Source organism: Bacteroidota bacterium (assembly GCA_013360915.1).
GTDB lineage: Bacteria > Bacteroidota > JABWAT01 > JABWAT01 > JABWAT01 > JABWAT01.
In genome coordinates this window covers 1-50,703 of the sequence record JABWAT010000019.1, presented here as the reverse complement: position 1 = coordinate 50,703, position 50,703 = coordinate 1, and the positions used below count along the sequence as shown (strand labels likewise).

At 52.1% G+C, this 50,703-nt stretch carries 37 protein-coding genes and 4 tRNA genes; 7 read left to right on the top strand and 34 right to left on the bottom strand.

Translation table 11 applies throughout. The annotated features are described in order from the left end of the window. The 21 genes from HUU10_13850 to HUU10_13750 all read right to left on the bottom strand — a co-directional run. On the bottom strand, nt 1–99 hold a 99-nt coding region (locus HUU10_13850), incomplete at its 3' end, for a hypothetical protein (GenBank protein NUQ82689.1). A gap of 46 nt (nt 100–145) precedes the next feature. Continuing rightward, nucleotides 146–218: transfer RNA gene (locus tag HUU10_13845), tRNA-Thr, on the bottom strand. Between the two features lie 59 nt (nt 219–277). After that, nucleotides 278–349: transfer RNA gene (locus HUU10_13840), tRNA-Gly, on the bottom strand. Nucleotides 350–359: 10 nt separating this feature from the next. Further along, nucleotides 360–442 (bottom strand) — tRNA-Tyr (locus HUU10_13835). 15 nt (nt 443–457) lie between these two features. Beyond that, nucleotides 458–530: transfer RNA gene (locus HUU10_13830), tRNA-Thr, on the bottom strand. Nucleotides 531–607: 77 nt separating this feature from the next. Continuing rightward, complete coding sequence (locus tag HUU10_13825; GenBank protein NUQ82688.1) at nt 608–1,231, bottom strand: DedA family protein; 624 nt, start codon at nt 1,229–1,231, stop codon at nt 608–610. Beyond that, nucleotides 1,228–1,722: a 2-C-methyl-D-erythritol 2,4-cyclodiphosphate synthase gene (locus HUU10_13820; protein ID NUQ82687.1), complete on the bottom strand. Its 495-nt coding sequence runs from the start codon at nt 1,720–1,722 to the stop codon at nt 1,228–1,230. Before HUU10_13820 ends, HUU10_13825 begins: the two co-directional genes overlap by 4 nt. Continuing rightward, entirely contained in the window at nt 1,706–2,401 is a 696-nt protein-coding gene (gene ispD, locus HUU10_13815) for a 2-C-methyl-D-erythritol 4-phosphate cytidylyltransferase (GenBank protein ID NUQ82686.1), read from the bottom strand. Before ispD ends, HUU10_13820 begins: the two co-directional genes overlap by 17 nt. 10 nt (nt 2,402–2,411) lie before the next feature. Beyond that, nucleotides 2,412–3,449, bottom strand: a complete 1,038-nt coding sequence (gene queA, locus HUU10_13810; protein NUQ82685.1) for a tRNA preQ1(34) S-adenosylmethionine ribosyltransferase-isomerase QueA — start codon at nt 3,447–3,449, stop codon at nt 2,412–2,414. A 105-nt stretch (nt 3,450–3,554) separates the two neighbouring features. Then, nucleotides 3,555–4,595 (bottom strand): tetraacyldisaccharide 4'-kinase, encoded by a 1,041-nt coding sequence (gene lpxK, locus HUU10_13805; protein ID NUQ82684.1) that lies wholly within the window; start codon nt 4,593–4,595, stop codon nt 3,555–3,557. Further along, nucleotides 4,592–5,716 (bottom strand): lipid-A-disaccharide synthase, encoded by a 1,125-nt coding sequence (gene lpxB, locus HUU10_13800; protein NUQ82683.1) that lies wholly within the window; start codon nt 5,714–5,716, stop codon nt 4,592–4,594. The genes lpxK and lpxB overlap by 4 nt, the downstream gene beginning before the upstream one ends. Nucleotides 5,717–5,732: 16 nt before the next feature. Then, entirely contained in the window at nt 5,733–9,269 is a 3,537-nt protein-coding gene (gene smc, locus HUU10_13795) for a chromosome segregation protein SMC (protein NUQ82682.1), read from the bottom strand. Between the two features lie 3 nt (nt 9,270–9,272). Then, entirely contained in the window at nt 9,273–11,753 is a 2,481-nt protein-coding gene (locus HUU10_13790; GenBank protein ID NUQ82681.1) for a hypothetical protein, read from the bottom strand. A gap of 69 nt (nt 11,754–11,822) precedes the next feature. Next, nucleotides 11,823–12,470: an endonuclease III gene (gene nth, locus HUU10_13785; GenBank protein NUQ82680.1), complete on the bottom strand. Its 648-nt coding sequence runs from the start codon at nt 12,468–12,470 to the stop codon at nt 11,823–11,825. A 103-nt stretch (nt 12,471–12,573) separates the two neighbouring features. Next, entirely contained in the window at nt 12,574–13,185 is a 612-nt protein-coding gene (locus HUU10_13780) for a hypothetical protein (GenBank protein ID NUQ82679.1), read from the bottom strand. Then, a complete protein-coding gene (locus HUU10_13775) occupies nt 13,185–13,364 on the bottom strand; it encodes a hypothetical protein (protein NUQ82678.1) in 180 nt (59 codons plus the stop codon). Before HUU10_13775 ends, HUU10_13780 begins: the two co-directional genes overlap by 1 nt. Nucleotides 13,365–13,435: 71 nt before the next feature. Next, nucleotides 13,436–13,831 carry a helix-turn-helix transcriptional regulator gene (locus tag HUU10_13770; protein ID NUQ82677.1) on the bottom strand — a complete coding sequence of 132 codons (396 nt, stop codon included), beginning with the start codon at nt 13,829–13,831 and terminating at the stop codon, nt 13,436–13,438. Between the two features lies 1 nt (nt 13,832). After that, nucleotides 13,833–14,129: a hypothetical protein gene (locus HUU10_13765; GenBank protein NUQ82676.1), complete on the bottom strand. Its 297-nt coding sequence runs from the start codon at nt 14,127–14,129 to the stop codon at nt 13,833–13,835. 245 nt (nt 14,130–14,374) lie between these two features. After that, on the bottom strand, nt 14,375–16,000 hold the full coding sequence (locus HUU10_13760) for a sigma-54-dependent Fis family transcriptional regulator (protein NUQ82675.1): 1,626 nt from the start codon (nt 15,998–16,000) through the stop codon (nt 14,375–14,377). A 48-nt stretch (nt 16,001–16,048) separates the two neighbouring features. Continuing rightward, a complete protein-coding gene (locus tag HUU10_13755) occupies nt 16,049–18,076 on the bottom strand; it encodes a cation:proton antiporter (GenBank protein NUQ82674.1) in 2,028 nt (675 codons plus the stop codon). A 4-nt stretch (nt 18,077–18,080) separates the two neighbouring features. Next, nucleotides 18,081–19,574 (bottom strand): bifunctional metallophosphatase/5'-nucleotidase, encoded by a 1,494-nt coding sequence (locus tag HUU10_13750; protein NUQ82673.1) that lies wholly within the window; start codon nt 19,572–19,574, stop codon nt 18,081–18,083. A gap of 109 nt (nt 19,575–19,683) precedes the next feature. Between HUU10_13750 and HUU10_13745 the strand changes: the two genes are divergently transcribed. The 3 genes from HUU10_13745 (at nt 19,684) to mdh (ending at nt 21,970) form a co-directional block, all read left to right on the top strand. Further along, entirely contained in the window at nt 19,684–20,247 is a 564-nt protein-coding gene (locus HUU10_13745) for a sigma-70 family RNA polymerase sigma factor (protein NUQ82672.1), read from the top strand. Nucleotides 20,248–20,311: 64 nt separating this feature from the next. After that, entirely contained in the window at nt 20,312–20,926 is a 615-nt protein-coding gene (gene msrA / locus HUU10_13740; protein ID NUQ82671.1) for a peptide-methionine (S)-S-oxide reductase MsrA, read from the top strand. A 117-nt stretch (nt 20,927–21,043) separates the two neighbouring features. Further along, nucleotides 21,044–21,970: a malate dehydrogenase gene (gene mdh, locus HUU10_13735; protein NUQ82670.1), complete on the top strand. Its 927-nt coding sequence runs from the start codon at nt 21,044–21,046 to the stop codon at nt 21,968–21,970. 54 nt (nt 21,971–22,024) lie between these two features. Here the strand turns inward: mdh and HUU10_13730 are convergent, their stop codons facing one another. Beyond that, the gene (locus tag HUU10_13730) at nt 22,025–24,187 is read right to left on the bottom strand and encodes a T9SS type A sorting domain-containing protein (protein ID NUQ82669.1); all 2,163 of its coding nucleotides are present in this window, start codon (nt 24,185–24,187) and stop codon (nt 22,025–22,027) included. Between the two features lie 146 nt (nt 24,188–24,333). Here HUU10_13730 and HUU10_13725 point away from each other — a divergent pair, with 146 nt between their 5' ends. After that, on the top strand, nt 24,334–24,609 hold the full coding sequence (locus HUU10_13725; GenBank protein NUQ82668.1) for a zf-TFIIB domain-containing protein: 276 nt from the start codon (nt 24,334–24,336) through the stop codon (nt 24,607–24,609). 122 nt (nt 24,610–24,731) lie between these two features. Here the strand turns inward: HUU10_13725 and HUU10_13720 are convergent, their stop codons facing one another. Genes HUU10_13720 through HUU10_13710 form a run of 3 tightly spaced genes read right to left on the bottom strand, consistent with a single transcriptional unit; the run spans nt 24,732 to nt 33,292 of the window. Beyond that, the gene (locus HUU10_13720; GenBank protein ID NUQ82667.1) at nt 24,732–29,429 is read right to left on the bottom strand and encodes a PKD domain-containing protein; all 4,698 of its coding nucleotides are present in this window, start codon (nt 29,427–29,429) and stop codon (nt 24,732–24,734) included. Between the two features lie 6 nt (nt 29,430–29,435). Continuing rightward, a complete protein-coding gene (locus tag HUU10_13715; GenBank protein ID NUQ82666.1) occupies nt 29,436–31,190 on the bottom strand; it encodes a FecR domain-containing protein in 1,755 nt (584 codons plus the stop codon). Next, entirely contained in the window at nt 31,187–33,292 is a 2,106-nt protein-coding gene (locus HUU10_13710; GenBank protein NUQ82665.1) for a HAMP domain-containing histidine kinase, read from the bottom strand. Before HUU10_13710 ends, HUU10_13715 begins: the two co-directional genes overlap by 4 nt. Nucleotides 33,293–33,459: 167 nt before the next feature. Here HUU10_13710 and HUU10_13705 point away from each other — a divergent pair, with 167 nt between their 5' ends. The 3 genes from HUU10_13705 to HUU10_13695 are packed head-to-tail and all read left to right on the top strand — an operon-like array spanning nt 33,460 to nt 36,888. Continuing rightward, nucleotides 33,460–34,440, top strand: a complete 981-nt coding sequence (locus HUU10_13705; protein NUQ82664.1) for a hypothetical protein — start codon at nt 33,460–33,462, stop codon at nt 34,438–34,440. 1 nt (nt 34,441) lies between these two features. After that, the gene (locus HUU10_13700) at nt 34,442–35,923 is read left to right on the top strand and encodes a hypothetical protein (GenBank protein NUQ82663.1); all 1,482 of its coding nucleotides are present in this window, start codon (nt 34,442–34,444) and stop codon (nt 35,921–35,923) included. Then, nucleotides 35,923–36,888 (top strand): threonylcarbamoyl-AMP synthase, encoded by a 966-nt coding sequence (locus HUU10_13695; protein NUQ82662.1) that lies wholly within the window; start codon nt 35,923–35,925, stop codon nt 36,886–36,888. The genes HUU10_13700 and HUU10_13695 overlap by 1 nt, the downstream gene beginning before the upstream one ends. Here HUU10_13695 and HUU10_13690 read toward each other — a convergent pair. The 9 genes from HUU10_13690 to HUU10_13650 form a co-directional block, all read right to left on the bottom strand. Next, nucleotides 36,885–40,697, bottom strand: a complete 3,813-nt coding sequence (locus tag HUU10_13690; GenBank protein NUQ82661.1) for a PAS domain S-box protein — start codon at nt 40,695–40,697, stop codon at nt 36,885–36,887. The genes HUU10_13695 and HUU10_13690 overlap by 4 nt on opposite strands. 119 nt (nt 40,698–40,816) lie before the next feature. Next, on the bottom strand, nt 40,817–41,455 hold the full coding sequence (locus tag HUU10_13685; protein ID NUQ82660.1) for a bifunctional nuclease family protein: 639 nt from the start codon (nt 41,453–41,455) through the stop codon (nt 40,817–40,819). Nucleotides 41,456–41,467: 12 nt separating this feature from the next. After that, entirely contained in the window at nt 41,468–42,442 is a 975-nt protein-coding gene (locus tag HUU10_13680) for an electron transfer flavoprotein subunit alpha/FixB family protein (GenBank protein ID NUQ82659.1), read from the bottom strand. A gap of 12 nt (nt 42,443–42,454) precedes the next feature. Further along, on the bottom strand, nt 42,455–43,201 hold the full coding sequence (locus HUU10_13675) for an electron transfer flavoprotein subunit beta/FixA family protein (GenBank protein NUQ82658.1): 747 nt from the start codon (nt 43,199–43,201) through the stop codon (nt 42,455–42,457). A gap of 17 nt (nt 43,202–43,218) precedes the next feature. Beyond that, nucleotides 43,219–44,298, bottom strand: a complete 1,080-nt coding sequence (gene hisC, locus HUU10_13670; protein NUQ82657.1) for a histidinol-phosphate transaminase — start codon at nt 44,296–44,298, stop codon at nt 43,219–43,221. Continuing rightward, nucleotides 44,295–45,599: a histidinol dehydrogenase gene (hisD, locus tag HUU10_13665; GenBank protein ID NUQ82656.1), complete on the bottom strand. Its 1,305-nt coding sequence runs from the start codon at nt 45,597–45,599 to the stop codon at nt 44,295–44,297. The genes hisC and hisD overlap by 4 nt, the downstream gene beginning before the upstream one ends. Nucleotides 45,600–45,725: 126 nt before the next feature. Next, nucleotides 45,726–47,138, bottom strand: a complete 1,413-nt coding sequence (locus tag HUU10_13660) for a hypothetical protein (GenBank protein ID NUQ82655.1) — start codon at nt 47,136–47,138, stop codon at nt 45,726–45,728. Between the two features lie 11 nt (nt 47,139–47,149). Then, complete coding sequence (locus tag HUU10_13655; GenBank protein ID NUQ82654.1) at nt 47,150–49,675, bottom strand: ABC transporter permease; 2,526 nt, start codon at nt 49,673–49,675, stop codon at nt 47,150–47,152. 1 nt (nt 49,676) lies between these two features. Beyond that, the gene (locus HUU10_13650; protein NUQ82653.1) at nt 49,677–50,354 is read right to left on the bottom strand and encodes an ABC transporter ATP-binding protein; all 678 of its coding nucleotides are present in this window, start codon (nt 50,352–50,354) and stop codon (nt 49,677–49,679) included. Nucleotides 50,355–50,703 lie beyond the last annotated feature (349 nt).

The following is a 50,703-nucleotide window of genomic DNA, read 5'->3' as shown; positions in this document are numbered from 1 at the left end:
GGTGATCGCTGCGGTTAAGGTGGTCTTTCCATGGTCCACGTGACCGATCGTTCCCACGTTAACGTGCGGCTTACTCCGGTCGAATTTCTCTTTTGCCATCGTCTTTTCTCCTGATTGCTAAAGGATTCTAATGTTACTGGGTTAGAGCTTGCGACCGGGATTGAACCGGTGACCTCGTCCTTACCAAGGACGTGCTCTACCAACTGAGCTACGCAAGCATGAGTCCGGATTCGAATCTGCCAGACGGATTACCACCTGACAATCTTACCGGTCACTGAGCGGGAGACGGGACTTGAACCCGCGACCAACAGCTTGGAAGGCTGTGACTCTACCACTGAGTTACTCCCGCAAAATCAGCGTGCGCAGGGAAGGGTTCGAACCTCCGTAGACTCGCGTCGGCAGATTTACAGTCTGCTGCCATTAACCACTCGGCCACCTGCGCGTGCTGTTTTTTTCGAGCTGGCAATGGGACTCGAACCCGCAACCTACTGATTACAAATCAGTTGCTCTACCAATTGAGCTATGCCAGCGGCTGAAAAAAAATAGTTTTGCCGCTTTTAAAAACAAACGGACTGCAAATTTAGAACGGGATCAGAAAGAATGCAAGTCAGGCTGGCGGATTTTTTTTACGACGGAACCACCAGATGGTGAACCAGGTCAGGGCAACCACACCGGCCAGGATAAGAACAGCCACGGACCAGGACTGGAGGTAATCGCCAATCACCCTCCAATTCCGTCCAAGCAGTTGCCCGAGTCCGAGAAGGAGTGCGTTCCAGACCAAAGCGGAGACGAGTGCAGCCAGGGTTGTTTTCCAGAAGAAGAGGTTTCCGATGCCGGCAAACAGGGAAATCACCGCCCGGATACCCGTCAGAAACCGGTTGAAAATGATCAGCCAGTAGCCAAAACGGGCAAATTTCTCGTTAACAGTCAGAATCTGGCTCTTCGGCAGGAAACTCATCCTGCCGGTCTTCATGATGCTATCGCCCAGCCAGCGTCCGATGCCATAGAGATGGATAAATCCGAGGAGTGAGCCAAGCGTGGAAAAAAACAGGGCTTCCCAGAAACTGATCACTCCCACGCCGACCAGGTAGCCGCTGAAGACAATCAGAAGGTCTCCGGGGATGGGAGGGAAAATGTTTTCAAGATAGGAAACCACCAGGATGGTCAGATAAATATAGGTATCCTTGAGGTCGGCCAGCTGATTGATGAGATCGTTGAAGAAATCGGTCATGAACCACTCACCAGCAAGGCCGTTGCATAGGCTTCAATCCCCTCTTCGGCTCCGACAAAACCCAGTTTTTCAGATGTTTTTCCTTTGATACCGATCCTGAAAACCTCCAGCCCAAGGACATCCGAGATATTTTTCTTCATGGCGGGAACATGCGGAAGCAGTTTAGGCCGGTCACAGATAACGACAGAATCCAGACTGATGATGGAAAAGCCGGCTGCCTGAATTTTTTGATGGGAATACCTGAGAAGTTCCAGTGAGTTGGCTCCTTTCCAGTCAGCGGACGAATCGGGGAACAGCTGACCGATATCACCCAGCCCGGATGCACCCAGAATGGCATCGGTGATGGCATGCAGGAGCACATCGGCATCGGAATGACCAAGCAATCCAAGGTGGAAATCGATCTTAACACCTCCGATAATAAGGTCTCTGCCGGGAACAAGCCGGTGAACATCGTAGCCAATGCCTGTGCGAAGGTTATAAATGGATGTCATGGGTAATCAGGGTAGAGACAAGATCAAAGTCGGCTCTGGTGGTTATTTTCAGATTGTAAGGAGAAGCTGGCACGCATTGAACGGGAACACCCGCTTTCTCTGCAAAAAACACATCGTCGGTTCCGGCCAGGCCCGATTGGCGGATCTGCCTTAAAACCTCAAGACCTGTCTTACGGTTAAACCCCTGAGGGGTCTGAGCAAGAAACACACCGGCTCTGGGAATCGTGCCCAGCACCTCTCCCGAATCGGAAACCTGTTTAACCGTATCACGAGAATAATACCCCGCAACCACAGCCGGATGAGTGAGAAGCACTTCTGCACACAGGCGGATGGTTTTAGGATCGACCAAAGGGCGGGCCGCATCATGAATCAGCACGCGGTCACACGAAGACAATGCCGCTTCCAGTCCGTTCGCCACTGAGTCCTGTCGTTCCGGGCCCGATTCAACCACTTCAACCGAGACGCCTTCATCCTCCATCCATTGCCTGACCACAGAATGGTAATCGGGATGAACCACCAGGATAATACGGGAAAAAACACCAGCCACAACGAACCGGCGGACGGTATGAACGATCACCGGGTCATTGCCAATAAGAAGGTACTGTTTCGGGGTGTCACTGCCAAACCGTTTACCGGAGCCACCGGCAACGATTATTGCAGCAAGAGTGGGTTCTGACATCCGCAGGCCGTCAGATAATCAGCATTCCATCGCCATAACTGAAAAAGCGGTATTCATCCTTAACTGCCTTTTTATACGCCTTGGTAATAAACTCAGGATCAGCAAAGGCAGATACCAGCATGATAAGCGTACTTTCCGGCTGATGGAAATTGGTAATCAGTTTATCGACGATTTTGAATTCATATGGGGGAAAAATGAACTTATCGGTCCATCCTTCACTGGCTTTCAGTTTCCCTTCTGCGGTCACACTGGTCTCGAGAGTCCGGACAACGGTGGTTCCCACAGCCACAATATTTTTTCCTGCATCAATGGCTTTATTTACCACCTGGGCAGTGCTGTCAGGGATCCGGTAATATTCTGAATCCATCCGGTGCTTGGTCAGGTCTTCAACTTCAACAGGGCGAAAGGTTCCGAGTCCGATATGAAGGGTGACCGGCACAATATGAACCCCTTTGGCGCGGAGCTGTTCCATCAGTTCGCTGGTAAAATGCAGGCCTGCAGTCGGGGCAGCCACTGCTCCGGTTTCGCGTGCATAAACCGTCTGATAATCGGTTTTATCAGATTCAACGGCATCCCGTTTGATGTATGGAGGGAGCGGTGTATTCCCGATCCGGGTGATAATTTCGAAAATATCATCCCCTTCGTAGAGGAAGCGGATGGTGCGGCCCCGGGAGGTGGTATTGTCGATGACCTCGGCAATCAGCCCTTCATCAAAATAAATTTTGTTACCAATCCTGACCTTTCTGGCCGGATCGACAACGACATCCCACAGTTTATTTTTCTTATCAAGCTCACGGAGCAGAAAGACTTCGATGCGGGCATCGGTCTTTTCCTTGTACCCATATAATCGTGCCGGGAATACGCGGGTATCGTTGATAACGAGGACATCACCCGACTTAAAGTAGGAAGGAAGGTCTTTAAAGGTCTTTCCATCGATGGTCTTTTTCTCGCGGTTGAGAACCATCATTCTGGCTTCATCCCGGTTTGCTAACGGGAATTCGGCGACAAGTTCTTTGGGGATTGTAAACCTGAAGTCGGATAATTTCATGCGTTTCCTCGTGACAAGACCCGGGATTTTACACTTTCCAAAACCCCTAACCTTATAAAAATAAACAATTTATTACAACGAACAAAACCAGCGACACCAAGCTGATCACGATGGGCGCACCCTTTGGATGACCTCACCGGATAATCGGGCAAGGGACGGATCGGGAACCACACGGGAAAGGACCATCAGTCCGGTAATTCCGGCCGGAAGATCCACGGCAGACCATTTCACCGCATCTTTGGCCGTCATGATTAGTGCCTCACAACCAGCTTTAAGCATCCATTGAACCACATCTGATTTTACAGGTTGGGGGTACGGTTCATGATCAGGAAAGGCCCGGGTTACCACCACGGGAAGCCGCGATTTCTGCAGGGACAAGAAAAACTGGTCAGGATCACCAATACCTGCAATGGCGGCAACCCGCCTGAACGGCAAGGAGGAAACGGGCCACTGATTTCCGGTGCTCCACTCGATGAGTGTGGCGGGTTCCTGAGCGAAAAGCGCCTGATGAACGGGTTCCGTTCTTCGGAAGACCGGCCACTCTCCCGGGGCAGTCCTTGTCCAGACCAGCCAATGGGCGCGATTTAAACCTGACACGGGTTCTCTGAAGGGACCGGAAGGCAACAGCCAGTGAGTTCCAATCCAGGACGGGTAGTCCTGAACCACAATGTCCATATCCCGGTGTAAGGCCCGGTGCTGAAAGCCATCATCCATAATGAGAACATCGGGTTTAAAATGAGCGCACAAGTGGTTGGCTGCAATCAGCCGTTTTTCGGATACCGCCACAAGAAGTCCGGGAAGGGATCGAGCCAGTTCGACAGGTTCATCGCCTCCCTGATCGGCAGTTACGAGGACGGATCTTCCATCAGAAACCAATACAAAACCGCGGGTTGACCTGCCGTAACCTCTGGAAACCAATCCGACGGTGAATCCCTCTCTGATCAGGATACCTGCCAGCCAGGCAGTAACCGGGGTTTTTCCTGTACCACCGGCGGTGAGATTTCCGACCGAGATAACCGTCACCGGCACCTTTTCAGGTTTCAGCCATCCGGTCTGCCAGGCCAGATTTCTGCACCAGATGGCCAGACCGTACAAGGCGGTCAGCGGAAGCATGATCCATTGCCAGGCTGTCCCGAACCGCTTCATTCCCAGCTGCCGTTGCCTGAAACCCGGCCCTGAATCCGACTTGCAGCCTCGCGGCTTGCAGACAGACTTCCCAGTTGTTTTCTCAGCCGGGCCAGTTTTTCGATAACCATTTCGCGTCCGGCAGGCTGATCCAGCCAGGAGAGTATCTGTTTCCGGATGGATTCCGGATTGGCTTCATGCTGAATCAGTTCGGGAACAAGCTGTTCATCGGGGATGATATTCACGAGTGAAATTCGGTCGAGGCGCAGAATGAAGCGCCCGATCAGGTAGGTAAGCCAGCTGGTTTTATAGACGACGATCAGAGGAGTTCCACATAAAGCTGTTTCAAGGGTGGCTGTGCCGGAGGCCACCACCGACAGGGTGGAATGTCCCATGAGATCATGTACTTTACCGAAAACCACCGGAATTCCTGCCTCTCCGGCAGGTTTATAAACATCTGGCGGCAGATGATTAACACCCGCCACAGCCGCAGATACCCTGCCCTGTTGGATCAGAGGAAGAACAGCATTGACCATTACCGGCAGAAGGGCACTGACTTCCTGGCTGCGGGAACCAGGCAGAAGACCGATCAACGGCCGGTCGTCTGGGAGCGAAATTGAGGAAAGAAAAGCGGATGAGGAGCCCGATACCTCAATCTGCTCGACAAGTGGATGGCCCACAAAGTGAGCACGGATTCCTGCTTTTCTGAAAAACGGTTCCTCAAAGGGCAGGATGCAAAGCATCAGATCGACATACCGTCTGATGTCCTTGAGTCTTCCCTTCCCCCAAGCCCAGACCTGAGGGGCGATGTACCAGATGACGGGAACATTATTCTGATGAAGAAACCGGGCAAACCGGAGATTAAACCCCGGATAATCAATCAGAACGGCATACACCGGCCGGCGATCGGCTACCGCCTGTTCGAGTGTTTTCTTCATTTGAAAAATGAAGGGCAGGTGCCGGATCACCTCGGTAAAGCCCATGATCGAAGTCTGGCTGATATGAAAAAACAGTTCAACACCCTCTGCCTTCATCCGGTCACCGCCCATTCCGAAGAAGGTTAGCTGAGGATTGAGAGCTTTGAGTTCACGAACCAGGTCTGCACCATGCCGATCACCCGAGGCTTCCCCCGCCAGTATCATGACTGCGGGTGGTTTTTCAGGCAGGGACATCTTCATCAAACCGGACTGAGACCAACTTGGACACCCCTTTTTCTTCCATGGTAACGCCATACAGGGTATTGGCTACTTCCATGGTTTTTTTATTGTGGGTGATGATGATAAACTGGGTGTCCTTACTGAACCGCCGGATGATTTTTGAGAAACGATCAATGTTGGCATCATCCAGTGGTGCATCCACTTCATCAAGAATACAGAAAGGTGACGGTTTTACCAGATAGATGGCAAACAGAAGCGCGATTGCCGTCAGCGTTTTCTCTCCGCCTGACAGCAAGGTGATGGACTGAGGTCTTTTCCCGCGTGGTTTTGCAATGATTTCAATTTTGGCTTCCAGCGGATCCGGATTGTCTTCGAGGATAAGATCGGCTTCATCGCCGGGTTCGAACAGGGTCGCAAAGGTTGAATGAAAGTTATCCCGGATCTGGGTAAACACATTCTGAAACTGGGTCTGTGCGGTCTGATTTATCTCATCAATCACCTGTTTCAGGTTGGCTTCGGCTCCGACCAGATCCTCGCGTTGAGAAGACATGAACTCGAATCGTTCCCTGGCAGCCTTATACTCTTCAAGGGCTCCGGTATTCACATTGCCAAGACCTCTGATCCGTTCGCGGTACCGTTTCACTTCGTCGGCAAGCCGGGCGGAATCCATGTCGGACTGATCGGTAAAGGTTTTAACTGCCAGTTCAACATTGTAATCGTCAAGAATCCGGCGTTCAAGGCTGGTGATAGAAAACTCGGTTTCCTGAATTTTAAGTTCATGCCCTGTCCGGAGGTTCAACAGAGTTTCTTTGCGGATCCGGAGGTCCCTCAGACGTGATTCAATGCGGTTGACATCGCCCCGTAATTCAGATTGCCGGACCTCGAGCTGATCGATGGTCACCCTGGATTGATCACGGGTTTCGTAAAGCGACACCAGCCGGGTTTCAGCTTCACTGATTTCCCTGATGATCAGGTCAATCTGTTGTCTGGAGTTTTGAATATCGGATAGCCGGCGGGTAATCCGGTCGGAAAGGTCTGTCTTTTGTTCCCGAAGTCGTTTCAGGTCATTGGCAGCATTTTCTGCCTGACTCTGGAAGGTAATCCATTTGGCACGTGCATCCTGCAACTGAGCCGATTGAGACGTCCATTCGGATTCCAGCTGACGCAGCGACTCCTGCATGGTGGCAGAAGATCCCTGAAGCTTTTTAAGCTCGTAAGATTTTTCATCGATATCGGGGAGCAGGTCTTCTATCTGTCCATTCAGCAGCCGGGTTTCCTGTTCCAGACGAAGGATTTCCTGTTCATCATAACCGGCACGTTTCTTCGAAGATTGAATGGAGGCATCTAACTGAGCGGCCTGTTTTTCCAGTTCTGAAACCCGTTTTCTGATATCGCGAACCACCTGATCAGAACGGGAAAGCAGCAGGGCATCCAGTCCCGATTGCAGTTGAGTGATCTCTCCTGCCGATTTTTCCTTCTTCTCTTTCCATTGGGAAATGATCCTTTCCAGATCATTCAGTTTTGCTTCCACCCCGAGTCTGGATTCCTTCTCGTTTGCAGAGGCGCCTCCCCGGATGGCCGATTGATCGCTGAAGATGAAACCGTCAGAAGTCAGAAACGTCAGGGATCCATGCTGTTTCTGCAGATTGGCTGCTGTTTCCCTGTCATCGGTAACGTAAACACCCCAACACAGAACCGCCAGCAATCCGTCGGGCAGCGACCGGGAGGAAACCACCTCCTGCAGAGGACGGGCCCCTTTCAGGACCGGCATTGACTGATCGGGACCAGAGGTGACCCGGTCGGTGAGGATAAATCCCGCAAGACCCTTTTTCTCGGATTTCAGCCAACTGAGATGTTCCAGAGCATCTTCGGCCGAGTCGGCAACCAGCAGGGAGCCACGATCGCCCAACCACCGGTTAATGACAGGGACATACCGGTCATCTGAAACCACCAGCAGATCGGCCAGCGTTTTCTTTTTCTTCAGTTTTCCCTGTCTGATCAGCAGCCGGGTTCCTTCGGGAAGATCTTCATGACTTTCCAGAACGGAAAGGAGGAAGGATTTCCGGTTTTCGTGAGTCCGTATTTCCAGATCGGAGGCATTAAGCAAGGTCCGGGCAGCATCGATCTGTTTCCGGGTTTCTTCGATCTGCGATTCGACCTGCTGCAACCGGGCTTCCTCTGCTGCAACCTGTTCCTGGGAACGTTTCAGTTCGAAGCGGATTTCATCCAGCTCAGAAGTCAGGTCATCGGATTGTTCGGTGAAGGAACTGATTTCCTTTCTGAGAACACCAATCCGGTTCTGAGCGGCATCGCGGCGGGCCACCAGTCTTTCACGCTCCGTCTCAATCTGTGAGAGGTCCCGGTTCAGTGTCTGAACCTTTTGCAGGGCTGCACCGACTTCACGGCGTTTTTCACTGACCGATTGCTCAAAGGAAGAAAAGGTTTCCTGTACCAACTGGAAAGCCGTTTCGGCAGAGGCAGCCAGTTTGGTCAGGTTTTCCAGCCGGGCTTCGGTTTCAGATTCCGGACTTTTCAGGCTGTCCAGGGTCTGATGAATTTCAGCAATTTCCTGCTCGTGCCGCCGGATGCTCTCCTCGTTGCTTCTTTTTCTTTCCCTGCGGACCGAAATGCCTTCTTCTTCACGCTGAATAGACTGAATCTGAACATTCATTTCCTTCTGGCGGATGGAAAGTTCATTCTGAATAACGGTCAGTTCCAGATTGGTCTTTTCGAGGGCAGCATCCTCGGTTATTACAGCAGTTGATTCGGTTTCCAGCTCATGAATCAGCTTATTCAGGGCTTCTTTCAGCGGATCCAGACGAAGACGGAGTGCAGAGTATTCACGTTCTGAATGGTTCAGATCGAGATCCCTCAGTTCCTTCATGTACACTTCATACAACTCGGCCTTTTTGGCCTGCCGCTCAAGCGACTGAACACTTTTCTGAACCTCGGCAATGATGTCATTGATCCGTTCCAGATCATGCCGGGTTTGTTCTAATTTCTTAAGAGCCTGTTTGCGGCGGACTTTGTATTTGGTCACCCCGGCGGCTTCTTCAAATAATTTCCGGCGATCATCGAACCGTTCTGAAAGGATATCCTCGATCATCTTTAACTCGATGACGGAATAAGCATCGGGGCCCATTCCGGTATCCATAAAGAGATCAACAATATCCTTCAGGCGGCAGGGAATTTTGTTAAGCAGGTATTCAGATTCACCCGACCGGTAAAGTCTGCGGGTGATAATAACTTCTGAGTATTCAGTAGGGAGGATATTCTTGGTGTTTTCGATGGTCAGAGAGACCTCTGACATACCAAGTGGCTTACGGGTCCGGGTTCCGTTGAAGATCACATTCTCCATTTTATCGGACCGGAGGGTGGAGGCCTTCTGTTCCCCGAGCACCCAGCGGATGGCATCGGCGACATTGGTCTTTCCGCAGCCGTTGGGCCCGACAATCGAGGTGATTCCCTGATCGAAACGGACCGTGGTCTTCTGTGCAAAGGATTTGAATCCGTGCAGTTCGAGTTTACTGAGATACATGCATTACCACCGGACCGTATTCACCCAATAATCCCAGTAAGCAAAGGCCTGATAGTGATAATGGTAGTGAAACACTGTCAATGCCACCGCTGCCACCAGTAAAAGAAGCCCACTGAGGTACACTTTACCTGCTCCGGACATGAGGATGACCGAAAGTCCTTTTAAAATTCTGAAAAACAGCCAGATCAGCACAAGACCGATTACCAGAAAGGTCAGCCAGATCCAGTCAGATCCTGCCCCGGCAACCTGTTCAAATATCATTGGAACCGGCACAAGCAGCAGCACGGGGGTCGAGGACCAGGTCATGGCGATCATCACCTGAGAAAAACCCACCCGTGTACGGAAAAGCCAGGCAAACGCGATTCCGATTCCAACCCCGATGATTAAAATCAGAACTATCAAGCCGGAAAGAGACAGAATTCCCACCACCGGGTTCCATACCAGACCAATGAGAACCGACCGGATGGATTCCCAAGGCAGGAGAATACTGAGGAGAAAGTCGACCGAGGAATCGTTTCTGAACGCATACAGCACACTGATCAGCAGGGAGGCAAAGGTGGCCGTGATCATGATCAGGAGGCCAAGTGACTGGAATCCGAGCATAACCCGCTGCTCTCTGACATCGGAGAAAAAGTTAAATGACCGCACAAAACTTCTGGTCAGATTGTCCTTGAACCGACGGTTTGAACTGTACAGAAACGAAAAGAAGAAAATGATCAGTACACCGACCACAGGAAAAACGACCTGAATATCATTCTGAAACCGACCCACGGACGGATTAAAAACCACTTCTCCGGCAAAGAGCGATTTCAGATAATCCATGGCTGGCCGTACCTGACCATCTGATGAAACCAATCCGGTGTAAACCAGCTGATCATCAGAGAAACCCGATTTCATGCTGACGGCACCTGCAGGTTTATCATTCCAGGAGCGAATGACGGCCCCTGCGGCCTGTTTTGAATCCCGGATCAGTGGCCAGGTATCCATCAGATATTTGGCCTGATGCTGTACGCTGTAAGGATCGGCATAGCCCTGATGGTTGGCCGGGTTAAACTGGATTCCAAGACCGGTTATTAAGGAAGGACGATCGTCAGAAAAATCGGTGAGAAATTGTCTGGTCTCCTGCAGGTTCAATCCGGTCACATCAATAAACGGAAGGATCCCCGGAGCCAGAAGGGGAACCAATTCACCGGCAGGAATGGTGACGGCTGGTTTTAAATGCGGCCAGGATCCCGCGATCAGTTGACCCCATTCGTTATACCAGCTCAGATCGGAAGTAGAAAGAACCGGGCCGCCCAGTGAAAATGCCACCACTGAGGGGTGAAGGGATTCCGTTTCAAGCTGACGGGTTGCCTGATTGGCCAGCACCTGCTGATAACCCGGGTCACTCATAAACGAGACAGGAACATCTGACACAGGTAATCCGGAAAAGACCATCAGTCCAAGAGAATCACATAGAGCCAGGACATCGTGTGTGGGTGGATAGCCCGCAAACCGGACTGTATTGACCCCTGCCCGTTTCATGGCCAGCAAATCTTTGCGGGCGGCCGCCAATGCATCGGCCGACCGGTGGTGATTGTAATACTCAACTCCCTTGATTTTCAGCGTATCAGTACCAATCACCCAGGCATTTTTCAATGCGGTCAATTGCCTGAATCCGGTGAAGAGATCGGCCTGATCAATGATCGTGGTATCACGGCTTACCGTGACCGAAACACGCTGAACCGAGGGTGCTGAAGGTTTCCACTGAGGACCTGCAAAGGAAAGTGTTGGAAAACGGAGCTCTCCGGTCTGTGCAGAGGCCGATCCGGCCGTCATGGACTGATCATACCAAACCATTTTCCCGGTTGAGTCACTGACGGTCACCCGAACGCTAACCGGTTTTTCTCCCTCGCCGAAGGCTTGAGACACCCTCAAGCGAACGGTCGGAGAAAAAACGACCTGATCACCACTAATCGAATAAGCCGGGGAGACCGATCCGATTGAGACCGGACCAGATATGACCAATTCTGGTACCGAAAAAATTCCTGCGACCGGACGCGGACCACCCGGTTTGCTGATCAGAGGAACCGTGCCCTTATAATCTGGTGAAGTTTCCATTTCGATCCTGAGGACAGAAACAGGACCGTTAAAAAATTCGGAGGGAATGGGAACCTCGAGCGGTAGGTATCCGCCCGGGTGAAGGACGATCAGCTGATCATTCAGATACAATCTGGATTGGAAATTGATGCCTGCAGACCGCAGGATCACGGTTTTATTGATCAGGTCGGGTGTGTCGAAACTGGTTTGCAGAATCAGCTGGCCGGCCGGACCCGTAAAGAAAGGAAGATCAATCGGTTGTGCAGGTTCAGCAGACAGCAGCAACCAGCCCGATCCGAGACGAAGGGTCTGCTGGGTGGAAGCAGGGGTCTGTGCCAGGCCTGAAGTCAATATCAGAAATGCGGCAATCAGCCCGAAAATGGCCCGTTTTGAGAAAAAATTCATGAAGGATGAGGTGGTTAAAAAGTTGCCGAAGGTACTTAACAGGGCCTGTAAAATCAATTTAATCCGGAATCAGCGATCCGGGCGGGTACGGCCGGAATATTCACTGCACAAGTCACGGACCTGGCAGGTTTCGCAAGAAGGATTTTTTGCTTTACAGGTGTACCGGCCATGCAGGATGAGGTAATGATGAAACCGGTACCAGTCCGATTCAGGTAGTCGTTTCCGCAACTGTTCCTCTGTTTTACTGACGTTGGAGGCTTTCGCAATTCCCAATCGGTTTGATACCCGGAACACATGGGTATCGACAGGAAAGGCCGGAATGTTGAAAGCACAGATCAACACCACAGAGGCTGTTTTTCTGCCAACTCCGGGAAGCCGCTGAAGGTCCTCCATGGAAGCGGGGACTTCACCACCAAATTCATCAATCAATTGTACAGAAAGTGAATAGATGTGACCGGCCTTTGTGCGGTTGTAATTGATGGACCGGATATAATGAAAAATGCCTTCCTCACCCAGAGACACCATGCTTGTTGGGTCAGGAGCCACGCGGAAAAGCGTTCTGGTGATCACATTTACCTGACGGTCGGTGGCCTGCGCAGCCATGACCGTTGCCACCAGCAGCTGATAGGGAGTATTGAACTCCAGTTCCGTCTGGGGCGATGGAATCAGTTGCCCGAAACGGTCGGTGAGTTTGCTGATTTTTTCACGGAGTGTCATGAACCGGTTCCCGGGTTGTTCGCCATAATCAGCTTGACCAGGCTGGCGATTGCCCGGGGTTCAGGCATTGGCTGAGTAACCAAAAGAAAAGGATATCAGGCGTTTATCTGATTTCTTCTACGGCTTCATCGACCCGTTTTTCAAGAAGAGTCAGCTTTTCTTCCGCTGCTTTGATTTTCTCTTCGCTGGCTTTGAGCTTATCGGAAGGCATCGTCTTGTTCTTCCTTGCCTTTTCCAGTTTCTCTTTAGCCAGATTCAGTTTTTCCCGGGCTTCCTTAACCCGGTCCTGTTTTCTGGCCATTCCGGGATGTTTTGCCCGGGCAGAATCGGCACGGGCCTGACCAAATTCTTTGCCAGCCAGATCCCCTTTGTTTTGACCGTAGGCATGAACCTGGCCATGATCGGATCCTTTGGATTCAGATGATTCCCCCTTTGACGGTTTATCATCTTTGGGTCCCATGGGTTTTCCATCAGGTCTGCCAGGATGAGAAGGTTTGTCATCACCCTTTTTACCTGATTTTTCAGAGTCAGGACGTTTTCCGGATTTTTCAACGACCGATTTTGCGTCCTCTGTTGCTTTCTTCGCTGCCTTTTCGGCTTTTTCCTTTGCTGCCTGCATTTTTTCCTTTGCAGGATCGGGGACCTGTGCAGTGGCAAGGACCGCAGGAATGACCAGAGATAATGTTAAACTCAACAGGGCAGAAATCTTTTTCATTATTCCAGTTCCTTCAGAATGTCGTCAACGTCTGCAGAGACGGAATCTATTTCGGCGGATAGCGTATCGGCTTCCATAACTGCCACGGAATCGGCTATTGCTGCCGGTTCGGGTTGTTTATCGGGTGATGAACAGGCCAGAAGACCTATCAGAAAAGAAAATGAAAACAAATAGCGCATGATTCCTCCTGTGAAAAGCGGACTAAACATACGCAGGGTGCGATTACCGATCAATTCCGGCAACAGACGGGTTAACGAAGAAGGAACGCCACCGCCTCGCAACGGTTTTTAACACCCAGTTTCCGGTAGATCGATTTCAGGTGAGTCCGGGTGGTTTCAACCGAGATGCAAAGGGTTGAGGCGATGGTCCGGTAGTCACCGCCTCGAACCAATTCGGTGAGCACTTCTTTTTCCCGATTGCTGAGATCCAGTCCTGAAACCCGGTTCCAGAGACGGGTGGTAGCGGGTTCCACACTGTCGGGCTGAATTACCATGGGATGAAGACCCGATTGCTGGAACGGGATGTTATTCATGAGCATGAAGGTTTTAATATGCATCAGGTAATCGGCGGGCACGGCAAAGAACACCATGTCCTGTTCGCTGAGCGGTTTCCGGAGTTGTGGGGTGGACAATCGTGCAGCAGGCATTTCAGAAATCTCCATCGGGAATAAAACGACCAGACACTGACCTGGAAAACCGCCGGACGGCAGCAGAATGGGCCATCGCTTCGGTCCGTACCAAACGGAAATCGTCTTCACTGACTGACTGGTCTACCCAAACGGTCTGAACCGGTTGAGTCATTCCTTTCAGCAAGCGGCAGGCCGTTGCCGGATTGGTGGCGGTAAAGATGTCGGCCGAATCGGGAGCCAGTTGAACCCTGAGCGCTTTTAATGTTTGCAGATCGGGAGCAACAATGAGAATCCGTTCGTGTTGTGTCTGTTCCATGACCCTGTCTTCTGCACAGGGTGTGCCACTTTTCCCGGGCAGTCATGGGATGTTGAAGAATCTTCCTTCAAACCTGTACAGGCCAGGCATAAAAAGGCTGAAAGATTATGCTGTAAAGCGGTTATTGCGGGTTTTAAGGAAAAGGCCTTAACACTCTTTTTAAGACTGGTGGTATTTGCTGCAGAGGAGTTCTAGTGGTTAAATGCAGGGTCCGTTCACATCCGGTGACAGGTGTAATCTGGAGTTTACACCTGTCGGTTCAGCAACTGATGAAGATAATTGCGGGAAATACCAAGAAGACGGGCAGCCTGAGACTTGTTCCCGGCCGATTTTTCAAGCGCCTGAAGGAGCAATTGCTGACGGAAAGCAGCCAGTTGTGCTTCAAGATTCATTTCACCGGAGGGACGGATGTCTGGTGCATCATCCAGGATTTCCGGAGGAAGGTCCCGAAGTCTGATCACGCCATTTTCGCAAAGAATCATGGCCCGTTCCAGAACATTCTCGAGCTCTCTGATATTACCGGGCCACCCCCAGGTCACCAGCGCTTCCATCGCTTCATCGGCCACAACCGTTCCGCTGAGGCCATTCTTTTGTTCAAGTGCAGGCAACAAGTGCCGGACGAGCAATGGAATATCGGTTTTGCGGTTCCGCAACGGAGGCAGGTGGAGTGAAATCACATTCAACCGGTAGTACAGATCTTCGCGGAATTGCTGAGTCTCAACCATCGATCGTAGGTTGCGGTTTGTGGCGGCAACGACCCTTACATCGACCTGAACCGGCTGGGTTCCGCCAACCCGGTCGAAGGTCCGTTCCTGAATGGCTCTTAGCAGTTTTCCCTGCAGATCGAGTGGCAGATCACCGATTTCATCGAGGAAGATGGTTCCTTCGGCTGCCTGTTCAAATTTCCCCGGCTTGCGCTGAAGGGCACCGGTAAAGGCTCCTTTTTCATGTCCAAAGAGTTCCGATTCAATCAGGTCGGCTGGAATGGCCGTGCAATTCACGGCAACAAAAGGACCCGATTTCCGTCGTGAATTTCTGTGAATGGCCCTTGCAATCAGTTCTTTTCCGGTACCACTTTCACCCAGAATCAGAACCGTTGCTTCACTGGGGGCCACCCGGCGGGTAATGCGGATCGTATCGCGGAATACACCTGAGTTACCAATCACCCCTTCATAGATAAATTCGTTTTCAGGGATGGCAGGAGTTGCCATGGTTTCAAGATCCCGCAAACGTCTGAGCTGGAAAAGACGCGGAGCCAGCATGCTGCAGAATTCCATGAGAGAAGGAAGAAATCCGGTTTGAAAGGGTTCGGCCGTTTCATCCCTGTCGAGGTAAAGAACCGCCACCAATTCGCCTTCCCAATGAATGGGAAATGCCAGGACCGAGCCAACCTCGAGTCGTTGAATGGTTTCATACCGTCCGGGCTGATCCCTGGAAGAAATGATCAGGGGCTGTCCCGGTGACTGACGAAGTGAATCGGATAAAATGGCCCTGCTGATCTGCGAGCCCGGATCCATCACCTCCTGATGACCGATCCGGCGGGCGGTGAACACATCAACGGCCCCATCAGCAGACAGAGTGGTCAGAAATCCCCGGTTTGCACTGGTCATTGCAACCAGGGTATCAAGGGCAAAATCGAGTAGTTTCCCCAGATCCTTTTCACCCAGGATGGTACGAGCCTGTTCCAGCCGTGTATCTGGAGTTCCCCGGTCCGGTGATCCTGCAGATTTCATCAGCAAAGCCTCCAGAATCATCACATCATGGAATGCCTTCTGCACCGACAGGCGGATGGGTTCATCCAGCGGGTGGTTTCCAAGGGAACGAAGGTGATCCTGAATTTTCTGTAATTGAGCTTTTATATCTGGGTTCATGTATTAAAAATACTTAAGTGCTGCCGGTATTTCATTCCCGAGGCGGAATTAACTGGCCAGGTCGGTTCCCAGTATTCCCAGAGCGGCATCGATTTCGGCATGATTTCCGACCATGACAATTACATCACCCGGAGCGAATACCCAATCCGGCGATGGCGTGTTGACCGATGCCCCATCACGGATAACGGCAATCACGTGAATGCCAGCCCGGGAGGTGAGACCACTATCACCCAGACTTATTCCGCTGACGGGCGACCCTTCGAGGATAACTGCCGACTCGGTGGTGGTTGCAGCCAGAATATAGGGAAGTTGGCCCAGCGTCTCCTTGCTGACCGATTGTCCTTCAAGAGTTCCATACCGTTCCTTACGGATGATCGCAATCTGGGAAGCAATGATATTTCTGGGAATATGGAAATACCGGAGTGTGCGGGAAAAGATCTCGATGGATGTTTCAAATTCTTCCGGAATCACCTGATCTGCTCCGGCTGTATAAAGCGGGCCCAGGTCATTGATGTAACGGGTCCGGGCGATAATGTGCAGGCCTTTATTCAACGTTCTCGAAACCTGCACAATGCGGGTGGTTGAGTATACATCCCCGGTGGAAATAACCAGAACAGACGCTTTTCTGATTTTCAGCTCATCGAGAATTTCCTGTGTGGTGGCATCGCCAAACACCACCGGGTGGCCTTCGGACCGCGCCTGACTAAACCGGACATGCTGCAGTTCAGAAATCACAAACGGAATACCTGTTTCCTTCAGAACATGAGAGAGGTGCTGGCCGGTTTTACCATATCCGATGATGATTACATGACCCTTCACATCGGCTTTCATGCCGGTTGATTCAAGGTTTCCGGTGGTAACCAGTCGGCTCAGTCGTCTGAAGGCTGGTTTTCCGGCTGGTTTAAAGTGAAACTTCTGATGAAGCCAGTTCCCGATCGGATTGGCCTGAGTAATCAGAAAAGGTGCCATCAGCATGGTCAGAATGCTGGCTCCGAGAAAAATCTGGTAATCAGATTCGGTCAGAATTTGCAGAGTAAGGGCGGTTCCGGCCAGAACAAAGCTGAATTCACCGATCTGAGCCACCATCAGACCGACTGCCAGACCGATGCGGATGGGATAAGCCAGCGCCCAGGTAAAGGCGGCCACAATCAGTGACTTGGAAAGAATAATCCCGGTTGAGATCAGCAGGACCCATTCCCAGTCTGCAACCAGATTGGTCAGATTCAGCATCATCCCGATGGAAATAAAAAACAGGGCAACCAACGCATCACGCATGGGAAACACATCGGCAAGAACCTGATGGGAATAGTCCGATTCAGAGACAATCAGACCGGCGAGAAAGGCTCCCAATGCCAGAGAAAGTCCGACCAGAGATGACACCCACGCCACCAGAACCACCACAAATAAAATGGTGACCAGAAACAACTCCCGGTTGTTGGTTTTAACAACCAGATCGAGTAAGCGAGGAATCACCAGCCGTGCCCCAACCAGAATGATGCCGATTCCCATAATTGAAAGTGCCAGCGTCTGGGTGACTTCCCAGCGGTCTATGGGTCCGCCGGATCCCAATAAAGGAAGAATCAGGACCATGGGAATGATGGCCAGATCCTGAAAAAGAGAAATGGAAAGGGTGAGTCTCCCTGTCGGGGTGTCGAGTTCTTTTCGCTGCTGCAGGATTTTTATCATGATGGCGGTGGAAGAGAGACTGATCAGAAATCCGATTACAATCCCTTTCTGATGATCCATGCCCGCCAGAGCCGATAACAACCAGGCCAGACCAATGGTCAGAATCACCTGACCGCCACCCACGATGAGCAGATAATTTCTTAAAGCCGCAATTTTCTGAATGGAAAATTCAAGTCCGATGGAAAACAGAAGCAGGACAATGCCGACCTCTGATAACTGAGTAATGGATTCCTGATTGGACACCCAACCGAAAACCGACGGACCGATGAGGATACCGGCCAGCATAAACCCAATCACCGACGGGAACTTGAGTCGTTCAGCAATAAACAACAGTGGAATCACCACTGCCAGCAAGACCAGAATATCCCTCAGAAACTGGTGATCATGCATTGTATTAAGGAATGACTTTCAATCGGCCATCAGTCACTGGTCCCATGGATCCCGATGTCTGAATTCGTTCCATAAGCACATCGCGATCGACCAGACCGGTTTGTTTAGTCCGGAGCGAGGCGGGATCGATCCCAAACATGGCCCGGGCCTGCAGTGCCACAAAATTATTGGTGGTGACCCGGTAGACAGTCTCCTTACGGACCGGTTGTCCATTCACCGACACCCGGATCAGGTCCGAACCCGTTCTCTTCTGACGGATGGTCAGTTGAAGTCCGGAAAAATGCAGAGGCGTTTCCGCATGGTTCAGGCTGTGACGGATGGCTGCCTCAAGTTGCTGACCGGTAAAGAAAAGGTCGACCAGATAGTTTCCAAACGGAGCCAGTTCCCAAATATCGCGGCGGGAAACCGGTCCGGGATGAAATCCGCGTCTGATTCCTCCCGCATTCATCATGCTGATTTCTGCACCGGTTTTCCAACGGTACGCATCGGTGATCCAGTTGGCCAGGGCATTTTCTCCTGTGGTCGGAAGGGGAAGTTCGGTGGTAAACTCGCCTATGACCACTTTGAGACGTTCCTGCAGACCGGCTTCCATTGAATCGATCCGGGCCTGAAACTTCTTGTCTGGCTTTTGGTTTCCGGGGCCGATCTCATGAACCTTAAACGCCACATCCGGGAGTCCCTGTTTTTCTGAAATGGTGATTTCCCCGAGGAAACGGCCACGGCTTCCCGACTGGACAATGCGGGTTTTCCCGATAACCGAGGGTTCAGCCATGACAGAATGGGTGTGCCCGCCGATGATGAGATCAAAATCTGGGATGGCACGTGCAATGGTGCTGTCCATATCGAGGCCGGCATGAGAAATAAGAATGTACAAATCGGGTTTCCCGATCCGGTTGAGACTGTCAATTGTCTGACGGATCGCCTCCAGGTGACCAATCATTGAAAAACGGTCCACATTGACGGGGAGCGAGACTTCCTTCAATTCGGGAGTGGTGATTCCTACCACAGCGACTTTCCACCCACCGCGATTGATCAGCTGACCAGACTGGAAGACCGGTTGCCGCGATACGGAATCAATCAGGTTGGCAGCCAGCCAGTTCAATCCGGAAGAATCGGCCAGATGGAGAAAATGATCATCTCCATAATCGAACTCGTGATTGCCGGGAACCAGAAAATCGGGGGCGAGGGCCTGAAGCATCGGGATCTGAGACCTGCCGGCCGTTTCAGATGAAATCGGTGTCCCCTGAAACTCATCACCGGCAAAGACCGTGAGGTTAACGGGTCTGGCATCCCTGATGGAATCCAGTGCGGCTTTTAACCACGCATAACCACCCACTTCGACCAGTTGGGGATCGGAGGGTGACCGTTTGGTTTTAAACGGAAGGTTGTTGGAATGGGCGTCGTTCCAGTGAAGAATGGTCAGTGGTTCACGTTCACATCCGGACAGAAGGATCAGTGATACGGTTACCAATACCGCAGAACAGGAAAGTGTTTTCATAGGCTTGGAAAATCTAAAAACAAACCTTACAAGGCAATTCCTGTTTTGAAAAACCGCCCTCGCTGGCTACTTTGACTGCATGATTTTCCTGAGTATAATTTCCGGACGAGTGTCAAAAACCGATCCTTCCCGTTGGGTGGATGAACATGGAGACTACCTTTTCCGGTTTGGATTTTTCCGGGTACAGGATGAAGATCTGGCACGTGATCTGGTTCAGGACACCTTTCTCGCAGCCATGAAGTCCCGGGAGCGTTTCAGCGGATCCAGTTCTGAACGGACCTGGCTGACCAGCATCCTGAAACGGAAAATTGCCGATCATTTCAGAAATAAATACCGGCACTCCTGGCAGCGATTGGCAGATTCAACCGACCATGACACGGACTTTTCAGATAACGGACCGTTTCCCGGGCACTGGTCGGCCGATTCTTTACCGGGAGATCCGGACCTTCTGCCGGATGAACAGGCCGAACGGGCTGAGCGGATCCGCTTTCTGCAGGACTGCATCGCACAACTGAATCCGGCCATGCAGGAACTGATCCGTATGCGGGAATATGATGATCTCCCCACCGCTGACATCTGCCTTACGCTTGGTATCACCGACAACCACTTGTGGGTGCTGCTCCACCGGGCACGGAAATCCCTTCGTAAATGCCTGGAAACCAAACTGACCTGAATTCCGGTTGTAAGGTTTACCCGGCCAATACGACTATGCCAGGGTAACAGAACGGAATCAAACCATGAACAGACTCACAATCATACTCGCCGGCTTTCTTCTTATGGCAACAACCGGCGTCATACAGGCAGGAGGGAACAAATTGGAAACCGCCACATTCGGATCGGGATGCTTCTGGTGCACCGAGGCCGTGTTTCAACGGGTCATTGGTGTGGAAACGGTCGTTTCGGGCTACATGGGTGGCCACCGCAACAACCCAACCTATGAACAAGTGTGCACTGGCACCACCGGTCATGCCGAGGTTATTCAGATCACTTACAATCCCGGGGTCATTTCGTACGCCGAGCTTCTCGAGATTTTCTTCCGGACCCACGATCCGACCCAACTGAACCGTCAGGGAAATGACATCGGAACGCAATACCGGTCGGTGATTTTCTATCACACCGCCGATCAGGAGAAACAAGCCCGTTTCTATCTGGATCAGCTGAACAAAGCCGGCGTTTACAGCAAACCGGTGGTAACCGAGATATCCTCTGCGGCCCCTTTCTGGCCTGCCGAGGACTACCACCAGAACTATTTCAACCGGAATCCCGGACAGGGATACTGTGCTTTCGTGGTCAAACCCAAGGTTGAGAAATTCAAAGCGGTTTTTAAGGAAAAACTGAAACCGGGATCATAACCGGTGGTCGGGTCATCGTATCAATTATAAATCAATTAAGCCGGATTCACCGGTTTTTATAACCGGATGGGGTTTTCTACCTTTGTATCGGTTTTTACAAGTCAAAGGAGATGAGTTATGAAAATCACCGTAGTTGGTGCAGGAAACGTCGGCGCAACAGCCGCTCAGCGGATTGCTGAAAAGGAATTGGCAAATGAAGTGGTTCTGGTGGATGTGGTCGATGGCATCCCTCAGGGTAAAGGTCTCGATATGTGGGAATCAGCCCCGGTCGAAGGATTTGATACCCGTTTAACCGGTACCACCACTTATGAAGCAACCGCAGGTTCCTCCATCGTGGTGATCACGGCTGGTCTGGCCCGCAAACCTGGTATGAGCCGCGATGACCTTCTGTTCAAGAATGCCGAAATCGTGGGTTCTGTTACCGAAAATGTGGCTAAGTATTCACCGAATGCCATCATCATCGTTGTTTCGAATCCGCTGGATGCCATGACCTATGTGGCCTTCAAAAAATCGGGATTTCCATCGAACCGCGTATTGGGAATGGCCGGTGTTCTCGATTCTGCCCGGTTCCGGTCTTTCATTGCGGAAGAACTGAATGTATCGACCCGCGACGTGCATGCCATGGTTCTCGGCGGTCATGGCGATGACATGGTTCCGCTTCCCCGGTTCTCGACTGTTGGCGGTGTTTCCATCACTGAACTGATGGATAAAGCCACCATCGATCGTCTGGTCGATCGCACCCGCAAGGGCGGAATTGAAATCGTGAACTACCTGAAGACCGGTTCGGCTTATTATGCTCCGTCTTCTTCAACCGTTGAAATGGTGGAAGCCATTGTCCGCGATCAGAAACGGATCCTGCCTTGTGCAGTCCTGCTGAATGGTCAGTATGGAATCAAGGATTTGTTTGTGGGAGTCCCTGTGAAACTGGGCAAGACGGGCATCGAGCAGGTTCTCGAACTGAAACTGACCCCTGCAGAACTGGAAGAACTGAAGGTTTCTGCTTCGCACGTGAAGGAAAACTGCGACAAACTCGGCACCGTCTGAGTTCCGTCACTCACTTAAACGAAAAGGGCTGTCTTCACCGGACAGCCCTTTTTTTTATTTCACCAGCATCATCCGGGCAGTTGCCTGTTGCCCGGTGGCAAGCTGAATCCGCACCAGATACACTCCCGATGCCAGACCGGGGGCATGAAACGGGACCTCATGATACCCGGCTCCTACTTTTCCATTAACCAGCCTGGCGATCTCCCGGCCGGTCAGATCATACACCGTCATGGTCACTTCGCCAGCCACTGGTACCCGGTAGGCAATCGTCGCCATTGGATTAAACGGATTCGGATACACCGATTCAATGGCAAATCCAGCAGGATTTCCTTCTTTTGGATTTTCCACACCGACTTGATAGCCTGTATAGTCGTACAGGGTGAAACCGTAGCGACCATGGGAAATAACCAGCTTTTCCCCGGTAAATACCATCCCGGTGCTTTCAAACAGCAAAGAAATTTGCCCAGCAAGAACCGGGTGAAAGGCATTTTTAACATCAATTACGAAAAGAGTCCGACCAGAAATGACCAAGAGGAAATCATCAGCCATCTCCATAATCACATTTGGCGACCCAACTGAAATGGTCGTTTCTGCTTGTTTCAGGAAACCCGATTCTTCCTGATAAAAGACTTGAATAGTCCCATTTCCAAGTAAGGCAGCTACACCGCCTTTGATTGTTTTTACCTGATTAACCCTTCCGATGTTTCTGATTCTCTGGATGAGTTGAAAGGTGGTATCGGTAACCGTTATTCCAGAATCTGATTCTGAAATGATGATTCGATCACCTAACCAAGTCACATCCGAAATGCTATTTTGTCCTGTTCCCAAATAGATATCTTCAATGACAATAGACTCAAGTTGATTTAATCTTAATTTATATAGTCGGTTTTCAGCTTCCCATCCCCAGGATTCCGTTCTTGCCAATAAGATTTTTCCATTCAATTCCAGATCACAGAATGGAGCTTCCTCAAGCCAGAAATTTACTGGCTGCCATTTTATCGGTTCGGATGTAAAATCCAGGAACCCGAATTCGGAATATTGAGTAATAAATAATAGACCATTTTCAAGACTGCATGCAGAATAACCATCATATAAAACATCCGTAAGATGGTAGGGAAGTTCGAACTTCACTTCTGGTACAGTGCTGAGATTATTTACCAACAAAATTTCTCCCTGTTCATAGAAACTGATAAATTCCGGCTGATTTGGGTTGAAGAAGGGTTGTCCCAGATATCCAATTGATGGAATTAACACAGAGGTCAGGACTGGGTCAGACTGACCCTCCAGTTTATAACTTAAGAATCCGGAATCATAAACCAGGAAGCCATTGTTTATTGAAAAGAAGACCGGATCGGTAAAGTAAAAGGTTTTTGAAAAGGCTGAGATGGAAAGGCCTGCAGAAACACGGGCAACACTCCAGACACTTCCTACAATATTTTGCGAACCAGCGAAAATCAGATCTCCGTGCGATTGTATAAAATCAATTTCCCACAAATCCCCCAACAATGATTGAATTCCAACTGTATCGGTTCGGATCAGGTCATTATCAGAATTTGGACTTATAACAATCAGACTCGTGTCCCTCAGATAAACCAGGCGGGAATCTATAAAGGTCACAGCGGAACGATAATTATTTGAGCAATTCAATGTATCCAATAATTCTGGCTCGACCGGATTTACTGTAGAAAACCAACGAACAATCCCGTTCCAGTCAGCAACAAATAAACCAAGATCACTTGAAATGGGGTATTCATAGTCAATAGGTACGGTCAGTTGCCCCAATTGCACTTCTGTTTGTTCATTTAGCTCCAGATAAGCGGTAAATTCATAGTCAGTTCCAAGATAAAGGACCTTTCCTGCCATACATGCGTTATCGAATTCCCGTGTTTCCCGGAGTACTTCAATAAGCCCCCCGTTAAGTTCTCTTTTAAGGACCACCAGTTCGTTGCCATATACAACCAGATAATCGTGAAACGCACTCAGGTTGCCTGGTGCCATATTCAATTCCATTTCCGCAAGCTGGGCAAGGTGTAAATCCGGCTGAATAACTGCGGAAACTAACACACTACCTTCCAGATACCAAGCAAGTGAATCGACAACCTGGATTCCGTTAAATGGTCCCTTACCCCATTGTTTACCTGGCAAAAACGACGGATGCTGCCCCTGCGCCTGAACAAACAGACCAACCAGTAAAAAGAAGAAAAAAAGACGTTTCATGAAGCCCTCCGGGAATCTGAAAACAATTTAACATGATTTGTTTTTACTTTCAAGATATCATTGTCGTTATTTTTAGTCGCAACCTGTCCGGGAATTTCACCAACGCTGAGATGGTTAAGTAGAAAAAATGTATAAGGAGTGCCGTTATGAACTGTCCGGTATGTCAGGTAAATCTGGTCATAACAGACCGTCAGGGAATTGAAATCGATTATTGCCCCAAATGCCGGGGAGTCTGGCTGGACCGGGGTGAGCTGGATAAACTGATCGAGCGGTCAGCTCAACCCTATCAGGCAGCACCACCGCCGCAACAGGTATATACATCGCCCCAGCCGCAACCGGTTTACCATCACAAGGCTGAACACGGTTACTATCAGAAACCATACAAGAAAAAAAGTATCCTCGGCGAGATTTTTGATTTCTGACCAACCGTCCAACCGTTGGTCTGTCATCCAGCCGGTTTTATGAACTGGCTGCTTGACAGCCTTTCATCCAGGGTTCCTGAACGACCCGGTTTCCCAACCGGGTTTTCTTTTTTTATTTCAGCTCAGTTACAGCGAATCTCCCATGCAACTGTCACCGGCTGGCTGCCCGGAACCGTTGCTTCGCCAGCAATAACCGTCACCCGGTTGATACCTTTTTTCAGAGGAAGTGTTTTCGTCAGTCCTGCACCCAATGGCTGACCATTTACCGTCCAGTTAACTGTCACCGCTGTGAGGTCATTCCGGTTCAGTGCCGGTGCAGTCTGCACCACAGAGGGATTGGCCGGATTCCAGACCAGATCGACCGGTGCGGGTTGGCTGAGAAACCGAAGCGGATCGAGAACGGTGACCGGCTGAGTCCAGGTCTTCAGTGTTTCTCCTGCAGGTACCCAGGCCAGCCGGAGAGATTGATTTCCACTCTGATCCCAACGGATGGTACCATTCACCGGCTCAGGAGCCACCACTTTCACTAATTCCGGAAGTCCGAGTGACTGAACAGTAACTTTATGACCTGTCACAAGCACTCCCGGGACCGCCGGAGAAACCACCGGGGCCTTTTCGCCGGTCACTTGTCGTGAAAATTCAACAACCGAATTTTTAAATCCCCTCTGATCGGATTGTCTGAGTGTGACGGTCTGCGGCTGGGCTGTTACCTTCAGAACCGGTTCCTTAAGAGCGGAACCGTTGACCAGCCAGGTGGTCAGCAACACATCACCATCGGCATCTCGGGTGGCGGCAGGCGTCAACCGAACCACCTGACCTTCGAAGACCGTGCCCGGAAGAGTAAACTGCGGATCAGGCGCCTGATTAATCAGAATCCGTTTGGTTACCGATACCTGCCGGTTGGCGGTCGGAGATTCGTCACGGATGGTCAGGCTGACCCGGATGGAATCGGTCCAGGATACCGGAACGGAAAAGACCGGATCAGTTCCAACCACTTTTCCATTAATTTTCCATTGAAAGTCACGGATCAGACCATCGGGATCTGTGCTGGCAGAGGCATCCAGTTTCAGCTGGCTTCCGGCTTCTGTTGAATCGGCTACCATCCATCTGATGACCGGAGGTGCATTTACCCGGATAATCCGGGCAAGGGAGGCTGTGTTACAACCTGATTTTCCTTCAGCCACAATGCGGTGAGTGATGGTGTACGTGCCGGGTGATGTAAACCGGTGAGAAACCGTGGCCCCTGTCAGGGTAACCGGCTCACCCGGTCCCGAGATCTGCCAGGTCCATTCCCTGATACCCGGTTCTGGTGCCTTTGAATCGGATCTGAAAGTGAGGGTCTCTCCATCGGCGATCCAGTCGGTGGTTTTAAAATCGGCCACAGGTCCTTCAATGACCGTTACTCGGGCCACAGCCTGACTGATATTGCTGCAGGATCCGGCCGGACTCCCGACAACCGTCAGAGAAACCACGTACACACCCTTTTCCTTAAAGATGTAATTCACAGAAGGACCAAAATCACGATCTCCGGTTCCGAAATCCCAGGAGTACGCCCCGATCGGACCATTGGGATCGGTGGAATGGGTTCCCTCAAGATTCAGGATGGTATTGACGCAAATGGTGGTATCGGCAAAATTGATGCGGGCAACAGGGGATCCTTTAATAACTACCGGGATGGTGGCCAGAACAGGAACATCGGTAAAGCCATCACTCAGCGTAATGGTCACCTGATAGGTCCCCGGCCGGTAAAACACCTTCACCGGATTGGTTTCGGTACTCGTGGTGCTGTCACCAAAATCCCACCGCGTGGTAAATCCATCCCCATCGGGATCATAACAGGCCGATCCGCTGAACAGAATGGTCTGACCTGTACAAGCCCGGATGAGAGAATCGACCACCGCAACCGGCGGACGGTTTACTTTCACTTCAATCCGTTGGGAAGTCCGGCTGTTGGGTCTTCCCTGCCCGTCATCCGCCTGCAGACTGATAAAGTGGGTACCGCCTGAAGGGGCCTGCCAGATCAGGCTGGCTTCTGACCGGCGGGAACCATCGGGTAAAATCCACTCCAGTTTCAGAGGATGGCCATCGGGGTCATACGAATCGGTGGCATCCAACCGGATCGAGCGGATGTTGCTGCGGATAAACGGTTGAGTAACAATGATGGGTGAATGGTTGACCACAAAGCGGATGGTATCTGACCGGGTTCCATTTTTGAAGGTGGTTCCATCGGAAACGGTGACAATGGCCATCTGCGGACCCGACGACTTAAAAGACCGGTTAATGACCGGACCTGTCAGACGGAGTCCATCGCTGAAGGTCCAGCTGACCGATCCGATTTTTCCATCGGGATCAAAGGAACCTGCCGATGAAAACGTGGTCGGTTCTCCGGGTGCCGGTGCCTCGGGAGTGACCGAGGTTCTGATGACGGGAGGATGGTTCACCACCAACGTGCGTGACAGAATGGCGGTTGACTCTTCAAAACCGGAATCATCGGTCACCTGCAGGGCAATGGCATACTGCCCCGGTTGGTCTGGCCTGAAAGAAACTGCTGCTCCGGTTCCGATGGGTTTTCCGTTAGCGGTCCAGGCATAGCGTGTGATTTTCCCATCCGGATCTGAACTGAAGGACCCATCAAGGGACACGGGTACCCCGGGTTCTGTGGCCGGCGGCTGGTCGAACCGGGCGATCGGGAATCTGGTGATGGTCAGCTGATGCGTGGTTGATTGGATACTGTTCGGCTGATTCTGCCCGTCATCCACCGTTAGGCGGATGGTATAACGGCCGGTTGATGCGTAAAGATGGGTAACCTCGGACCCGCTACCCCGGTTTCCATCCCCGAACTCCCAACGATAGGAGACAATTGAATGGTCGGGATCACGGCTTTTCTGCGCTGAAAAAGTCTGAAGTCCGTCTGCTGAAAGTGAATTAGCTGTGATGACCGGGACCGGCGGAGCATTGATCTGAATGTCGCGGCTGATGGATTGCACCGAATTTTTCACACCCTCACGGTCATCGACCGACAAGGTGACTGTGTAGGAACCGGGTCGTTCGAACGTCAGAGGCTGAACCGGACCCTGGAAAGACCGGCCATCCGATATTTTCCATGTGTACGTCAGCGATCTGGTGTCGGCATCAGTAGTTGCATTTGCATTCAACGTCAGTGACACCCCGGGGGCCGACTGAACCGGTATCGTAAACCTTGGTACCGGTGGCGCGTTTACACGGTAGGTGGCATTGGTCTGATACACCGAATTCGGCGTTCCCTGCTGGTCATCCACACGCAGCCGAATCGAATAGGTGCCGGGTTCCTCATGGAGAATTCTGACAGAAGCACTGTTGCCTTCATCATTCACCCCTTCACCGGTCCACAGGTACAGCGGCGAATCACCATCACTGTCCTGCTGACGGACCGACCGGAAGGTCACGGGTTCATCGGGAGAAAAAACAAGGACGGGCTCGATCACTCCAAAAGGGGGTGCATTGACACGAACAGTGACCGAGGCGGTGTCTGCATTGCATCCCAGCTTATTCGACACATCGGTCACGATCAGGGAAACGGTGAATCCGCCCGGGACCGATGAACTGAAGGAAAATCCCTGCTGGTACCCGGCAGGTTTACCATCCACCAGCCATTGATACACTAACGGCTCTCCATCGGGATCGGTCGATCCTGCCGAAAGAAAGGAGAACACCTCGCCGGTAGCAAGCCGTCTGTCGGGTTGATTGATCATGGCGGTGGGTGGTGCATTCACGTTCAGAACCGACTGAACCACCCAATACCGCGGAAAGAGAAACCCTTGTGTTTCGGCATAAGCCGTGATGGGAAAATCACCAGCGCCCCGGGTGACCAGTTCAACCGGATTTCCCTGTAATTTTTTCCCATCGGCCAACCAGGAGACTCCGGTCCCTCCGGCCATGACCGAACGCTGGTTTAACTGAAGAGAGAACCGGAAGCAGTCCCCGAGATAGTCGGGGCGGATGGACAGTCTGGGCTGAACCGGAACGGTAACCACTGTTACCGGTAAATCAAACACCACCGGATGGTTGCTGCCCCTGATCACCAGATTGTTGATACTGAAAGAAGATCCTCTGACCACCAATCCCCATTCATTCGGTAATCCGTTCACGGTGGGTTCCCAGGCAATGTCACTCGCAGAGGGCGAATATGAATTTCCGAATGCATCCCGTAGGTTCACGGGAGAATCTTCCTCACCCGAAACCACCATTGGTTCAGGGGACGGATGCAATTGCTGGTTAGCCGGAATCTGGACTTCCTGCCCGGAACCAACACCAAAGGCGTTTAATCCGAGATTAATGGCACGGAGTGTCCATCCGGTTCCCTGTGACAACCTGATCTGAAAGGCGTTTACATCATTCCCGCCGGTCGCCCTGATTCTGAATATCCAGCCTCCTTCGCGCGGGGTGGCCGATTCCGGCCAGGTAATCCACCGGTTCACGGTCGATTCATCATTGGCGATGGGTTTTCCTGAGGCGGACGGAGATGTACCAAGGGAAACCAACTTGCCATCCCGGATCGCATAAACCTGAGCGAAAGGGATCAGTTCTGCTGAAATGATGGTATTGACCGGGCCGGTTACCAGATCCATGGGACTACCCAATCCGGCATCGAACAGATCGATGGAAACAGGAACTCCCTGCCCGGCCGGGGGAACCAGCCAGAAATCCTGCACCTCCCAGGGTTCACCGGCGGTCACTGGTGCCGAGGGTCCGCTGACAATAAAATAGGTCGATTGCTGCGCAATAGCCGGCAATCCGGGCAGGATGAGTATAAAAAACAGGAACAGACAGCGTGTTGCCATAACCAGTTACCTGATAGTGAATGTCAAGGTTAACACGGTGTCACCTGACCCCGTGTGAATAAAATCAAATGTCAGGGCGGGACCTTCTCCTGCTGGCAGGGAAACGGCCCATTCACCGTTGGAAGCAGTTCCCACCGAACCGGTCAGATTTCCGGCCCGGTACCGGATTTCCATTCCGGGATAGGCCATTCCGTTGGCAGAAAGTGCCGTTCCCTGTCCATCAATGGTGGTGCCATTAACCGGAACGTTCCAGCGGATGGTCCTCAGTACGACGGGATCGATGGGAATCACCATCAGGTTTTGCCGGCGGCTGTTCCCTGCACGGTCCGTTGCTTCCAGTACAAATTTCAACTGTTCCTTACCGGTGTCTCCCGACAGTTCGAAAGAACCATCGCCTGCCACCGGGTACGGATTGCCATTAACCGTCAACCGGCTGAATGGTTCTGTCTGTCCGGTCACCCGGTAAGCCGTTCCCGGGATGATCAGGGCGTCACCGGTCACACCAAACAGGAACAGAGCCGGCGGAATGTCATCGGTGTTTTTAACCAGCCGGTACGTCGGGCTGTCGGTTCCACGCAATCCGTCATTATCAAAAGCCTGTAACCGGATGTATACCGGTTGTTCAAGTTCAAACGTACCGGAAAACCGGGTGCCCGCCATTTCACGCCGGAAAACCAGCCGTGTAAAATCCTGATCAAGGGCCATTTCCAATTGGTATCGGGTTGCCCCCCGGACCGGTGACCAGTTAAAGGTAAACTGGTTGGTGTAAATGACCGAATCCTGCGTATTCCAATCCAGTCTGGGGGATGGGAGCAGATCCACCGGTAAAGCCGGCGGTTTTCCTTCCACCACCACCGTTCCCTGGTTCCTGCGGAGGGTCACCGTCACATTCGAAGCGGTCAGTCTGGCTTCACCGTCATAATTGGAAACCTGGATCCGCTTGTCACCATCCCGATTGGCCCAGAAGCGGTTGGTCTGCAACTCAGATCTGGCGTTACCAACCGACAACCGGAAATCGGCCCGTTGTTTACTTTGCTCGGAAAGCCTTGCCAGCAAACTACCATTCACCAGTGTCACATCGGTTTTCACAGCACGGGTCAGGTTATCGAGCCGGGAGCGGGATATGGTGGCCATGCTGTGTTCACCCATGATCACCCTGGATCCATCGCGGAATCCCAACGCCGCCCGGCTGTCTGCATAGGTTCTGACCCCGTCGTTTTCTTCATACAAAGTGCCGGTTTCAACCGGTTTCCATGCCCCCAGCAACCCTTTTCGCTGACCCACAATTCCCGTTTTTTCCTCCAGCCGGGCTTCAACTGCCGACAACCGGTTCCGTTCTATGGCCGATTCAAGCCGGAGAGCCAGAGATGAAACAGTGGCCGATAGTTTCAGGCAGCTATCCACATTGCCAGCCGAAAGGTTCAACTGATAACGGTTTAACGCATTTTCCAAGGCCTTCAGTTCGGATGGCCCAAATAAACCGGCCCCTGCTTTTACCTGTACCGGAAGCTGTTCAGTAACAACCCGGACTTTCTGGTGATAAAGCCGGAAAGTCTGTAAAGCGGGACTGGCTGTCACCGGAATGGAAAAGGTGTTGCTCCGGTTATCATAAACAGCCACGGAAGCCAGAACCGGCCATGCCAGGGAATCACCCAGCAGAGCAGCTGCACGGGACGACAAAGCTGCAGCAGAAAACCGGTTCGTCTGGGAAATTGCTCCGACCGGCAACAAAATCAGCAGAAAAATCACAACTGATCTCATGTTGCACCACCAGGTTTTGCTTTCGGAATCCGGATGGTAAAACGACATCCGATTTCGGGGGTGGACTCCAGTGTAATCGATCCGTGATGCCGGCTGATGATTTCCTTCACATAGGCCAGTCCCAAACCGGTTCCCACCTGCTGAGCGGCTTTCGGATGCGATCTGACTCTGTAAAATTTGGTGAACAGCTTCTGCTGATCAGCCGGTGAGATGCCATAGCCAAAATCGGTGACAGACATCAGGATCTGATCGGCCGACTCTCCCATGGAAACCAGGATGTTGCGGCCCGGATCACCGTATTTAATCGCATTAGACAGCAGGTTCTGCACCACTTCCCCCATCAGAACATAATCGGCCCGTGCCTTCGACAAACCAGCCGGCGGCTGAAAAGTGACGGTTAGTTGTTTTTCCTGCAGCTGAGGTGTGAAGGACCTGATTGTTTCGGACCAGACATACACCAGGTCGGCATCCACCAGATCAACTTCCATCCGTCCCGATTCGAGTCTTTGAACATCCAGGAACCGGTTGATCAATGAGGCCAGTTTCTGAGAAGCGGTCAGCATGATATCAAGCCAGGCTTTATTCTCGGTACTGAGCGATTTGTCATCCATCATCAGTTGTGTGAATCCCATAATGGATGTAATGGGATTCCTGAGTTCATGCACCATGATCGACATCATATCCCGTTTTACTTCCTCCACCTGACGGTCCAGTGTCATATCATGAAGCAAAAGCAGGTAACCAAGCGGTGTCTGACCTTCCCGCTCGGCAATGGTGATAAACTGCCAGGAGAACACTTCTTTGTCGGGTTTTCCGGGAAAGACCAGATTGCTTTCCGATTTTTCTATGGTGATCCGGAATGCCTCATCGGAATGGGCAACCGTCAGCGGTTCGCCCGCTGCTGACCCGGTCAGTATACTTACCAGACCGGGAATGTCACCGATGGACCCTGTTTCAGGGTTACCCGCCAGCCATTCCTTCATGCGGTTATTCATGAACCGGAACCGACCTTCTTCATCACCAAAGACCAGCAGATCATCAATGTAATTGATCATAAACTGATTTCTTGATTCAGCCAGAATCAATTGACGGGTTTTAAGCAGGTCATATTCATACAAGGCCACCCGCATCGACTCCAGGCTTTCCGAAATGGGTCTCAGATCGGGTAACCGGACCGGGTGAACCGGTTTGGAAAAGTCAAAGGACCTTATCGGAGTAAGGCTGCGGACCAGCTGGTGGACCGGTCGGGTAATCGTGTTCGAGAAGATCAGGACAGCCACCACCGACAAACCAATCATCACCACCAGAATCACCACAATCCACCGGAACAGGGTTTCAACGGGTCCGGTCAGAACCGTTTGGGGAATCATCAACGTCAGGCGGTAAGGGGCCGAACTGAGTGATCCGTTAACCAGGTAATACACATCTTGCCCGATGGAAACCGGGGCGATTTCATCCAGCTGGTAAGTTGCCCCTGCCAACACCAGGGAATCCGGTAATTCACCGGCCCGGAAAATCACCTCTTTTGACCCGGAAAGCACCATTCCGGCCTCGGTTCCCAAACGATACCCGGCCAGAACCCTGATCATCGAATTCATATCGAAATACGTGTACACAGTAATGCCAACACGGTCCATGCTTCCAATGGTTCTGATCACCAGAATGCGGGAATTGCCCTGGTGAACCACCGACAAGGCCTGATCTTCGCGGCCGGGAACGGGAAGATAAGTGAGATTAATGGGGTCTGGATTAACATCAGAATACCGGTTATTGCGGACGGACAGCACATCATCCGATTCATCGGGATAAACATCCTGGCCTGCCAGATCGGGGTGGATGGAGGCTGACAATCCGAAGGCCTGTTCATAAGCCACCTGTCCGTCACCAAGCAACGGCAGCAACGCATCGGTTACCACCTGAGAATTCAGGAACCAGGCATCACAGCGTGCCACAAAATTTCGGTGCAGCTGACTGATCACAGTCATCCGTTCACTGATCACCGATTCACTGATCGCCGGTCGGATCAGAAACCAGAAAATCAAGGTGGATGACAGGACCAGAATAATTCCGGCTGCAATAATCTGGACGCGTAAACTCAGCATTCGGGGATCACGATTTGTGGTTCCAACCTGATATTTTTAAGGAAATTAACAAGTTTTCAATATACGAAGTACGCAGGTGAAAACAACCAAAACCGGGAACACGGCACATGCTTCTGAGGGCATGAACCGGTTTTTATTCACCCTGATTTGGTTTACCTTTGAATCCCATGCCGGAAACCCCTCATTTTACCACCATTTCCCCGGTCAGCCACCCATCCGCACAGGAACTGGATCACTGGATCATGTCCACTCCGGGCGGAACCTGGTTTCATACCATTGAGGCCCACCGGGCTGTCTGGAATGCAGAACCCGATGTTCTTGAATTTGCTGATCAGTCGGGTAACCGGCAGGTTTTGTATGTCACCCGGCTGGTTGAACGGGCTGGTATGCGTTACCCGAAACGTCATGCCCTTTTGTACCTTACTTCCCCGGTTGGAACAGCGGGCGATCGTTCAATTCCCGACTGGTATTCGGCTCTTGCGTGGAAGTCGGGTTTTTCATTGGTCAACTGGATGTTTCCCTGGCAGGATGAACCCTATCCGATACCGGCAGGCGGCACTGTGAGAACCGGCCTTTATCTGCCGGTCCATCCCGATCCTGACCGCCAGATCCGATCATTTTCTGAACAGGCAAAAAGGCAAATCCGGAAATCGGTTCCCGGCCACTTTGACTGGGTACCCGCCCGTCAGCTATCCATGGAGGAACTGTCTCTTCTCACCGGCAGTTATCTGGCTCATGGAAGAAAACCACCTTTTGCCCCAGAAGAATTGTTTGGCGTTCTTTCCCGGATTCCGGACGGACGGGTGACGGCCCTCCGTTACCGTCAGTCGGACCGTACTCTTGCCTGGCGGCTCTGGATCTCCGATCCGCGCGGGTGGCTGACCGACTGGCTGTCTGCCATCGACCGTTCAAACGCACCGGAACCAACCGGGTACCACCTGGTCACCCATTCCCTGGAATATGCCCGTCTGAATCATTACACCGGACTGGATCTCGGCGGAATCAACACTGCAGGAATTGCAGAATTCAAGCAACGGTTTGGCGGAGTGAAGCGTCATGGCCTTCACCTGCTGACCAGCCCTAATCCGTTTATCAGACTGCTGATCAGGGCCAACAACCTTCGTTACCAGAGAAACCGGCAGGTCTGACGTGTTACACCTTCAGCATTTTCTTCTCTTCGTCCGGCGCGAATTTTCAGATTATCTCTTTCTGGTTTTTTCCTTCGTCTACCTGACCCTTTCCCTGGTCCATCTGGTCGGAAAGGAACCTGCCGAATTTCTCGGGATGCTTTTCTTTACCGGATTTCTGGTTCTTCTGATGATGAAATCGGGAATACGCCGGCTCTTTTACATTCACTATCCATCAGACAACCCCGCCCGGACCGCCGGATGGATCACCCGAGACCTGGCCCTGATCCTCCTTGTATCGGTGCTGGTCGTCCTGCTCAGTCTGGCTGTTTCTGTGAGTCTTTCTCTTTCGGGATATGACGGATGGATTTCCTCGGCTTGTTTCCGTACCGGCATCTGGCTTGCCCTGATGATTCCACCCCTGCTGACCGAGCCCGCCATGGCCACCATCAGTGAGTCATCCACCGCCGCCTTGTTCCGGGTCGTCAGCCGGCTGGGAATCCCCGGAATCACCACAGGTCTGTTCTTTTTTCCGGTCGATGCATTGTCTCTGATAAATCTGCTGATTGGTCTGGCTGCCATCAGGCTGCTCCTGTTTTTCGTGCTTCTGGTTCACTATCAGCTGGTTGATGCGTTTACCCGTCCTGTCATTTCCTGGGCGCATACACTGGCACAGTCGGCCAGGGTTCTGCTGGCTGATGCCTCACTCTGGCTGGTGCTGATTTTGCTGGTCTTCCTGATCTGGATGCAGGCAGGTCCCGGCTACCGGATGATCTGGCTGGTTGGCAGTCAGTTGTTTGTGGTTTTTATCATGGTGGCAGCCCAGATGTTGTCCCTCTGGTCGCTCATTTTTAAGAATTTTATCCGGCTGGGGGCTGACAGCCAGTTTATTCTGTATGTTCAACACCTGAATATCTGGCATGTGGCCTTGTTTTTCTCGGTCATTCCCCTGTTTCTTCTCCTTCTCACTCCGCTGATTGAATTTGAAATGGGTGGGTATCAGCTTCCAATGGATTGGCCCATGCTCATCCTCTCGATGACGGCGCTTGCTGCCGGAGCCTTTTGTTTTAGTAATCCGATGGCAGAACTGCTGGTGCTGCTGGACCGGCAACGGGAATTGATGCTGTTTTCGGTAACCAGTCTCGTGATCTTCCTTCTGTGCGGGTGGCTATTTACTTCCATACATGGTGTCTGGGGATGGTTTCTGGCCCCTCTTGCAGCCGGACTGGTTTACTGGGTGGGAGTCAACAGTCAGATTCAGCAATTGCTGAGCTGCGATTACAAGTACATCTTTCCCTACCGGAAACTCGGTCAGTTTATCCTGATCAGCCTGACGGCGCTCATCAGCGGTTATCTGGTCAGCCAGATCACCCAGCGGATCAGCCTGGTCTTCACCGCCTATCTGGTGGTGTATCTGGGATTGCTTGCTCTCACCAAACTGATCCGGACCGATAAACAGACCGGCTTTCTGAACTGGACCCGGCAAATCGGGAATTTTCACTGATGATCTGGTTACCCACTGCCCAAAAACTGAATGAAGCAGCCGATATTCTCAAACGGGGTGGCATCGGCGCCATTCCAACCGAGACGGTTTACGGACTGGCGGCAGACGCGCTGAATCCCATCGCCGTGGCCCGTATTTTCGAGGCAAAAAACAGACCGGTGTTTAATCCGCTCATTGTTCACATGCCCGATGCGGGTCTGCTTCCCCTCATTTCCACCATTGATCTTTCCAGAATTGATTCGCTCATTCACCGGTTCTGGCCCGGCCCGCTCACGCTGGTGGTTCCCAAACGGTCCGTTGTTCCCGGCATTACAACCGGTGACCGGGAATCGGTCGCAGTGAGGGTTCCTGCACATCCCATTGCCCGTCATCTCATTGCTGCGGCAGGCGGGTTTCTGGCTGCTCCTTCGGCAAACCCTTCCAATTACCTGTCACCCACGCGCGCTGACCACGTGGAGCATCAGCTATCGGACCGGATCGATTTTATCCTCGATGGCGGACCCTGCCGGGTCGGGGTGGAATCCACCATCGTTTCTCTGCTTGGTCCGGTTCCGGTGCTGTTACGTCATGGTGGATTGTCGACCGATGCCCTCAGGCAGTTTCTTCCCGATCTGGAAGAACGTCATGCCCCTTCGGCCCACCATCAGCCACTGGCTCCCGGGCAATTGGCCGTCCATTACAGTCCTTCCACTCCGCTCGCTTTCTGGGAGGGCCAGCCGGTGACCGGTTCAGAAACCGGATTTATTTCCTGGTCCCACCTTCCGGAAGATCCGGCAGTAAGGGTCTTCCGGTTATCAGAGCATCAGGACCTGACTGAAGCAGCAGCCCGTTTGTTCAGCATATTGCATGATCTGGATCGGGCCGGATTGAAGCGGATTGTGGTTGAGCGGGTGCCCGAAACCGGACTCGGGAGAGCCATCATGGACCGTTTAAAACGGGCCGTCGCTGGTCATGTCCACGTTTAGGACTTCAGAACGGTTGAAATGGAAGCCAGCAGTTCCTGTACTTTAAACGGCTTATAAATCACGTCACAGGCCCCTCTTTTCAGAAGATCCGATTTGGAAGCCTGCTCCATATAGCCGGTACAGAAAATCACCCGTATGTCGGGTTTCAATTCTTTCAGACGCTTGAATAATTCGCCACCGTTCATCTGTGGCATACCCATATCGGTGATGACCAGATCGATCTGACTGCCTTTTTCCCGATAGAGTTCCAGCGCCTCCATGCCGTTCGGTGCAAGCAGGACCTGAAATCCGGTTGAACGAAGGATTTCGTGCAGGGTTTCCCTGATCAGTTCCTCATCATCCACCACCAGAACCGTCCCTTTCAGATCCGGGTGATCAAAACCTGCTGAGGGATTGTCCATCAGTTCGCGGGTTTTCAGATTTGGAAGGTAAACAAAGAAAGAGGTGCCCGATCCCGGAACCGATTCTACCCGGATATGACCCTGATGCGCACGGATAATACCATGTACAATCGATAGTCCGAGCCCCGTCCCCTTTCCCCGGCTTTTGGTGGTGAAGAAGGGCTCAAAAATCCGCTGAAGGGTCACAGAATCCATTCCGGATCCATTGTCGCGGATTTCCAGCTCCAGCCAGGTTCCGGTGACCACACCGGGAAGAAAGGCAGCCAGTTCCTCCCCGTTCCGTTCATTCAGATGAATCGAAACCACGCCCTGGGGATTTTCTTCATTGACCTGCTGAATCGCATCGCGGCTGTTGATGCACAGATTCATGAGAACCTGCTGAATCTGTCCGGCATTGCCGAGAATAATACCTGAACGGGTGCCGAAATCGGCAGTGAGACGGATGGATTTCGGGAAACTGTGTGAGAGCAGTTCAGTGACTTCCCGGATGATATACAACAGATTCACCGGTTGCAGATCGATGGTTTCATCGCGGGCAAAAAGCAGCAACTGACGGGCAATGGCGGCTCCCCGTTCAGCCGAGGAAGCCACGATATCGGCATACCGGTTCAGTTTTTCATCATCACCAGCCAGAATCTTCATCGATTCCGATGCCATCAGAATCATGGAAAGCACATTGTTAAAATCATGGGCAATTCCGCCGGCAAGGGTTCCCAGTGATTCCAGACGCTGACTCTGGATGAGTTGCTCTTCCAGTTTCCGTTTTTCATTCTCGGAAGCCTTCAGATCCGACACATCAATCACCAGCACTTCATAATACAGCAACCGGCCGCTCTCATCCCTGATGGCCCGTGGTTTCAGCTGGACGGCGACGGGAGAACCATTCTGATGACGCAACTCCACCTCGACAAAACGCCGTTCGCCAGGAGTGGTCGCATGCCTCATGACGGTGATCAGGTCACGTGAATGATAGAAAAAACCGGTGGAATAATTTAATGCAAGCAAATCCTGACGCTGATAGCCAAGTATCGAACACATGGCACCATTGACCGATAGGAATTGTCCTTTTTCGGATACCTGAAAAATACCTTCAGACATGTTTTCAACGATGGACCGGTATTGTTCCTCGCTTGTCTTCAATTTTAACTCGGCTTGTTTCCGGCCGGTGATGTCGGTCAGTATCGACAGGAAACACGAAGAATCATCAAACCGGATCATGGAAACAGACAGCAATATGTCCACTTCCCGGCCATCGGGCATGCGGGCCCGGAATTCATATCCATCCAGCTTCCCTTTTTCCTGCAGCATGGCAATCAGGGCACTCCGTTCGGATGGATTGGCATAAAAGGCGGTGATTGGCTGCCCGACAAAGGCCGACACCGGTGTATCAATGGCCCCTCCGGTGTAATCATTCCCGTAAATGATCATTCCATCGGTCATTCTGGAAATCATGACGGGTGCCGGAATGGATTCCACCAGTGTGCGGAATCGTTCTTCACTGAGACTGAGTGCGCGGATGGTGCGGTGGTTGTCGGTTTCGTCTTCAATGACCGACAGGGACCCTGCACAGGATCCATCCGGATTCATCAGGGGCGAAATCCGGATCCGTAAATTCAGAATAGTGGATTCAGTGAGTCGGGAGGTAGTCGCAGCCACCACAGGCTTTAACTGGGTTAAGACCTCGTTATAACGCTCATCCAATCCATTTCGGGTGATATAGGGAATATCCGAAATCCATTTTCCCAATAGCACCGACGGATCAGCCAACCGGAGCAATTCGACCAGCCGCGGATTCACGTTGGTGATCATTCCACGGGAATCGGTTGAGAAAATGCCCAAGGGTGACTGACCGAACAGGGTGCGGTACAGGCTTTCACTGCTTCTCAGCGCTTCTTCCACCGATTTGCGTTCAGAAATATCCCTCAGCGTCACCACCCAGACGGTCTGGGTTTGCAGTTCCACCGAGGTAACCCGAACATCGCAATGGACAGGGTAACCAATGTGGTGAACCAGGTCATATTCCCCCCAGGCCTTGCCCGTTTCATTCACCTGACGGTTCAGCTGGGCAATCCGGTCGGAGCCAATCAGCTGATCCAGTTTCAGCATCATCAATTCTGTGTCGGTGTACCCGAGAATCTGAGCGGCAGTCCGGTTCGCTTCCTCAATCAGTCCGGATGACGGATTCACAATCAGGATTCCATCGGCAGATTGTTTCAGAAAATGACGGTAACGTTCTTCTGCCTGTCTGAGTGCATCTTCGGTCTGTACAATGCCGGTGATGTCGCGGGCAAAAACCACCACATGTGTGATGTCGTCACCATTGGACCGGACGGGTGACAGTTGTACCTCGATGTGAACAGAAGCCTTTTCACGATAGGAAGCTGATACGGTCTGGCGGATCACCTCTCCGTTAAGCGCCCGGTTCAGCAGACGCTCACGTGTGTCGGGATCCATGAAGGGTCCGGTCAGGTACGGGCAGACCTTGCCCGTCCAGTCACCGGGGCCGGCCGCTGACCGGAAAGCCGGATTGGACAATTCAATTTCACCGGTCCGGCGAAGAATCAGGATCTGAATGGTGGTCTGATCAACGGCTGCGGAAAGTTTAGCCGATTCCCTTCTCAGACGGGCCGTGGTCCGGCGCTGAACATAAACGAACACAGCCCAGATGATCAGGATCACCACCGGTAGCCACACCAGCAGCCACCAATAAGAAACGCCTGCCGGCTGAATGGCTGGCAGCCAGCGTTTTCTGATGGATTCCAGCAGTCCGGACTCATCCAGCTGATCAATGGCTGAATTCAGAGCCTCACCATGTTCAGCCGCAAATGAGGGGCTCATGGGAAATCCCAACGGGTAGCGAAGCAAAATTCCCGAAGAGGCAATGCCGGTGTTTACCAGCAGTTTTCCGGTATAGTTGTTTGAGATCAGGTACAGGGAATTCTGCACATCATTGAGCGTCAGATCGGCTTTCCCTTCAGAAACCCATTTCAGACAGGTGTCCGTTGACGAATGGGAAAGCAGCGGAATGTTCAGGCCGCGGTCCCGGATGATGGCTCGGATGAATCCTTCACCGGTTGCACCCGTTTTTACCGCCACCCTGAAGTCTGGCAAATCGCGGTAAGTGGAAAGTTCGACACCGGGCCTGGAAATGGCTACCAACCCGGTTTCATGATAATAAGCCGAGAACGGAGTTCCCTCTTTTTCACGTTCTCTTGTATAATAGATGGCACCGATCGCCAGATCAGCAGAGTCAGCCGCCAGCAATGGAAGCAGTGTTGGGAAGGGGACCGTCCGGATCTCATACGTCCAGTTGTTGAGCTGGCAGACCAGTTTCAGCAGATCCACGTCGAAACCAGAGAAACCCGTCGAATCCTGAATCACATAAGGAGGATATACCGCTGTGAGCACCCTGAGGTGACGGGTTTCTGTGCCCGTTCGGGGCTGGTCATTTGCCGGGGTTGCCGACAGAAGAAATGCGGAAAGAAGGAAATGAAGTAGACTCACAGTTACAGGTGCGGCCAGAGGTATCAGGAACCTCCGCGAAGCCGGTTAATGGAATCACGTAAACGGGCAGCCCGTTCATAATCTTCATCGGCGATGGCTTTGGAGAGTTCGGTCTGTAACCGGTCCAGTTCACTGGCAGGCGGCGTAACCGGCTCATCGGCCTCTTCCGGTTCAAGTCCGGGCAGGTCGGGCAGGGAATCGGGGCTTTCCTCTTCTTCCTGTCCCTTATCCGGATCGGAAGCCGGTTCATCTTCCTGAACTTCAATCCCGGCTTCATTGAGCACGTGATCCATTACAAAAATGTCGCATTTTGCCCTTACGGCCAGGGCAATGGCATCACTCGGCCGGCTATCGAGGATCGAAAGGCCCGAGGTCGTGTCGAGGTAAATTTTGGCAAAGAAAACGCCATCCTTCAGGTCGTCCACGACGACCTTCCGGATGGATACAGTCAGTTTTTCCAACAGGAGAATGAACAGATCATGGGTGAGCGGCCGGGCTGACTTGATTTTCTCGAGCTCAATGGCAATGCTCTGTGCCTCTGAATTACCGATGATGATCGGTAACCGCCGGTTTCCATGAGCCTCGGCCAATACCAGAGCAAAACTGCCCAACGTTGACGGACTCGAGGAAAGGCCGGCAACCCGGACCGGTATCTGTTCCACACTTGCTCCTGATCAGGATAACCTGTTTTTAATTTCCCTGGTGAGTGCGGGCACCACTTCGAACAGATCGGCTACAATTCCATAGTCGGCGACCTGGAAAATCGGGGCATCCTTGTCCTTATTAATGGCCACAATCACTTTCGATGAACTCATGCCTGCCAGATGCTGAATCGCACCGGAAATACCGCAGGCAATGTACAATTTCGGCGAAATCACCTTGCCGGTTTGTCCGACCTGATCTTCGTGCGGACGGTAACCGGAATCAACGGCCGCCCGGCTGGCACCCACGGCCCCACCGAGAGCGGCGGCGAGTTCTTCGAGAATTTTAAAATTCTCTGCGCTGCCGAGCGAACGACCGCCGGAAACCACGATATCAGCCTCGGCCACATCCAGTTTTCCGCCAGATTGAATGACGTCGGTGACTTTACAAGCAAAATCTCCGGCAGAAAAAGCCACCTGAACGGGTGTCACAGAGGCACTGACCGGTGATTCCGTTGCGGGGAAAGCATTGGGACGCAGCGTCAGAACGGCAACCGGACGGTTAAGCGACACAGTAGAAAGGGCCTTTCCCGTAAATACCGGTCTGATGGCCTTCACGCCCGATCCCGAAACGACCAGATCGGTACAGTCTGTGGCGAAAGATGCCTGCAGATAGACCGCCACAAAAGCACCAAGTTCTTTACCCATGGCAGTGGCACTCATCAGCACCACGCTGGCCGATTGTTCACGGGCAGCCTGGGAAATGGCTTTAGCATAAGCCTTGTTCACGTATGAACCCAGATCGGGATGAGCAACCGTCAGGACCGATGCAACACCAAACCTGGCTGCTTCAATCGCCAGAGATTCCACACCGGGTCCCCCGATCAGCAGCACATGGGCTTTCAGTCCCATCTGGTTGGCCAGGTCGCGGCCACGGCTGATGGCTTCTGCCGCTGCTTTTTTCAGTTTACCGTTTCGTTGTTCAGCAAATATCAGAATGGATGACATGACTGGCTCCCCTCAGATCACTTTGGCTTCGTTCATTAACAGATCGACCAATGCCGGCACTGCCGACACATCCGATCCAACGATTTTCCCGGCTGCTTTAGCCGGTGGTTTGGCCAGACTTTCAATCCTGGAGGCAGAGTCCCCGGCTGGCAATGCCAGTTCCTCGGGCTTTTTGGTTTTGCTTGCCATGATTCCCTTTAGGGTTGGCAGGCGGGGTTCATTGAGTCCCTTCTGACAGGAAACCACAGCCGGAAGCTGTGCATGAACCACTTCGCGACCACCTTCAATCTCACGCTCAGCCTTTACAACTGTTCCTTCCAGAGTAAGGGTAACAGCCACATTCACCACCGAAAAATCGAGCATTGCGCCCAGAAACGTGGCAAACTGCCCGCTGTTGGTATCTACCGATTCTTTACCGGTCAGCACCAGATCGGCCTGTTTATCTTTCAGATAGGCGGCTACCGCTTCGGCAGCCTGATACCCATCAAACTCACCGGCGGCTTTGATGTGAACGGCTTTGTCGGCTCCCATGGCAAGGGCCTTGCGGATGGTGTTGATCACCGAGTCATCGCCCACCGAGAGAATGGTCACTTCTCCGCCATGAGCTTCTTTCAGTTTCAGGGCTGCCTCAACGGCAAACTCATCGAAGGGATTCAGAATAAAATTAACGTCAGCAGGGTCGATGGTCCGGCCGTCATCCCTGATTTTAATCCGGGTGGCGGTATCGGGAACCTGACTGACACAAACAAACAGATTCACAGGTTGGTCTCCTTTTCCTAATTAGCTGGAAAAATCATCTTCATGGTCTTAAGAAAATGGTCGTTTTCTTCGGGTGTTCCCACATTGACTCTCAGGCAGTCTGCCATTGCCGGATATCCGCTGACATTCCGGACCAGCACACCGCCATTTACCAGTTCCCGGAACACGCTTGCGGCCGTTTTTTCCAGAACTTTAAAAATAAAAAAGTTCGTATCGGTTTCAAATAAACGGAGCCCTGATAACCGGCTCAGTTCCGAAGCAAGTCTGGACCGCTCAGCCAGAATCTGCCGGGTGACCGATTCCACCCAGTCCTGATGCTCGAGAAGGCGGATTCCCACCCGCTGACTGAAGGCATCCACCGTAAAGGGAACCTTCGTTTTTCTGAGCTGAATCATGACCTCAGGAGAACCCAGCAGATAGCCAAGCCGGATTCCGGCCAATCCGTAAGCTTTTGAAAAAGTGCGCAGAATAATGAGGTTCCGGTAGTCATCAAGAACAGGAACCAGCGTGGGATTCACCGAATAATCGATGTACGCTTCATCCAGCCACACCAGTCCCGCTGCCTTTTGAATCAGGTTGGTCAGGTCGGCATGCGGAATAACCTGCGCAGATGGATTATTCGGATTGCAGAGAATGGTCAGTTTGGGCTGATGCCTGATCAGTTCTTCTTCCAGCACCACCGGATCATGACGGAGTGTATGTTCATCGGGCAGAACCGACAGAACCGATGCCTCGCAGAAACCGGCCACAGTTCCATACAGTGAGAAGGAGGGTGACGGAATAAAGACCCGGTCCCCATAACCCAGAATCGCCCACAGAGAGGAATATATGAGTTCATTGCTGCCGTGTCCGGTCAGAATGCAGTCGGGGTGAACCCCCAGATGTTCAGCCAGCTTTTTATTCAGTTCATCGGGGAAAACCGATGGGTACCGGTTCAGTGCAAACTGCCTGAAATCGGCCACCAAGGCCTCTGTCAGTTCAGCCGGAGGCGAATAGGGATTTTCGTTCTGATTCAGTTTAACCGGTGCTGAATCATCACTGACGTGATAGGCCTTTTCACGGAGAACGACCGACCGGAAGAAGTGTTCGGTGGTCATGAGCCTGATTGGCCGGTTTTACCGGTTCTTAATCGGGCAGAATCGCCATGTGCAGTCAGGCTTTCGAGATCAGCGAATGCAGCCACAGCCGGGCCGATGGCTTTCATCGCTTCTTCATTCAAATGGATTACCGAGGTTCGTTTCATAAAATCATAAACGCCAAGCGGAGAAAAGAACCGGGCGGTTCCGCAGGTCGGCAGCACGTGATTCGGTCCCGCCAGATAGTCACCTGCTGCTTCGGGCGACCAGTGCCCAATGAACACCGCCCCGGCATGCCGTACCCGGTACAAATGCGATTCAGGAAAGTCCAGCAGCAGTTCCAGATGTTCGGGAGCAATCCGGTTAGCCAGTTCAAAAGCTTCTTCCACCGAATCAACGGGTAACAAACCGCCAAAGGATTGAAGCGAGGCGGCAATGATTGCTTTCCTCGGTTGAATTTCAAGAAGGGCGGGTAAGCGTTCCTGCAGTTTCCCGGGCAGGGCGGGGTCCAGACTGATCAGGGTTACGGCAGCCTGCTCGTCATGTTCGGCCTGACTGAACAGATCAAGAATCAGGGCATCGGTGTCGGCTGTGTCATCGGCAATAATGGTCACTTCACTGGGACCTGCTATGCTGTCAATTTTCACAAATCCGAAAACAAGCTGCTTCGCTTTGGCCACATATTGATTCCCTGGCCCTGTTATCATATCGACCGGGCGGACCGATTCAGTTCCAAAGGCAAGGGCTGCCACGGCCTGTGCCCCACCGATCCGGTAGATTTCCTTAATTCCAAGTAAATCGCATGCCCCCAGCAGCACCGGACTCAGGCGTCCATCCTTACCGGCAGGCGTCACCACTACAATTTCATCGACTCCTGCCACCTGAGCAGGAATCACATTCATCAGAAGGGACGATGGATAAAAGGCCTTCCCCCCGGGCACATAAACGCCCACCCTTTCCAGCGGCGTCACTTTCTGACCCAGAATCTCACCGTAAGGACCAGCCACTGTCCAGCTTTGTTCCTGCTGATTCAGGTGGAAATTACGGATCCGTTCAATGGCCAGGCCGAGAATTTCCCGGGTTCCCGGTTCCAGTCGGGAAGCCGCCCCGGTCCAATCAGATTCCGGCACACGGATCGGGTCGGGATCAAAACCATCAAAGCGACGGGTAAAGGCACGAACCGCCGCATCGCCGTGAACCCTGACTTCGCGGAGGATGGAGGAAACCTGCTCGTTGAGAGAGGTAGAATCGAAAAGACGACGGGATTGAAGTTTTCTGAAGTAGTCTTCCCTGTTGGCGGGAAGATAAACCGGTAGCATCATAACGGATTTGCCAGCTTTTCCTGAAAAATGGTATCAGCGTGTGATGGCCGGCAGATCAGGCCGGACCGCTGCAGTCCGGCCGGAGTGCACCTCCGGTTTGATGACTGCTTAACCGGACCGGCTGAATTATTTACGGGATGGTTTGTCTTCTGATGTGCCGACCCTGCTCAGTTTCTTCTGAATTTCGGCAATCATCTGCTCCTGAACCATCAGCACTTCTTCTGCTTTTCTGATAAAGGTCTCACTCTTGGAAACCTTGATATCGGCTTTCAGACGAACCACCGCTTCTTCATGGATAGCCAGTTGTTCACGAAGCTGATCGGATTGGCGGTCCTTTTCAGAAGACCGGCGTTCCTGTTCCTTCTGGCGTTGCTCATCGCGGTATTTCCGCTGAGCTTCCATTTCCTGATAGTGGGATTCGAACCGGGTCTGAATGGTGGTCCAGATTTCCTTAAAGCGCTTGAAAACCTTATCCTTCTGCCGGCGTTTGATCACAGCAGCGATGGCTTTTTTCTGAATGGCCTTGTACTGGTTGACCGCCTCTTTCGGGTTGTCGATGGTTTCCAGACGGGCAACAAAGGCATCAATATCGGCTGTTAATTGCTCATAATTGGTGGTGTAGAGCGTGGTCAGCAGGTCCTTGGCATCCTCCTTGACCTTCTTCCAGTATTTCCAGAGGGAATCGACGTGCTTTTTCACCATGGTTTCAGAATCCAGTTCGGATTTCAATGCTTCCATGATGGCGAAAAATTCGTCGTAGGCCGTTTGTTTTCTTTCATCAGGTGCCGATGTGAGGGCCAGCATGGCTGCATCGATCTTAGCCTGAACCGCACTTCTGACCGCTTCAGATTCCTGAATGCGTTGCTCACGAGCCGCCTGACGCTGTTCATCGAGTGTGGAAAGGATGGTGGTAACACGCGCGGTCAGCGACTCACGAACCTCGTTTTCGAGCGGACGAACCGTCTGAATCCGCTTGGCAAGGCGGTTAATGGTATTGAAATAGTCAATATCAGGTTTCTGGGAAGGATCTTCCTGGAAGGTGCGGAAAGAAACCTCGAGGGGTTCCAGTTCCTTTTCAATCTGTACCTGATTGTAATGCATCTGCTCCTTCATGGCAATGTAACGCCGTTCGCGTTCTGCCTGGAAGGTCTTGATCGTGGCAACCGAGGCCTCGACTTCTGCTTTGTACTTTTCGTAGTCGGCTGCTTTTAATTCAGGAACTTTCACCAGCAATTGCTGAATGGTGGTGACTTTATTCCAATAGTCGTGTTTTTTTTCCAGCTTACCTGCGAGAAAAGTCGCCTCAAGCGTCTTGAGGTCCTGCATTTCCTGAATCAGATTGTCAATGGTCATAGCCGCCTTTCCGGAGATCGTCCCCGTTGTCAGACCAGGCCAGAGCAGGAGACCGGATGACCATTTGGTGGTTACCGGCGAAACAACTGCGGGCCCGGGATAGAGTACCGTTAAAGAACCTGCAAAGATAGGAGGTCCGTTCTGTTTTTCAACCAGAATGCCATCCGTAACCGCAATTTTACCCATTTCTTACGGGTTCAATCCTGCCGCAACACCTCGAGCGGTTTCAGCCGGAACAGGTTTCCGTTGATCAGCCAACCGGCCCCGGTCATCAGCAGAATGGTGATCAGCAGTCCATTCCCGATCAGTGTGAAAGGAATGGCCGCTGCAATTGAGAATACCTCCCGCAGAATCAGCTGTGAGGCCAGGACCGACAATCCCAGACCGGTGACTGATGCAAGCGCACCGAGGATGATAAATTCGAGGGTGAATATCTGCCGGATGACGGACTTGACCGCACCCAGCGTCCGCAGCAGGGCTGTTTCACGAATCCGGTGCAGTTTTCCGTTCGAAATGGCACCGGCCACCACAATCAGCCCGGTGAGTATGCTGAACAGACCCATGAAACGGATCACCAGTCCGATTTTATCGAGCACGGAATCGACCGTTTCAATCACCAGAGTCAGATCAATGGCCATGATGTTGGGAAATCGGGCAGCCAGCTTCCGCTGGAAATCACTTCTGGTTTCCACTCCATCAATGTGCAGGCTGGTCAGGAATGTTTGAGGAGCCTGTTCGAGTGATCCGGGCTTTACCACAACCATAAAATTGGGACTCATTCCGATCCAGTTCACTTCCCTCATCGAAGTAAGCGTGAATGATCGCCTGGCGCCCAGAATTTCCAGCTCGACCTGATCACCGATTTTCAGACCCAGCCGGCGGGCATACATGACTTCAAGGGAGACTTCCGGGGTCTGATCATTATTACCGGCGGTCCACCACGCTCCGTCGGTAATGGTTTCGGTACTGAGCAGATCCCACCGGTAAGTGGCCATGAACTCACCTCTGGGACCCGACCTTCCGACCGAATCGGTCAGACTGCGGGCCGAGACCGAGTTTATTGACGAGACCCGTGCCGGAATCAGGGGAAGCGGAGTGGTATAGGACCACTGTGTGCTGTCAAGCAGCGCCGTCAATGGTTCCACCTGAGACTTTTGAATATCGAACAGAATCAGATTTGGCCGGGATCCGGCATCTGAAAAGGTGATTTCATCGAGCAATCCTTTCTGCAGCTGATAAATGGTCAGCAGAAGGAATACACCGAAACCGAGAGCCAGAACCAGCGTCACCGTCTGATTATTCGGCCGGAACAGATTCGAAACCGATTGGCGCACCGGGTAGGAAAACTGGCGGATCCTCAGCAGACGTGCTCCGCGGACAATGACCAGTGACATCAGGTACAAGACCCCGAGCACCAGCAGAATACCGGCAAGAAAAACCGACCCGATCAGAAGACTGCCCGCATGAATCACCGACATGGTCCACAAGGTGCCCAGAAACAATACCGATACAATAGCAGTCATCAACCGGGACCTGCGAAGACTTCCGGCAGGTGCCACATCGCGGCGGAGCGCATGAAGCGGAGAGACCAGCAGCAGGCGGCTGAGCGGGAACAAGCTGAAGGTGACAGTTACAACCAGACCGGTGAGAATCCCCTTCAGAATCGCCGGCCAGGAAAGAGTGGTCACCAGTTCAACCGGCAGATAAGATTGGATGGCCAGCGGAATCAGAAACTGGATCCCGATACCAGCCAGCACTCCGGCGATAATTCCGGCAGAGGCCATCATCAGAGAAACCGACAGATAAATGGTGGCTACCTCAGGTCCGGTTGCACCCAGACAGCGAAGAATGGCAACGGTATCCATCTTTTGCCTGATATAAACATTGATGGAGGAAGCCACCCCGATACCACCCAACAGCAAGGCGATCAGACTGACCAGACCGAGGAAGGTCCCCACGCGGTCGATGTTTTCTCCCAGCCGTTGCTCGCGGCTGAGGTAACTCGAGACCCGGATGTCGGCCTCGCGCCATTGGTTTTCCATCCGGTTGGTGAGTGCAGCAATGTCCTGACCCGGCACGCCTTTCCATTCTGATATATAACGGACCCGGCTGCCATATTGAATCAGACCCGTTTCGGGCAGATACCGGTCGGGCAGGTACACCCGCGCAGATACTCCAAAACCAAAACCGGCATCCCCGGCCATTTTCTTTACAAATCCCGCAATGGCAAACTTTGCCTGTCCGATTTTTATGGAATCACCTGGTTCAAGTCCCAGCTGAAACCGCAGGCTCTCATCGGCAACGGCCTTCTTTCCATCCTGAAAGGTCGACCATGCATCGGCCGGTTCGGTCACCACATCCCCATACCAGGGATAGCCTCCGCTCATGGCCCTGACCTGTACCAACCGGCTGTTCATATCTTCCGGATTGATGGCCATGCTGAGGAACTGAGTAATCCGTGATTCTTCCATGCCGGCCGAACGAAGCGAATCAAAGACCTGCGAAAGACTATCGGGAAACTCGCGGTTAGCCGAAAAACTCAGATCGGATCCTTTTAATTTCCGCGATTGAAGTTCAACCGATTCTTTCAGGTTATCACTGAAGGAACTGACTGCCACCAGGGCAGCCACACCAAGAAATACCGACAGGACCAGGAAGCCGATTCTGGATTTTTGCGAACGGAATTCCTCAACAGCCAGTTTTCTGATAAAGTGTAAACGCATCTCAGTCACCCACCCGTTCGTCACTCACCAGTTTGCCATCGGCCAGACGAATAATCCGTCCAGACCGGTTGGCCAGACTCTGATCGTGAGTGACCATCACCAGCGTGGTGCCATGTTCACGATTCAGGCTGGTCATCAGGTCGAAAATCCGCTGACCCGTTTTCTGATCCAGGTTGCCGGTGGGTTCATCGGCAAACAGAATTTTGGGTGAACCCGAAAATGCGCGTGCAATGGCCACCCGCTGCTGCTCTCCCCCCGAAAGCTGAACCGGATAGTGATCGAGCCGGGAACCCAGCCCAACCTGATCGAGCAATTTTTGTGCGGTGGTTTCTGCATCCGGACGGCGAAGGAGTTCGAGCGGAACCATGACATTTTCAAGAGCAGTCAGCGTTGGAATCAGTTGAAAAGACTGAAAAACAAACCCGACCGTCTGATTCCGGAAAACCGCCAGATCGTCTTCGGAAAGTTCATTCAGGTTGCGTCCGGCCAGAGAAACCGATCCGGCTGTGGGACGATCCAATCCGGCCATCAGCCCGAGTAAGGTCGATTTTCCCGATCCGCTCGGACCGAGAATGGAAATAAATTCTCCTTGTTCTACCGAAAAGGAGACCTGGTCCAGAACGGTCAGCGTGGATTCACCCGAAGGAAAAGATTTGGTCAGGTTTGAAATGGAGATCATAAAACTTGAATTAGAAGTGGAAGCGGATTCTGATCCGGCCGGAAAAGCCAGATCCGGTTGTGTAACGTGCAACTAATAAACGCCAAACCGGACCGGTTCGTTTCAGAGTGCCGGTAACAAGTTGTAACAGGCAGGAAGTCAGGTGATTGGGGATTGGTGATGGGTGAGTGGTGATGGGAAAAACCAGGAAACAGACCCTCACCGGCGGAGGAGGCGAAATTCTGGCTACTGGCTACTGGCTACTGGCTCCTGTGTTCCTTCTCCCAAAACGCTATTTTTATACCAGACCTTGACATCTCATTTTTTTTTTTTTGCATTTTGTCACAGGACGTAACCATGAACCCGACAA

What these genes read in the sequence shown, in the direction of transcription:
- HUU10_13825 (NUQ82688.1), bottom strand. Translation starts at nt 1,231, where the DNA reads ATGACCGATTTCTTCAACGATCTCATCAATCAGCTGGCCGACCTCAAG.
- HUU10_13820 (NUQ82687.1), bottom strand. Translation starts at nt 1,722, where the DNA reads ATGACATCCATTTATAACCTTCGCACAGGCATTGGCTACGATGTTCAC.
- ispD (NUQ82686.1), bottom strand. Translation starts at nt 2,401, where the DNA reads ATGTCAGAACCCACTCTTGCTGCAATAATCGTTGCCGGTGGCTCCGGT.
- queA (NUQ82685.1), bottom strand. Translation starts at nt 3,449, where the DNA reads ATGAAATTATCCGACTTCAGGTTTACAATCCCCAAAGAACTTGTCGCC.
- lpxK (NUQ82684.1), bottom strand. Translation starts at nt 4,595, where the DNA reads ATGAAGCGGTTCGGGACAGCCTGGCAATGGATCATGCTTCCGCTGACC.
- lpxB (NUQ82683.1), bottom strand. Translation starts at nt 5,716, where the DNA reads ATGATACTGGCGGGGGAAGCCTCGGGTGATCGGCATGGTGCAGACCTG.
- smc (NUQ82682.1), bottom strand. Translation starts at nt 9,269, where the DNA reads ATGTATCTCAGTAAACTCGAACTGCACGGATTCAAATCCTTTGCACAG.
- HUU10_13790 (NUQ82681.1), bottom strand. Translation starts at nt 11,753, where the DNA reads ATGAATTTTTTCTCAAAACGGGCCATTTTCGGGCTGATTGCCGCATTT.
- nth (NUQ82680.1), bottom strand. Translation starts at nt 12,470, where the DNA reads ATGACACTCCGTGAAAAAATCAGCAAACTCACCGACCGTTTCGGGCAA.
- HUU10_13780 (NUQ82679.1), bottom strand. Translation starts at nt 13,185, where the DNA reads ATGAAAAAGATTTCTGCCCTGTTGAGTTTAACATTATCTCTGGTCATT.
- HUU10_13775 (NUQ82678.1), bottom strand. Translation starts at nt 13,364, where the DNA reads ATGCGCTATTTGTTTTCATTTTCTTTTCTGATAGGTCTTCTGGCCTGT.
- HUU10_13770 (NUQ82677.1), bottom strand. Translation starts at nt 13,831, where the DNA reads ATGCCTGCTGCACGATTGTCCACCCCACAACTCCGGAAACCGCTCAGC.
- HUU10_13765 (NUQ82676.1), bottom strand. Translation starts at nt 14,129, where the DNA reads ATGGAACAGACACAACACGAACGGATTCTCATTGTTGCTCCCGATCTG.
- HUU10_13760 (NUQ82675.1), bottom strand. Translation starts at nt 16,000, where the DNA reads ATGAACCCAGATATAAAAGCTCAATTACAGAAAATTCAGGATCACCTT.
- HUU10_13755 (NUQ82674.1), bottom strand. Translation starts at nt 18,076, where the DNA reads ATGCATGATCACCAGTTTCTGAGGGATATTCTGGTCTTGCTGGCAGTG.
- HUU10_13750 (NUQ82673.1), bottom strand. Translation starts at nt 19,574, where the DNA reads ATGAAAACACTTTCCTGTTCTGCGGTATTGGTAACCGTATCACTGATC.
- msrA (NUQ82671.1), top strand. Translation starts at nt 20,312, where the DNA reads ATGAACAGACTCACAATCATACTCGCCGGCTTTCTTCTTATGGCAACA.
- mdh (NUQ82670.1), top strand. Translation starts at nt 21,044, where the DNA reads ATGAAAATCACCGTAGTTGGTGCAGGAAACGTCGGCGCAACAGCCGCT.
- HUU10_13730 (NUQ82669.1), bottom strand. Translation starts at nt 24,187, where the DNA reads ATGAAACGTCTTTTTTTCTTCTTTTTACTGGTTGGTCTGTTTGTTCAG.
- HUU10_13725 (NUQ82668.1), top strand. Translation starts at nt 24,334, where the DNA reads ATGAACTGTCCGGTATGTCAGGTAAATCTGGTCATAACAGACCGTCAG.
- HUU10_13720 (NUQ82667.1), bottom strand. Translation starts at nt 29,429, where the DNA reads ATGGCAACACGCTGTCTGTTCCTGTTTTTTATACTCATCCTGCCCGGA.
- HUU10_13715 (NUQ82666.1), bottom strand. Translation starts at nt 31,190, where the DNA reads ATGAGATCAGTTGTGATTTTTCTGCTGATTTTGTTGCCGGTCGGAGCA.
- HUU10_13710 (NUQ82665.1), bottom strand. Translation starts at nt 33,292, where the DNA reads ATGCTGAGTTTACGCGTCCAGATTATTGCAGCCGGAATTATTCTGGTC.
- HUU10_13705 (NUQ82664.1), top strand. Translation starts at nt 33,460, where the DNA reads ATGCCGGAAACCCCTCATTTTACCACCATTTCCCCGGTCAGCCACCCA.
- HUU10_13695 (NUQ82662.1), top strand. Translation starts at nt 35,923, where the DNA reads ATGATCTGGTTACCCACTGCCCAAAAACTGAATGAAGCAGCCGATATT.
- HUU10_13680 (NUQ82659.1), bottom strand. Translation starts at nt 42,442, where the DNA reads ATGTCATCCATTCTGATATTTGCTGAACAACGAAACGGTAAACTGAAA.
- hisC (NUQ82657.1), bottom strand. Translation starts at nt 44,298, where the DNA reads ATGACCACCGAACACTTCTTCCGGTCGGTCGTTCTCCGTGAAAAGGCC.
- hisD (NUQ82656.1), bottom strand. Translation starts at nt 45,599, where the DNA reads ATGATGCTACCGGTTTATCTTCCCGCCAACAGGGAAGACTACTTCAGA.
- HUU10_13660 (NUQ82655.1), bottom strand. Translation starts at nt 47,138, where the DNA reads ATGGGTAAAATTGCGGTTACGGATGGCATTCTGGTTGAAAAACAGAAC.
- HUU10_13655 (NUQ82654.1), bottom strand. Translation starts at nt 49,675, where the DNA reads ATGCGTTTACACTTTATCAGAAAACTGGCTGTTGAGGAATTCCGTTCG.
- HUU10_13650 (NUQ82653.1), bottom strand. Translation starts at nt 50,354, where the DNA reads ATGATCTCCATTTCAAACCTGACCAAATCTTTTCCTTCGGGTGAATCC.